At 64.3% G+C, this 57,671-nt stretch carries 30 protein-coding genes and 1 tRNA gene (1 of these 31 running past the window's edge); 17 read left to right on the top strand and 14 right to left on the bottom strand.

Translation table 11 applies throughout. From position 1 onward, the window contains the following. The 6 genes from JS533_RS03610 to JS533_RS03585 all read right to left on the bottom strand — a co-directional run. On the bottom strand, nucleotides 1-517 hold the 5' portion of the coding sequence (locus JS533_RS03610) for a 4-(cytidine 5'-diphospho)-2-C-methyl-D-erythritol kinase (RefSeq protein WP_241513163.1). Its footprint begins 476 nt before the window's first position; the window shows 517 of its 993 coding nt (coding positions 1-517); the start codon lies at nucleotides 515-517; the stop codon falls past the left edge of the window. Then, nucleotides 510-1,484: a 16S rRNA (adenine(1518)-N(6)/adenine(1519)-N(6))-dimethyltransferase RsmA gene (gene rsmA, locus JS533_RS03605; RefSeq protein WP_241513162.1), complete on the bottom strand. Its 975-nt coding sequence runs from the start codon at nucleotides 1,482-1,484 to the stop codon at nucleotides 510-512. Before rsmA ends, JS533_RS03610 begins: the two co-directional genes overlap by 8 nt. Nucleotides 1,485-1,613: 129 nt before the next feature. Then, on the bottom strand, nucleotides 1,614-3,419 hold the full coding sequence (locus JS533_RS03600; RefSeq protein WP_241513161.1) for an aggregation-promoting factor C-terminal-like domain-containing protein: 1,806 nt from the start codon (nucleotides 3,417-3,419) through the stop codon (nucleotides 1,614-1,616). A gap of 289 nt (nucleotides 3,420-3,708) precedes the next feature. After that, a tRNA-Thr gene (locus tag JS533_RS03595) sits at nucleotides 3,709-3,782 on the bottom strand. Between the two features lie 167 nt (nucleotides 3,783-3,949). After that, nucleotides 3,950-4,936 (bottom strand): DsbA family protein, encoded by a 987-nt coding sequence (locus JS533_RS03590; protein WP_241513160.1) that lies wholly within the window; start codon nucleotides 4,934-4,936, stop codon nucleotides 3,950-3,952. A gap of 214 nt (nucleotides 4,937-5,150) precedes the next feature. After that, nucleotides 5,151-7,595, bottom strand: coding sequence for a serine/threonine-protein kinase (locus JS533_RS03585; protein WP_241513159.1), 2,445 nt, complete (start codon nucleotides 7,593-7,595; stop codon nucleotides 5,151-5,153). Between the two features lie 328 nt (nucleotides 7,596-7,923). Between JS533_RS03585 and JS533_RS03580 the strand changes: the two genes are divergently transcribed. From JS533_RS03580 to JS533_RS03565, 4 genes are all read left to right on the top strand, one after another. Continuing rightward, on the top strand, nucleotides 7,924-10,827 hold the full coding sequence (locus tag JS533_RS03580) for a glycoside hydrolase family 3 protein (protein WP_241513158.1): 2,904 nt from the start codon (nucleotides 7,924-7,926) through the stop codon (nucleotides 10,825-10,827). A gap of 398 nt (nucleotides 10,828-11,225) precedes the next feature. Beyond that, nucleotides 11,226-12,347 carry an ATP-binding protein gene (locus tag JS533_RS03575; RefSeq protein ID WP_241513157.1) on the top strand — a complete coding sequence of 374 codons (1,122 nt, stop codon included), beginning with the start codon at nucleotides 11,226-11,228 and terminating at the stop codon, nucleotides 12,345-12,347. A 355-nt stretch (nucleotides 12,348-12,702) separates the two neighbouring features. Further along, nucleotides 12,703-15,354, top strand: a complete 2,652-nt coding sequence (locus JS533_RS03570; protein WP_241513156.1) for a glycoside hydrolase family 3 N-terminal domain-containing protein — start codon at nucleotides 12,703-12,705, stop codon at nucleotides 15,352-15,354. 235 nt (nucleotides 15,355-15,589) lie between these two features. After that, a complete protein-coding gene (locus JS533_RS03565; RefSeq protein ID WP_241513175.1) occupies nucleotides 15,590-16,090 on the top strand; it encodes a GtrA family protein in 501 nt (166 codons plus the stop codon). Between the two features lie 283 nt (nucleotides 16,091-16,373). On the opposite strand, the gene JS533_RS03560 is transcribed toward JS533_RS03565, so the two are convergent. Both JS533_RS03560 and JS533_RS03555 read right to left on the bottom strand, forming a co-directional pair. Further along, complete coding sequence (locus JS533_RS03560; RefSeq protein WP_241513155.1) at nucleotides 16,374-17,756, bottom strand: sensor histidine kinase; 1,383 nt, start codon at nucleotides 17,754-17,756, stop codon at nucleotides 16,374-16,376. Beyond that, a complete protein-coding gene (locus tag JS533_RS03555) occupies nucleotides 17,753-18,631 on the bottom strand; it encodes a LytR/AlgR family response regulator transcription factor (RefSeq protein WP_241513154.1) in 879 nt (292 codons plus the stop codon). Before JS533_RS03555 ends, JS533_RS03560 begins: the two co-directional genes overlap by 4 nt. 394 nt (nucleotides 18,632-19,025) lie before the next feature. Here JS533_RS03555 and JS533_RS03550 point away from each other — a divergent pair, with 394 nt between their 5' ends. The 6 genes from JS533_RS03550 (at nucleotide 19,026) to JS533_RS03525 (ending at nucleotide 39,547) form a co-directional block, all read left to right on the top strand. After that, entirely contained in the window at nucleotides 19,026-20,153 is a 1,128-nt protein-coding gene (locus JS533_RS03550) for an ABC transporter ATP-binding protein (protein ID WP_033495042.1), read from the top strand. 830 nt (nucleotides 20,154-20,983) lie between these two features. Next, nucleotides 20,984-21,730, top strand: coding sequence for a hypothetical protein (locus JS533_RS03545; RefSeq protein WP_241513153.1), 747 nt, complete (start codon nucleotides 20,984-20,986; stop codon nucleotides 21,728-21,730). 27 nt (nucleotides 21,731-21,757) lie between these two features. Continuing rightward, nucleotides 21,758-23,188 (top strand): DUF4032 domain-containing protein, encoded by a 1,431-nt coding sequence (locus tag JS533_RS03540; RefSeq protein ID WP_241513152.1) that lies wholly within the window; start codon nucleotides 21,758-21,760, stop codon nucleotides 23,186-23,188. Nucleotides 23,189-23,605: 417 nt separating this feature from the next. Beyond that, complete coding sequence (locus tag JS533_RS03535) at nucleotides 23,606-27,823, top strand: SpaA isopeptide-forming pilin-related protein (RefSeq protein ID WP_241513151.1); 4,218 nt, start codon at nucleotides 23,606-23,608, stop codon at nucleotides 27,821-27,823. Between the two features lie 406 nt (nucleotides 27,824-28,229). Then, a complete protein-coding gene (locus tag JS533_RS03530; protein ID WP_241513150.1) occupies nucleotides 28,230-35,159 on the top strand; it encodes a Cna B-type domain-containing protein in 6,930 nt (2,309 codons plus the stop codon). Next, nucleotides 35,156-39,547 (top strand): InlB B-repeat-containing protein, encoded by a 4,392-nt coding sequence (locus JS533_RS03525; protein ID WP_241513149.1) that lies wholly within the window; start codon nucleotides 35,156-35,158, stop codon nucleotides 39,545-39,547. The genes JS533_RS03530 and JS533_RS03525 overlap by 4 nt, the downstream gene beginning before the upstream one ends. A gap of 170 nt (nucleotides 39,548-39,717) precedes the next feature. On the opposite strand, the gene rlmB is transcribed toward JS533_RS03525, so the two are convergent. Then, nucleotides 39,718-40,719, bottom strand: a complete 1,002-nt coding sequence (rlmB, locus tag JS533_RS03520; protein ID WP_241513148.1) for a 23S rRNA (guanosine(2251)-2'-O)-methyltransferase RlmB — start codon at nucleotides 40,717-40,719, stop codon at nucleotides 39,718-39,720. Between the two features lie 156 nt (nucleotides 40,720-40,875). Here rlmB and JS533_RS03515 point away from each other — a divergent pair, with 156 nt between their 5' ends. Next, nucleotides 40,876-42,075: an MFS transporter gene (locus tag JS533_RS03515; protein ID WP_420838614.1), complete on the top strand. Its 1,200-nt coding sequence runs from the start codon at nucleotides 40,876-40,878 to the stop codon at nucleotides 42,073-42,075. A 64-nt stretch (nucleotides 42,076-42,139) separates the two neighbouring features. On the opposite strand, the gene JS533_RS03510 is transcribed toward JS533_RS03515, so the two are convergent. Both JS533_RS03510 and JS533_RS03505 read right to left on the bottom strand, forming a co-directional pair. Beyond that, nucleotides 42,140-42,475, bottom strand: a complete 336-nt coding sequence (locus JS533_RS03510; RefSeq protein ID WP_241513146.1) for a type II toxin-antitoxin system PemK/MazF family toxin — start codon at nucleotides 42,473-42,475, stop codon at nucleotides 42,140-42,142. Next, nucleotides 42,472-42,741 (bottom strand): AbrB/MazE/SpoVT family DNA-binding domain-containing protein, encoded by a 270-nt coding sequence (locus JS533_RS03505; RefSeq protein WP_241513145.1) that lies wholly within the window; start codon nucleotides 42,739-42,741, stop codon nucleotides 42,472-42,474. The genes JS533_RS03510 and JS533_RS03505 overlap by 4 nt, the downstream gene beginning before the upstream one ends. A 547-nt stretch (nucleotides 42,742-43,288) precedes the next feature. On the opposite strand from JS533_RS03505, the gene JS533_RS03500 reads away from it, so the two are divergent. Next, nucleotides 43,289-46,297: a cation-translocating P-type ATPase gene (locus JS533_RS03500; protein ID WP_241513144.1), complete on the top strand. Its 3,009-nt coding sequence runs from the start codon at nucleotides 43,289-43,291 to the stop codon at nucleotides 46,295-46,297. A 131-nt stretch (nucleotides 46,298-46,428) separates the two neighbouring features. Here the strand turns inward: JS533_RS03500 and JS533_RS03495 are convergent, their stop codons facing one another. Continuing rightward, on the bottom strand, nucleotides 46,429-47,175 hold the full coding sequence (locus tag JS533_RS03495; RefSeq protein ID WP_241513143.1) for an alpha/beta hydrolase: 747 nt from the start codon (nucleotides 47,173-47,175) through the stop codon (nucleotides 46,429-46,431). Nucleotides 47,176-47,545: 370 nt separating this feature from the next. Between JS533_RS03495 and dcd the strand changes: the two genes are divergently transcribed. Further along, the gene (gene dcd, locus JS533_RS03490; protein WP_241513142.1) at nucleotides 47,546-48,127 is read left to right on the top strand and encodes a dCTP deaminase; all 582 of its coding nucleotides are present in this window, start codon (nucleotides 47,546-47,548) and stop codon (nucleotides 48,125-48,127) included. Nucleotides 48,128-48,136: 9 nt separating this feature from the next. Here dcd and JS533_RS03485 read toward each other — a convergent pair whose 3' ends face one another. Then, the gene (locus JS533_RS03485) at nucleotides 48,137-50,212 is read right to left on the bottom strand and encodes a cation:proton antiporter (RefSeq protein WP_241513141.1); all 2,076 of its coding nucleotides are present in this window, start codon (nucleotides 50,210-50,212) and stop codon (nucleotides 48,137-48,139) included. Between the two features lie 252 nt (nucleotides 50,213-50,464). On the opposite strand from JS533_RS03485, the gene JS533_RS03480 reads away from it, so the two are divergent. Together JS533_RS03480 and JS533_RS03475 are read left to right on the top strand one after the other, a co-directional pair. Further along, nucleotides 50,465-50,971, top strand: a complete 507-nt coding sequence (locus tag JS533_RS03480; protein WP_241513174.1) for a nucleoside deaminase — start codon at nucleotides 50,465-50,467, stop codon at nucleotides 50,969-50,971. 149 nt (nucleotides 50,972-51,120) lie between these two features. Next, nucleotides 51,121-53,496 carry an alpha-galactosidase gene (locus JS533_RS03475; RefSeq protein WP_241513140.1) on the top strand — a complete coding sequence of 792 codons (2,376 nt, stop codon included), beginning with the start codon at nucleotides 51,121-51,123 and terminating at the stop codon, nucleotides 53,494-53,496. Between the two features lie 260 nt (nucleotides 53,497-53,756). On the opposite strand, the gene JS533_RS03470 is transcribed toward JS533_RS03475, so the two are convergent. After that, nucleotides 53,757-54,995: an ROK family protein gene (locus JS533_RS03470; RefSeq protein WP_241513173.1), complete on the bottom strand. Its 1,239-nt coding sequence runs from the start codon at nucleotides 54,993-54,995 to the stop codon at nucleotides 53,757-53,759. 298 nt (nucleotides 54,996-55,293) lie between these two features. On the opposite strand from JS533_RS03470, the gene JS533_RS03465 reads away from it, so the two are divergent. Together JS533_RS03465 and JS533_RS03460 are read left to right on the top strand one after the other, a co-directional pair. Continuing rightward, on the top strand, nucleotides 55,294-57,132 hold the full coding sequence (locus tag JS533_RS03465; protein ID WP_241513139.1) for a glycoside hydrolase family 13 protein: 1,839 nt from the start codon (nucleotides 55,294-55,296) through the stop codon (nucleotides 57,130-57,132). A gap of 294 nt (nucleotides 57,133-57,426) precedes the next feature. Then, nucleotides 57,427-57,671: helix-turn-helix domain-containing protein (locus JS533_RS03460; RefSeq protein ID WP_241513138.1), on the top strand; the 245-nt coding region annotated here is incomplete at its 3' end.

Genomic DNA, 57,671 nt, shown 5'->3' with positions numbered 1-57,671 from the left:
GGCCGATTGGCCAGTGCAATGACCACAGTTCGTTCAGCGCGAGCAGTGCGCCCGCCGCGTCGGCCGAACCGCCGCCCAGTCCGGCGGCCACGGGAATGCGCTTCTCGATGCCCAGCGACACGTCCGGCTCGCGGCCGCACGCCTCGGCGAGCGCGAACAGGGCCAGTACCGCGTGATTGCGGCGCATGTCGCTGCCGGTGCTCGCTAGGTCGCCCAGATGCTCGCCGGCGAGGTCGAGCGAAAAGCCGCTGCCCGGCTCCTTGCGCGTGACGGTGACCGTGTCGTAGACGCCCACGCCGCAGTAGATCGTGTCGAGCTCGTGGCGGCCGCCCCATTCGGCGTGCGGCGCGCCCACGTGCAGGGTCAGGTTGGTTTTGGCTGGCACGTCGACGCTTACGGTGAGCGGCGGGACGCCAGACGGAACGTCTGTCGGGATGTTCGACGGAACGTGCGATGCTGTGGCGGACGTGCGGTGGCGGTCGGCGCGTGGGCGGACCGGGGTGAGTGTGTCAGTCATGGTCGGCTCCGCTGGTCGCCGGTTCAGTCGCGGATTCGGCCGTCGGTTCGGCCGTAGCCCCGGCCGCGCATGCCGCCGCCAGCCGCGCGAAATCGGCGATCGTCAGCGTCTCGCCGCGACGGGTCGGGTCGATGCCGGCGCGTGCGAACGCCTCCGCCGGCACGCTTTTCTTCAACGCGGCGTGCAGCGTCTTGCGCCGCTGACCGAACGCCTCGTCGATCAGGCGGAACGTAGCCTCGCGGTCGGCGCCGCCGGCCAGCTCGGCCTGCTCGGCCGGCGTGTGGCGGTCGAATCGCACGAGCGCGGAGTCGACATTCGGGGCCGGCCAGAACACGTTGCGGCCGATGTTACCTACGCGACGGGCCTTGCCGTACCAGGCGAGCTTCACGCTCGGCGTGCCGTAGATCTTGTTGCCGGGTTCGGCTGCGAGCCGGTCGGCGACCTCCTTCTGCACCATCACGAGGAACGAATCGAGGTTCGCAAAGCGTTCCAGCAGCGTCAGGATGATCGGCGTGGCCACGTTGTACGGCAGGTTGGCGACCAGCGTGAACGCGGCGTCATCGTTGAAGTCGGGCACGTTGTCGGGCGTGACGGTGAGTGCATCGCGGTTGACGACGCGGAACCGGTCGACCGCGTCCGGCATGAATTCGGCGATCGTGCGCGGCAGGCGTTCGGCGACCGGCGGGTCGATTTCGATCGCGGTCATCGCCGCGCCCGTTTCCAGTATCGCCAGTGTGAGCGAGCCGAGGCCGGGGCCGACCTCCATGACGTGCGTGTCGGCCGTCACGTCGGCCTCGCGCACGATGCGGCGCACCGTGCCCGGGTCGATCACGAAATTCTGCCCGAATTTCTTGGTCGGGCTGATGCCCGCGTCGGCCGCGATCCGGCGGATGTCCGCCGCGCCCAGCAGACGGCCTTGCCGGTCCTGCTGGTCCTGCGTCGCCGTCGGCTCCTGTTCTTCGCTCATGTTCACCTCTCGTTGCTGCGGTTGCCCGGTTGCCCCGGATGCTCCGGTTTCGTGGCCGGTCCGGGGATGACGGGTTCGTGCCGTCGTGTCCTGCCTGCCATTGTCCCTCATGCGAGGGGCGCGACGCGATCAGTACCAGCCTTCCTTTTCCGAATGCTCCCAAGCCTTAGACGGCGAGCCGTAGCGCTGCGCGATGTACGCCAGTCCCCAGTCGATCTGGACGGCCGCGTCGTTCTTCCAGTCGGCGCCGAAGTCCGCCATCTTGCTGCCGGGCAGCGCCTGCGGGATGCCGTAGGCGCCCGACGACTTGTTCTCCGCCGACCAGGACCAGCCGGATTCGCGGTTCCACAGCTTGACCAGCGCGGTCCAGTCGTCGCCGGTCCAGCCGCGTTGGGCCGCGGCGCCGGATGCGTACGCCTGCGCCTGCGCGGCAGTGGGGCGCCACAGGCGCGCGTTGGAGGCGTCGCTGCTGCTGTTGCCGGTGTTGCCGTTGCCGTTGGACGAGGATCCGCTGTTGGAATTGTTGCTGTTGTTGCCGGCATTGCCGCTGGAGTTGGTGTTGGAGTTCGAGTTGTTGGAGCTGCCGGAATTGCTGCTGTTGCCGTTATTGCCGGCGTTGCCCGAGCCGTTCGCGTTGCTGTCCCCGGAGTTGCTGGAGTTGCCGTTGCTGCCGGTGTTGCCCGAGTTGCCGGATGAGCCGCTGCCGGACGACGATCCGCCGTTCGTACCGCCGGAGTTGTTCGGCTTGCCGTTGCCCGACGTGCCGCCGTTCGGTTTGCTGTTGCCTGCGTTGCTTGACGTGCCGTTGGATGACGACGATCCGTTGCTGGAAGCGTTCCCGTTGTTCTTGTCCGTGGAACCGTTCGTCGTCGTGCCGTTGCCGGATGCGCCGTTCGAGCCGTTCGCGGACGATCCGCCATTGGCTGAGTCGTTCTTGCCGCCGGCGTTGCCGTTCGTATCGGCGTTGGTATCGGCGTTCGCATCATCGGACGACTGGCTGCCGGACGTACCGGACGACTGGCCGTTCGTCTTGCCGGACGACGCGCTGCTATCCGCATCGTCGCTCTTGCTGGTTTCCGGCTGTTTCGTGCCGACCGCGATAATCGTGTCGATCGCGATCTTCGTCGTCGTTTCCGACTTGAGCTTCTCCGACTCCTTCTTGCCGTCCACGTACGTGACGCTGTACGTCTGCTGCTTCTCGCCGTCCTCGCCCTGCTGGCGCACCACGGTCGTGCCGGCCGCGAGCGACGGGTCCTCGATCGTCTGCGTGCCGTGCGGGACCGCGACGGTGCGCGTCTCCTCGCCGTGCGTGACGCGCTGCACGCGCAGGATCGTCTTGCCGCCGTCCTTTTCGACGCTCACGCGATCCTCCTTGCCGAGCGTGATGCCCTTCGAGTCGAGGATCGACGCGGCCGGCAGCTTGCCGTTCGGTGCGACGGAGCTCTTGCCGTCGGCGATGACGGTAACCGGACCGTCCGCGTTGATGACGAGACCGCCGGTCAGCTTGCTGTAGATGTTGTCGATGTTGACGGTGACCTTCGCGGCGGCGTGCTCGTTCGCCTCGAAGAAGCCGAGCAGCTGCGTCGCGCTGGTGGCCGTGGTCCAGAACGGGACCTCCTGGCCGTCGATGCTGATGGTGGTCTGGTAGGCGCTCTGCACGGTCACGACCGAGTGATTTGTGAGCTTTTCGCCGCCCGCGCTCGATTCGACGATGTCGTGCGTCTTCACGTCGATGCCCTGCGATTCGAGCAGTCGGGACGCGCTCATTGCATACGTGGTCACCGTCGTGGTTTCGCCGTTGACCGTAATCGCCACGGTTTTGCGTGCAGTGAACATGAACATACCCAGCGATACCGCCAGAACGACGATCGCGCTGGCCGCGACGCGCAGTCGACGCAACTTTACAAATCGTTGCGGGGTCCATCGTCTTGCCATCGTTACCATCTTTCCGTATGCGGGCACTACGTCACGCATTGTAACCGTTCGGTCTGAAAGCGTTGGAATCGCGCTGCGCGCGATGTCGATGAACAAAGAAAAAAGGGGGCGGGAGAGAAGGGGAAATTCCCGCCCCCTTGATAGGGGCAGAGCTGGTTGGGGGAATGCCCTGCCCTCGTCTCCAGAAGCCACAAGTTGGGGGAAGACTTCTGGGACTCGCTTACTCGGGTTAAGTTTTCCAACGCAACATTGCGTACGTATCTACTATACGACGTTTTGCCGCGCGACGAGCCTCTTGTCGGGATCGAACCGACGACCTGCCGCTTACAAGGCGGCCGCTCTGGCCATCTGAGCTAAAGAGGCGCTCCCGTTGCCTTACGGCAACTTCGGACGAATGACTAGCATACCAGCAAGTCCCGAATGTTCAATTCGGCTGGTGTCATATGTCGGCGTATGCGTGGGGTCCGCCGTCCCAAGCGGAACGGCGGGCCCCACGATTCACGTCAAACGATCGATGATTCAGCCGAACGTCACTCGCCGGTCGTCAGCGAAATCGGCTGCTTGTCCGAGCCGATCGACGGCAGCGTGTTCGCGTCGCCGACCTTGCTCGAATCCAGGCCGATCGACTGCAGGAATCCGTCCGTCACGGACAGACCGGCCGTCGACACGTCGGACAGGTTCCAGCGCGTGCCGTTAATCATCACCGTCGGCGTCGTGAACGAGCCGGCGTACGAACCGGTTGTGTTCAGCAGCTCCTTGCGCTTCGGCGTGTACGTGTTCATCGCGTCCAGCCAATCCTGGTAGTCGCGGCCGTACGCCTTGTCCGCCACGGCCTGCGAAACGCCGGCGGCCACGGCCTGCTCCTTGAGCTTGTCGTCGCTCACCGACTTGTACGAGCTGCCCTCCTCCGGCTGGAAGCCATCGGCGTACACGTTCTTGATGTACTCGAGCAGGTGGTTCGGATCGTCGTCATGGTCGGCGATGTACAGCGCGGAGTTCGCGACGCGGCTCGAATAGTCGTCGGTCGAATAGCTGTCCATGAATGAGAGGAAATGCAGGTCGAGGTTGAGCTGGCCGGCGTCCATAAGCTTGATGAGCGTCGGGTCGAGCTGGCGGTTGAGCGAACCGCAGCCCGGGCAGATGAAGTCCATGTACACCTGCACGGTCGGCACGCCTTCCACCGACTTGCCGTAGCCGTCCTTGGAAATGAGAATGCCGCCCTTCTTGTCGGCGCGCTCCGGCTTGACGGACACCGCCTGCACTGCGTTGTACGCCTCCGTGACCGACATGTTGGCCTTGGCCTGCTCCTCGGCGGACTTGCGCGTCGAATTGAACACGGCGATGCCCGCGACGATAACCAGCACGGCCACGATCGCCACGGCGATCACGCCGATGATGGTCTGCTGCTTGCGTTCCTTGGCCGCCTTCTCTTCGGCCGCGCGCGCGAGCGCCTCCTCGGCGGCGCGACGGTCGGCCCGCGATTTGCGCCTGACAGTCTTCTTCGGATCCTGAGCCATGATAAAAGTCCTTTCAACCCAACAATCTCGCTCATAATAACCGATTGCCGTGCGGCTCCGCCGAGAGCGTTCATGTCCTCACCAGGTCCGGACGGCGCGTTCGCCTCGCGTTTACCAGATGCCGTACCGTATTCAAGCTCCCCTTGCTAGGGGAGCTGGCAGCCGAAGGCTGACTGAGGGGTAGTTATACCCGTTGCGTCACTATCGCCCAATATCACCAGATGCCGCTGATGAGCGGCCACCAGTTGATGATCGGGTTCACGCCGAGCGCGATCACGGCCGCCGCCGTCATCGCCGCCCAGATCATGCGCAGCACGCGGGCGCGCGTGACGCGACTGCCGTCGTCGCCGTCGATCGTTTCGTTCGCATCCGGCTTCAGCCCGCGCAGTGTACCCGCGCCGAGCCGCACCGTCGCCGCGTTCGCGGAAAACACGGACAGCATCCAGCCGATCGCCGCACCCGCCGCCAACGTCATGCCGCTGGCCGACAGCGGCGACGCGTCCAGAATCGGGACCGACAGCCAGTTGACGCCGAACAGGTCCATCGACGTTTTCGGCAGGCCCAGCGACCACGTCGCCAGCAGCGTCATCACGGTCATCGGCACCGCGAACAGCAGCGTGCGCAACGCGGCGAACGGCAACGCCTTCACCAGATGCCACGGCAGGCTTGCCGCGCGCTTCCACACGTCGCTCGGCCGGCGCTCGCCGCCGCGGCGGGATTCGCGCAGCAGCTGCGCTTCGGTCGACAGTCCGGCCGTGATGAGCAGCCAGAGCAGCGCGGCCGCAAGCATCGCCGCGACGAGCGGCAGGGATGCGGCCAGCACGGCGACTGGAACCGTGAGCGCCCACAACGGAAGCAGGCCGCGCGACCGGTACTGTCCGCGGCGAACCGCCACTGACTCGGGGGAGGGGGCGGCGAATGTCGGTTGCTGCCATTGCGACTGCTCGTCCTGCGGCGGCAGGGATGGCGGTTGCACCTGATCCGTCGGTTGAAGTTCGGCGCTGATGCTGTCCGTGTCGTCGGCCATGTGGCTGGCCGGTTCGGCAGTCGGCATCGGCCGCATGACCTGCGTGGCCTCCGGCTCGCGCTCCGTACTCGCCGTGCGCGTCGTGCGCGCGTCGGCGTCGGGATTCGCGACGGGCGACGAGATGACCTGCGTGGCGTCGGTCGCAAGCGTTTCGGTCGGCAGGTCGCCTATGGTCTGCGTGCGCGCGGGATCGTCGCCGGCAGCGTTCGTTCGCTGCGGCAGACCGTCCGGCATGACCGTGGTGCGCGGCACGGACGGCGCGGGACGGTTCGGAATGACGATCGTCGCCACGTTCGGGATTGCCGACGATGACGGCGGGCGCGACGGTTCGGCGACTGCGCTCGGGTTCGCTGGCGTTTCGGCAGTGCCGGCGAGCCTGCGCAGGGCCGGTCGGCCGCCCGCTGCGGCCGGCTGGAACCGGTCGACGGGATGCTCCGACGTTGCGCGCTCGCCGTCGGATCGTTGCGGCGGCTGCGGGGGCTGTGAGGGTTGCGCCGATTGCAGTGGCACGGTCGCCGACGGTTCGATCGGCGGCAGGATCGCCGTGCTTTCGTTGCTCGCCGCGGCCAGTCCGGTGCCGGGGGCGTTCGGCTGCGGCTGCATGACGATCGGCGCGTTCGGCCGCGTGGTCGCACGGTTGCGTTCGGCCGCGATGATCGTCGGCTCGTCGCGCCACAACAGGCGCGGGTTGCCCGCGCCCGTCGCGTCAAAAGGGCGCACCACCTCCGTCTCACCGCTTTCCAGCGCCGCCTCCTGCCAGACGGTCGGATTCAACGCATCGACTGCAATCGCATGCAGCAGCTCGTCCGGTGTACAACGTTTGCTGCGATCGGGATTCAACGCGGAACGGAACGCGGCCATCGTGCCCGCAGGCAGGCCCGTCAGATTCGCGTTGCCGCGGGCCGCGCGCTCCAGCACCGCCATCATTGGCTTCGTGCCGAACACGGGCGAACCGGTCGCGGCGAACGCGAGCACGGAGGCGACCGACCACCAGTCCGTCTCGTCGTCCGATTCCTCGCCGTCGATGATCTCCGGCGCAATGAAACCGGGCGTGCCCATCACCAGGCCGGTGCGCGTCACATGGCTCTCGCCGCCCGTCATTGCAATGCCGAAATCCACCAACACCGGGCCGGAAGCCGACACCATTACGTTCGTCGGCTTGATGTCGCGGTGCACGATCCCGGCCGCATGCACGGCCTTCACCGCATCGATCAGCTTGCGCGCCAGTCGTTCCAGATCGTCGCCGATATAACGGCCGTTCGCCTTCACATCGTCGCGCAGATTGCGGCCCTCGATCAATTCGGTCACGATGAACGCGAGCGAATCGTCCAACTCCATGTCGACGATCCCGCACACGCCCGGGTGATCGACCTTCTTCAATGCCATCGCCTCGCGGCGCAACCGTTCGCGGGCAGTCACGCGCTCGCGAACGTCGTCATCGTTCATGTCGGCGTTCTCGTCGTCCGCCAGCGAATCGCGCAGAATTTTCATCGCGTACTCCTGGCCGCCGTCGTCGCGGGCGCGCCAGACGGAGCCCATTGCCCCCGCCCCCAGACGGGACACCAGCGTATAGCCGCCGACGATGTCGCCCGCCTGCAAATTCAACGCGTTCAAGTCACTCATGGCTCCCATCCTAGCCAAACATGCGTTCGAACGACAGGCGTGGCGCGCGCCGGCGACAAGCGGCCGGAATCGGGGCGCGCGTGCACCGGCGTTGCAGATTATGCGCGCGAAATGACAGGATGGGTGAAGAGAGACGCGCGGCCGCGGCGAATCTGCGACCCTTGAACCATCGACATGAGGACGCTCCCGGCGCACGGATCCGAAGAGGGTGACGTGCAGCGGAAGCATCCCGCCGATCCACGACGCAAGGGCAGTGCGGCGGGAACGGCGGTGGACCGATGACGAGATCGGGCCGGACATGGACGCAACGACAGTTGAATCAAGGAGGAGAGTAACCATGCTGGAAATCAACATGGATGACGTCATCGCCGTCATCCAATCCATCCAGAGCGAGCTGATCGCCATCGCGGCGTTCCTGGTGCTGGCCATCGTCGTCACCGCGGCGGTGAACAAGCACACCGTCGCCAATCAGGCCGTGCGCAAGCTGACGCACTCCACGTCATGGGTCGTCGTCGGCATCGCGGCCATCGTATCCGTCACGATGATGCTCACCGGCCCGCTCAACAGCATGATCACGATGGCCACCGCCACCAAGCACGAATTGAGCGCCGAGACCATCGACAAGACCAACCAGCTGGCCGTCGACATCGAACGCGAAGGCATCACGCTGCTGCAGAACAACGGCAACATGCTGCCGCTCGCGGCCGGCAACATCAACGTGTTCGGCTGGGCCTCGACCAACCCGATCTACGGCGGCACCGGCTCCGGCGCGCTCTCCGACGCCTACGACACCACGTCGCTGCTCGATGGCCTGCACGACGCCGGCTATAAGACCAACGACGAGCTGACCAAGTTCTACACCGACTACCGCACCGAACGCGGCGTGATCGCCGTGACCTCCGCCGACTGGACGCTGCCCGAACCGCCGGCCAGCACCTACACGGACACGCTGATCGACAACGCGAAAAGCTTCTCCGACACCGCCATGGTCGTCATCGGCCGCGTCGGCGGCGAAGGCCTCGACCTGCCGACCGACATGAACAAGGACGGCGTCACCTACAACGACAACTCCAGCGACTACAAGGACTTCCCCGAAGGCGCGCACTATCTCGAGCTGTCCCAGTCCGAAAAAGACATGATCGACCTCGTGACCTCCAACTTCGACAACGTCGTGCTCGTCTACAACGGCGCCAACGCGTTCGAATTCGGCTTCCTCAACGACTACCCGCAGATCAAGAGCGTGCTGTGGGCCCCGCACCCCGGCCAGGCCGGCTTCGAGGCGCTCGGCGAGGTGCTGACCGGTAAGGTCAACCCGTCCGGCCGCACCGCCGACACGTTCGTCGACGACCTGACCCAGTCGCCGAACTGGAACAACTTCGGCGCCTTCCAGTACGACAACGTGCAGGAGTTCGAAATCGAATCCGCGCGCGGCGTGCGCTCGCCGAAGTTCGTGAACTACGTCGAAGGCATCTACGTCGGCTACCGCTTCTACGAGACCGCGGCCGACGAGGGGCTCATCGACTACGACGACACCGTGCGATACCCGTTCGGCTACGGACTTTCGTACACCACGTTCGATCAGCAGATGGGCGACGTGACGTATGCGGACGGCAAGGTGAGCTTCGACGTGACCGTCACCAACACTGGCGACACCGCCGGCAAGGACGTCGTCGAGGTCTACTACAACCCGCCGTACACCAACGGCGGCATCGAAAAGTCCGCCGCGAACCTCGTCGCCTACGAGAAGACCGACGAACTCGCGCCGGGCGCATCGCAGACCGTGTCGATCGAATTCGACGATGACGACATGGCATCCTACGACTACCAGCACGCGAAGGCGTACGTGCTCGAACGCGGCGACTACCGCATCTCCATCAACGAGAACTCGCACGACGAGATCGACTCGGCCACCGTCAACGTGCCGACGACCATCACGTACGACAGCGACGACAACACGCACAACGGCGACCAGACCGTCGCGACCAACGTGTTCGACGATGCGGAGGGCGACGTGACCTACCTGTCCCGCGCCAACCACTTCGCCAACTACGACGAGGCCACCGCCGCGCCGACCGACTACTCGATGCCGTACGACGTGAAGGCCACGTTCTACAACAACGGCAACTACGATCCGACCAAGTTCGACAATGCCGATGACGAAATGCCGACCACCGGCGCGAAGAACGGCCTGCGGCTGATCGACCTGCGCGGCGCGGACTACGACGACGCCAAGTGGGACCAGCTGCTCGACCAGCTCACCTTCGACGAGATGGACAACGTGATCGCCAACGGCGGCTACCAGAACGCGGCCATCAAGTCCATCGGCAAGATCCGCCTCTCGGACGTGGACGGCCCGGCCGCGCTCAAGGACAACTTCACCGGCGTCAGCTCCATCGGCCTGCCGGCGAACATCGCGCTCGCCTGCTCGTGGAACAAGGACCTCGCCCGCCAGTACGGCGAGACCATCGGCGACATGGCGCATGAGATGCAGGTGTCCGGCTGGTACGCGCCCTCCATTAACAATCACCGCAGCGCGTTCGGCGGCCGCAACTTCGAATACTTCTCCGAAGACCCGGTGCTGACCGCGGGCCTCGCCACCGAACAGGTGCTCGGCGCAGCGGACCGTGGCGTGTACGCGTTCACCAAGCACTTCGCCTTGAACGAGCAGGAGACCGAGCGCAACGGCCAGCTGTGCACGTGGTCCAACGAGCAGGCGATCCGCGAGATCTACCTGCGCCCGTTCGAGGAGGTCGTCAAGTCCGGTGCGGGCAAGCCGCAGGCCATCATGGGCGCGTTCAACTACATCGGCAACACGTACGCCAGCGCCCACGTCGGCCTCAACAAGACCGTCCTGCGCGACGAATGGGGCTTCAAGGGCATGGTGGAGACCGACTACTTCTCCGGCACGAACTACGGCTACCAGACCGCCGACCAGGCGATCCGCGGCTACACCGACATCATGCTCGCCTCCACCGAAACCACCAACCATGTGACCGACCATTCCGCCACCTCGGTGATCGCCATGCGTCGCGCCGCGCACAACATCCTGTACACGGCCGTCAACAGCTGGCGGTACTCGGACGGCGAGCCGGCCGACCCGACGCCCGCCTGGCGGATCGCGATGATCGTGGCCGACGTGGTGCTTGGCGTGGCCCTGGCCGGACTCGAGGCGCTCGCCATCGTGCGCTTCGTCAAGCGCCGCAAGGCCGCAGCCACGGCCCCCGCCGCGGTCACCGACTGAGCCAGGGCTGAGCCGGGGCTGATGCTCCGCCCATGCCCATAGGGGCATAGGGGGCATAGATTCCCGCCTCCTCTCCCTCCCGAAGGCCGTAAGTCCGCCGCATCCACCCGATGCCGGCGGGCTTACGGCCTTTTCTGTTCTTGGTTCGGCCGTAGCTGAGTCCCGTATGTGTCACATGGACTCAGTTGCGGCCGGTTGCGGCCATCGGCATTCCATGCCAACGGTTTCCGAGCATGGACAGCATTGCTACTTCCTGATTGTCATAGGTTCTACTTCCATATTTGCATGACTCCTACTTCCTGATTATCATAAGTTCTACTTCCAGATTTGCATATCCGCTCTTATGTACGATGGGGGATGGAATGATTCCGCGGCTGCTTACTGACCGAGCCCAGAAAATGGCCACGTGGTTCCCGGTGGTCTCGGTTATGGGACCGCGGCAAAGCGGCAAATCCACACTGTTGCGGCATGCGTTCCCGGACTACGCGTATCTCAATCTGGAGACCCGCAATCTCCGCACCGCCGCCCAGACCGATCCCGTGGGCTTCGTCAACGAGCGTCCGGCTCGTCTGTTCATCGACGAAGCGCAATATGCCCCCGATCTGTTCCCCGAAATCCAGGCGGCGGCGGATGAGCGTCATGAGATGGGGCAGTACCTGATCTCCGGTTCCCAGAACTTCCTGCTGCTCAAGCGCGTGGATGAATCGCTGGCCGGCCGTGTCGGCATTCTGCAGCTGCTGCCGTTGAGTTATGGCGAAGCCATCAAGGCCAAGCCGGAACTCACTCCTGACGGGTTCATGTTCAAAGGCGGATATCCGCACCTGTACGAGGTGGATGTTCCCGAATCGACGTATTTCCGCAGCTACGTCACCACGTATATTCAGCGCGACGTAGCCGAGGTGCTCGATGTGCGCAATGTGCAGTCGTTCCGAGTGTTCCTGCGTCTGTGTGCGCAAAGCGCCGGGCAGCTCGTCAATATCAGCAAGCTCGCCGCGGAGGCCAATATCAGCAGCAAAACGGCGAAGGAATGGCTGTCCATCCTGACTTCCAGCTACATCATTTTCACGCTTGCCCCGTATGCCTCCAATGTGCGCAAGCGTCTGACCAAAACGCCGAAACTGTACTTCCACGATACGGGGCTGCTGACGTACCTGTTGGGTATTACGAGTGCCGAACAGCTGGCGTCGCACGATAAGCGCGGCGAGGTATTCGAGAATCTCATCATCGAGGAAACGCTGAAAAGGCATCTGAACCGGGACGAGGAGCCGGAACTGTGCTTCTACCGGGATACCAACGGCGTGGAGGTCGACCTTGTGGATTTGACCGACATCGAACGGCCGCAGCTCATCGAAATCAAATCCGGCCAAACCGCCCGGGACGACTTCTGTAAGCATCTGGTGTCCGTCGGCGAGGAGCTGGGGGTGCCGCCGGAGCGTCGCAGCGTGGTCTACCGGGGAAGCGTCGATTTTTCCAACAAGGTCGCGTCGTTCGTCTCGGCGAAGACATATCTGCTGCAGTGAGCCGTTACTCGTAACGCGCGGGACATCGAGTCGCACCGGAGACGGTACGGTTACGTCTCTTTCATCCCCGGTTGCGCGTCCGTAACTGAGCCCGTTCTCCGCCATCGGGACTCAGTGGCGACCATCGGCATCGGCTGCATGGACCGACCGATCGTGCGCGCGAAACGACAGGTTGTGTAATCCGGGCGACGTGGGCCGGAGAAACCTGATTCAATCAAACTAGCGATGAACCGCGCGTTCGCGGATCGTCGCGCCGGTCCCCGCCGGACGCCGCGCAGACGCGGTTTCCGCGGCACGGCGCGACGTGACACGGCAGGTTCGCGGACGGTCATGCATCAGTACAAGGGAGAGCGATATGGAACTCGAAGAGCTTTCGGTGGCTGAGAAGGCGGCGATGCTGTCCGGTGGCTCCGAATGGGACTCGCGCGGCAACGAGCGCGCCGGCATCCCCAGCTTCGTGATGAGCGACGGCCCCCACGGCGTGCGCCGCCAGCTCGGCGCGGGCGACCACCTCGGCCTGGGCGCGTCCAAGCCAGCCACCTGCTTCCCCACGGCCGGCACGGTCGCCAACTCGTGGAATCCGGAGCTCGCCGAGCGGATGGGCGAGGCGCTCGGCCGCGAAGCGCACGACCTCGACGTCAACGTGCTGCTCGGACCGGGCCTCAACATCAAACGCAACCCGCTGTGCGGACGCAACTTCGAGTACTATTCCGAGGACCCGATCGTCGCTGGGCGCATGGCCGCCGGCCTCATCCGCGGCATCCAGTCCAACGGCGTGGCCGCCTGCCCCAAGCACTTCGCCGTCAACAGCCAGGAGCTGCGCCGGCAGGCGTCCAACTCCGTCATCGACGAGCGCACCATGCGCGAGATCTACCTCACCGGATTCGAAATCGCCGTGCGCGAAGCCGCGCCGCTCACCATCATGACCTCGTACAACGAGATCAACGGCGTGTACGCGCACGAAAACAAGCACCTGCTGCAGGACATCCTGCGCGACGAATGGGGCTTCGACGGCATGGTCGTCTCCGACTGGGGCGGCTCCAACTCGGCCGTCGCGGCCGTCAAGGCCGGCGGCTCGCTCGAAATGCCCTCGCCCGGATTCACGTCCGTGCGCGAGCTGACCGGCGCGGTCGCCGCCGGCACGCTCGCCGAAGCGGACCTCAACAAGCGTGCGGCAGAAGTCGCCAAGGTCGCCGCCGCTACGCGACTGACCGGCGTCGGACGCGACGACCTGCTCGCCGACGACATCGCCGCCGCGCATCACGCGGTCGCGCGCCGCGTCGCCGAAGAATCGGCCGTGCTGCTCAAGAACGCGGCGGTCGGCGCCGGTGTTGACGCGCCCGATGCGTCCGACGCGTCCGGCACGTCCGGCACGTCCGAAACCAAGCCGTCCGCCACGTCCGCGCTCCCGTTCACGCCGGGCACGCGCGTCGCCGTCATCGGCGACATGGCGAAAACCCCGCGATTCCAAGGCTCCGGCTCGTCCAAGGTCAACGCCACGCGCGACGAGAACATCCTCGACGAACTCGCGCACGCCGCCGACCGCACCGGCGTCACCGTCGCCGGCTACGCGCAAGGCTACGACCGGCAGGGCAAGGCCGACCGTGCGCTCGTCGAAGACGCGGTCGCGCTCGCCGGACGCGACGACGTCGACGCGATCCTCGCCGTCGTCGGACTCGACGAACGCAGCGAATCCGAAGGACTCGACCGGTCCACGATGGCCCTTCCGGCCGCGCAGAACGAACTCGTCGCCGCGCTCGCCGCAGCCACGCGGACGACCGCCGCCGGCAAGCCGCTGGTGGTCGTGCTCGTCGCCGGCTCGCCCGTCGAACTGCCGTGGTTCGACGACGTGTCCGCGATCCTGTACGTCGGCCTGTCCGGCCAGGCCGGCGCATCCGCGACCGTGCGGGCGCTCACCGGCGAAATCAACCCGTCCGGGCACTTGGCCGAAACCTGGCCCATGCGCTACGACGACTGCCCGTCCGCCGGCTGGTATCCGGCCATCGGACGCGACGCGATCTACCGCGAAGGCCCGTTCGTCGGCTACCGCTACTACGAGACCGCGCAGGTTCCCGTGCGCTTCCCGTTCGGCTACGGCCTGTCATACGCGACGTTCACGTACTCCGATCTGACCGCCGACGAAACGGGCGTCGAGTTCACCGTGACGAACGACTCCGACGTGGCCGGTGCGACCGTCGCGCAGCTGTACGTGAGCGGGCGGTCGCGGGCGGTCGCGGGCGGTCCTGCTGCTTCGACCGTTGCCGGTGCGACTGGAGAGGCAGAGGCCGGTGCGGCTGTTGCGGACGTGACCGCGACGACCGACACGAACGCGACGAACGCCGGCGTGCTGCGTCCCGTGCGCGAACTCAAAGGATTCGTCAAAATCGAGCTCGCCGCGCATGAGACGCGAACCGTGCGCATCGACTTCGACCGGTACACGTTCCGCCACTTCGACGCGGAAGCCGGCCGGTGGGCGACCGAATCGGGCATCTGGACGCTGGCCGTGGGCGACAACGTCGAACACCTGCCTCTGGCCACGCCGTTCGCGGTCGCCGGCGACATCGACGCCGCACCCGCCGACCCGGCGCTCGGCCACTACCTGACCGGCGACGTCAAACACGTCACCGACGCGGAAATGGCCGCGCTGTTCGGCCACGAGGTCGTCGCGCCCGGTAGGCCGACCGTGTTCGACGTGAACGATCCGATCTCGTCGTGGGTCGATTCGCGCGGATTCGTCGCGCGCACCGTCGCGAACACGCTTATCAGACGCGAGGCGAACGTGCGCGAGAAGACCGGCGCGCCCGACCTCAACACGCTGTTCATCCTCAACATGCCGCCGCGCGCGATGAGCAAGATGACGCAGGGCATGGTCGACTCGGCCATGGTCGACGCGATTGTCACCATCGGCAACGGGCACACGTTCCGCGGACTCGGCGGGCTCATCGCCGGATTCCTCCGCAACCAATCCGCCAACAAGCGCACCGCAAAGGAGCTCAACCATGACTGACACCGCCAAGGGCGCCGCCACGATGAACACCGTGAACGACGTTGCATCCGACAAGCCGATGGCAGCGTCGGCGGCCATGCCGAACGTCTCGCGGACCGGCATGCCGACGGCGGCGTCGACCGCCGTATCGGCGGTCGCGTCACGCGTTGCGCCGTACGTCGAGCCAACAGCCGAGACGTCCTCGCAGACCTCGCCGAGCTCGTCGAACGCGCCGACCGCCGCCGAACTCGCCGCGATGGGGCCGATCCGCCGTTGGATCGCCACACACCCGACCATCTGGGAGTTCATCCTGTTCAACGTGCTGTCGAACATCTCCACCATCGCCCGATTCGTGGTCACGTGGATCGGCACGGCCGTGTTCGTGGGGGCGCTCGGCATCGTCACGCCGTTCCATTTCCTCATCTTCAACTATCCCGAGTCGGGCAACGGTCTGGGCGGCTTCCTCACGTTCCTGTGCGCCGAGGTGATCGCGCAGGTGGTCAACTTCTTCGTGCAGATGAAGTGGGTGTTCAAGTCCGACTCCAGCTTCAAGGACGCCGCGTGGAAGTACGCGATCCTGGCGGTTGTGATCGTGGTCGTCAACCTCGTGCTGCCGGGCTACGTGACCGCGCTGTGCCAGGGCTGGGGCATGGGTGCCGGCGTCGCGGGCACCGTGGCCTCGATCGTGAACACGCTGCTCGCCGTGGTGGTGAGCTATCCGCTGCTCAAATTCTGGATCATGCCGAAGAACAGGTGAGTTTTCGCAATCTGCCTCGCAGTTTGCAGAAGCCGATGCAGTTTGACGATCGAGAGGCTGATTTTCCGCCTTGCAAGGGTCAGTTTGACGATTGAGAGGCGACTATTCCCGGATAGCCGGTGGCAAAAGGGCTTCAAATCCACAGGAATCGGCCCGATATCAGAGGTTGTTCAGGTGGAGGTCGCCTCTCAATCGTCAAACTGACCCCTGCGTCAGGCGAAATCAGCCTCTCAATCGTCAAACTGGCTGGCGAGACCGGCATCGCCACGGCGGTGTGGAACGCTCACCGCGGCAGCAGCACGGTGAGCGTGAACCAGTGGTCCTCGGTGCGGATCGTCACCTCGCCGCCGTACTGCGCGGCGATGTGACGGATCGACTTGACGCCGAACCCGTGCCGTGACGCGTCCCGCTTGGTGGTGCGCAGGTTGCCCGCCGCGTCCTTGCGCAGCGTCGAATCGTAGTAGTTCTCCACGCGGATCACCGTGAACCGCCCCTGCCCGTACAGTGCAAGCCGGATCAGCCGCTGCTGCGGATCGGCGAGCCGCGACGTCGCTTCAATCGCATTGTCGAGCGCGTTGCCGAACAGCGAGGCGATGTCCATCGACGACATGCCGGCCAGCAGCGAGCCGTCGGCCACGGCGGTGAGCGTGATGCCGCGCTCCTCGCAGGCGCGCGTCTTCGTGGTCAGGATCACGTCGAGCACCGGGTTGCCGGAATGCTGCTGCGCGCTGTATTCGGCCACCGACCGTTCCAGCTGCTCGAATCCGGCCGTCGCATGCTGCGGATCCACCTCGGCCCGCAACGCCGCGATCTGATGCTTGAGATCGTGCGCAAGCCGGCCGATCGACTCCAGGTTCTCCTTGGATGCCAGGTATTCCTGATGCTGGCTTTCCAGCTGCGCGTTGATCGACGTGAGCTCCATGCTCGCCTCCATGCGCCGTGCCTGCTCCTGTTGCGCGTACAGGATCGCGAAACCGCAGAAATCCACGAGCGTGCGGATGTAGAACACCTCCTGCCCGACCGAGCCTGAGAACGGCGTGTTCGTGGAGACGAAGCTCAGGTTGCTCATTGCGAACGTCACCACGGTGATCGCCACCGTGCCGATCGCCAGCTGCGCCGTGGTGGTCGTGGGGGCGTCGTGGCTGAAGTTGCCGCGTTCGACGAGCCACGCCGCGGCGAAGCAGATCGCGTAGGAGACGACGAGGATCAGGATCGACTGCCACGACAGCCATGAGAGTGCGCCGCCCGTGCCGTCCGTGCCGCCTGCACCGCCCAGGGAGGATGGTCCGTCGTGCCTCGCGCCGCCGACGCTCAGGAACGTGGCCAGCTGCCAGTGCAGCGACGCGACGAGTTCGGCAAGCACGAACGCGCGGGCCGTGACGTAGAGTCCCTCGCGTTTGCCGGTGCCCGATCCGAGCCAGATGATCATGTACATGCCGGCGAACGCGAGCAGCATGCCGGCCACCCACAGCCAGATCGGCATCGTGCCGGCCGCATATTGGATGCCGATCATCGCGGCCAGTCCGACCGCGCATGTTGCGATCGTTCGCGGCAGCGGCACACGGCGGTAGATGACCAGTAGGTACATCACGCACGCCGCCCACTCGCAGATCGCCGTGTACAGCCGGGGGATGTCCGGCAGCGCGTTGGTGATCGCGCCGTTCATCGGCCGCCGTCCTTCGCGGTGGCTGGAACGGTTGTCGGGGCCGCCGCCAGGTTGGTCGTTGGACTTCCCGTCGGGCCTCCCGTCGGGCCTCCCGTCGAACCGATGGTCACGCCGTTCGCCGAACCGGCTGCCGGCCCGCCCGCGTCAAGGCCGCGCGTCGCGCCGCCCATGCTCATGTAGTCGGCCAGCGCCGCGAGAAACGCCTTCTTGCGTGGCCGGCTGACGCGCAGCCGCTCGCCGTCCGACATGATGCAGTCCTGGTCCTCCACGCCGGTCACATGCCGCAGATTGACCAGATAGCAGGAGTTCGAGCGGAAGAAATCATGCTCCGCGAGCCGCGTCTCGTAGTCCTTGAGCGTGCCCGTGACGGACAGTTTGCCGCCGAGCGTGTGGATGACGATCGTGTGTCGGATCGATTCGACGTAGACGACGTCGGCGAGTTCGAGCCGCTGCTGATGGCCGCCGGCGTCGATGAGGATCGCCTGGTCGCCGCGGCGGCGGACCATGTCGATCGACCGTTTCATCTCCTGCTTGAATGCGAACCATGGCACCGGTTTGAGCAGGTAGGACAGCGCCTGCACCTCGTAGCCGCTGATCGCGTACTGCGGCGCCGCGGTGATGAAGATGATGACGACCGAGTCGTCGCGTTCGCGGATGCGTCGGGCCGCGGCCATGCCGTCGAGTTCCTTCATTTCGATGTCGAGCAGCAGGATGTCGTAGACGGGCGCGTATGATTCGACGATTTTCGCGCCGTCGTCGAACACGGATACGACGAACCGTTCGCCGGTTTCCGATTGGTATTGCTTGAGATAGTCCAGCACGCGCTGGCATGCCGCCGGATCGTCCTCGACCACGCCGATGCGGATTTCCCTCATGGACCCGGACCTCCCTGTTGTGTCTGTGGTTCGATTCTACCCGGCCGTTGCGCGGATATGCGGATCTGCGGATTGGCGTGGAAACGCGTGGAGCGCGACACGCCGGGACGGGTGGGGTGTGATTGTTCGAGCGGTTGATTAAGTCCGTGTATTGGTGCGGGGTTTCGTCGATGAGATGGGTGAAACGGCTGAACACGCCGTTGACGCGGGGCGGACGGCGTGTATAGTGGAACGTGGCTCAGCGAAGAGATCTTCAACGAACCGAAGATAACTAAACGCCGAGGTTTGAGACTTAGCCAATGTGGGAAGTCGTGGACTGAAGCACAGCAACAACCAAAAATCCCTTTACAACGGATCGTGAGACACGTACCTGTCTCTGAAAGGATGAAACATTATGGCAGAAGTCGTTTTTGACCATGTCACTCGTATCTACCCGGGCAACGACAAGCCGTCGGTGGATGATCTGAATCTGGATATCAAGGACGGCGAGTTCCTGGTGCTGGTTGGTCCGTCTGGCTGCGGTAAGTCGACGACCCTGCGCATGCTCGCTGGCCTGGAAGAGGTCAACAAGGGCCGCATCCTCATCGGTGGCAAGGACGTCACCACGATGCAGCCGAAGGACCGCGACATCGCCATGGTGTTCCAGAACTACGCTCTGTACCCGCACATGACCGTCGCCGACAACATGGGCTTCGCCCTGAAGATCGCCGGCACCCCGAAGGACGAGATCCGCAAGCGCGTCGAGAAGGCCGCTGAGATCCTCGACCTGACCGAGTACCTCGACCGCAAGCCGAAGGCTCTGTCCGGTGGTCAGCGTCAGCGTGTCGCCATGGGCCGTGCAATCGTCCGTGAGCCGAAGGTCTTCCTCATGGATGAGCCGCTGTCCAACCTCGACGCCAAGCTCCGTGTCCAGACCCGTACCCAGATCGCCGCTCTGCAGCGTCAGCTGGGTGTCACCACCCTGTACGTGACCCACGATCAGACCGAGGCTCTGACGATGGGCGATCGCATCGCCGTCATCAAGCTCGGCATCCTGCAGCAGGTCGGCGCCCCGACCGAGCTGTACGATCGTCCGGCCAACGTCTTCGTCGCCGGCTTCATCGGCTCCCCGTCGATGAACCTGAACACCCACCCGGTGGTCAACGGCAAGGCGAAGATCGGTGAGGACACCGTCGATCTGCCGAAGGAAGCGGTCGCCAAGCTGACCGCCGAGGACGGCAACAAGATCGTCGTCGGCTTCCGTCCGGAGGACGCCTCCCTGGCTACCCCGGATGATCCGAACGCGTTCTCGCTGAAGGTCGTCAACGTCGAGGATCTGGGTTCCGACGGCTACATCTACGGCAACATCATCACCGATGGTTCCGCCGCGGAGGCCTCCCAGGTCATGTCCGACCAGAACAAGCTCACCACGATTCGTGTGAACCCGCGTGCGCTCCCGAAGGTCGGCGACACCGTCAAGATCAAGATCGATCCGTCCAAGATGCACCTGTTCGCTCCGTCGACCGAGCTGCGTCTGAACTAGTCGATCGGCCGATCCTGGCCCGATAGATACTTGGCATGGGAGAAAACCATGTCAACCATTAAACGAGGCATTCTCTTCCTCTCTTAGGCCTCGTTGGAAAGGCCCCGCGTGGTAGCGGGGCCTTTCTTTTTGCCGCAAATCGTGTTCTGTGGATTGGGCTTATAGGAACTAAACGTGGTGTTTTGGATTCCTCTGGCATAGTGCGGATGCCATCTCGGTTTTTTGTGCGCCCGACCTGGTGCGGTCTGACTGCGCATATGGCCTCATGTGGGTCATGCGAGTCTCACGAGGTCACGCGATGGAAAAATGCGGGGTTTTGCCGTCGTGTGACCGGCCGATCAGGCACGCGATGGATTGAAACGGGTCAATGCCATCGCGTGACCTCACAAACCCCGATTTTGAGGTCACGCGATGGAAAAACAGGCGATTTTGCCATCCTGTGATCAATGACGGAGTCACGCGATGGCAAAACGGGCAGAAATGCCATCGCGTGACCTCGCAACCGCTTCCCAAACCCGGATTCCGCGGTCACGGGGTGGATTGAAACGGGTCAATTCCATCGCGTGAACACATATCGGGTCACGCGATGGCAAAACGGGCGGAAATTCCATCGCGTGACCTGATATGGCATGGTGTTGACCGAATATCCCCCGACCACGGATTCCTCTGGCATCAGGCTTTTTATCATGCGCGCCTTCACTGAGTTGTATGAGCCGAAACGCGAATGGGTGGACAAGGAGGCGGGGGCGGAGCTGCCTGTAAGGTGGGAGTTGGATCATCTGCGCATCGAGGGGGGGGGGCGACCGTTGCCGTATCATCCTGTTTTCGTCATGGCCGATGAGGTGCGCAACAATGCGTTCGCAGTCGAAGCCGGCCCGGTCGGTCTGCTTGTATTGGTGATGCTGTTCACGCTGTTCGGTGTGCTGATGCTGCTGCTTGGTCTCAAAAAACGTCGGGTGGAACGCGACCCGGATGCCTGCTCCGCGTTTGGTCCGGGCATTGTCGGCTGGTTCTGCAACAGGTTCGCTTCGATCACCGGCGGCGTCATCGTGATCGTGCTCGGACTGATCATGATGGCCGGCCAGGCGCAGCGGACCGCGGTGGACATGGCGGGCGGTCCGGAAACGCTGTACATCACGAACGTGTACTACAAGGAGTACCGATCGCAGAGCAACAGAGGTTCGCACAGCTCGACGTCGTTCTATTTTGATTACGCCGTCGACGGCACGCGCAGTCGGTCGGAGCATACGTGGATCAGCATGAGCGGCGGCAGTGCGAATGGAATGATCCGCAGACTGGAAACGTACGTGACCAGCAACGGCAGGGGAGCCACGTACCGGTTGGACTGGTGGCCCGGCAGCGGCGTGCTGCGCGGTTTCGAGAAGGTCGGGGATGCCGAGGACAATTTCCGGGCGTACCGTGCGACGATGGACTGCGACAGTCCGTACTATTCCGCGTTCGCCGTGTGCAAAGCTGATTCCGCGACCGATTCGGACGAGTGGGTTCACGGTTTCGTCAACGCGTTGGGGCGCGGCGAGGTGAGTGCCGCCGGCGTGCCTGATGTTCGTCGCCCGTGACCGCCTGTGCCAGTACGATGGAGGGTTATGGAAGTTAACGATTTGACCCAACTGGACCCCCGCGCCCTTAAGGCCACGTCCGTCAAAGCCGAGGACGCGTCCGCAGAGACTCCCGAGCCGCAGGCCCTGAAGATCACCGCCGCCAGCTCGAACCCGAAGATGTTCACCCTCCCGTGGGAGAAGCCGCTCGCCACATGGCCTCAGGAGCTGCTCGCCAACCTGCCGCGAGGCATCTCCCGCCACGTCGTGCGTTTCGTGCACGTGGGCGACGAGGTGTACGCGATGAAGGAGATCACCCGTCAGGTGGCCGAGCGCGAGTATGAGCTGCTGCGTCGCCTGCAGAAGCTCGACCTGCCTACCGTTCAGCCGATCGCCGTGGTGACCGGCCGTCACAACCGTGAAGGCGAGCCGCTCGAGGCGATCCTCGTCACCAAGCATCTCAAGTTCTCGCTGCCGTACCGCGCGCTGTTCGCCCGCAACCTGCGCCCCGACACCGCCGAGCGTCTGATCGACGCGCTGGCCGTGCTCATGGTCCGTCTGCATCTGGCCGGCTTCTACTGGGGCGACGTCTCGCTGTCGAACGTCCTGTTCCTGCGCGACGCCGACGCGTTCTCCGCGTTCCTGGTCGACGCCGAAACCGGCGATCTGCACGTGAATCTGACCGAGGGCCAGCGCGAGTACGATATCGACCTCGCCCGCACGAACATCATCGGCGAACTCATGGATCTTGCGTCCGGCCGCTTGCTGCCGAGCGACGTCGACGAGATTGAGGTCGGCAACCGTCTCGCCGACCGCTACCATTCGCTGTGGAGCGCACTGACGGACACGGACAAGTTCGGTCCGGACGAGATGTGGAAGATCGAGAAGCGCGTCAACAAGCTCAATGAGCTCGGTTTCGACGTGGACGAGCTGGAGATGAAGACCGCGGACGACGGCAAGCGTGTGCTCGTGCGGCCGCGCGTGGTCGACGCGGGCTACGCGTCGCGCAAGCTGCTGCGTCTGACCGGTTTGGACGTGCAGGAGAACCAGGCTCGCCGACTGCTCAACGATCTGGATGCGTACCGTGCGTCAACGTGGCGCGAGGGTGAGGAGCTGGAGATCGTCGCGACGGACTGGATGCGTGAAGTGTACGAGCCGACCGTGCGCATGATCCCGCGCGAGTACCGTTCGCAGATCGAGCCGGCGCAGTTCTTCCACGAAGTGCTCGATCACCGTTGGTTCCTGGCGGAGAAGGCTGGTCACGACGTGCCGATGGCCGAGGCCGTGAAGAGCTACATCGAGAACGTGCTGCCGCAGTACAAGCTCGACAAGAAGGATCTCGACGCGCTCAACGCGGAGGCCGATTCCGGCGTGGTCGACGACGAGTACACGTACAACGAGAACGCTGCGTCGCACTACGATGATGACGACGACTACAACCCGGACGACGACCCGGACGCGGCGGTGTGGAGCCACTGAGCGCGACGATCGTTGATGCGCGGCGTTGATAAGGCATGACGGCGGTGCCGTTCCGTTTGGAATGGCACCGCCGTTTTGTTTTGGAGTGGGATGATTCCGGCGTTGTATATGACAAAGTATGAAGTCGATGCTCGCGGCTGATGTTGCATACGTTTGCGTTCTGCTTGCTTTCTGCATGGGATCGTTCACTTGCTGCAAGAAGAATGAAAGTGCGATATGCCGGCTGCGGAAATCTGGAATCTGAACGTTCCTGTTGTTTCCGTAGGTGTCGAGAGGTATACTGCTCACTAGAAAAGACGGAAAGCGTCGGTCAAAGAAGAAGATGCTCGGTTGGGAGGACGCATGGCTCGGCAAGAACGTCACGGATATGACCGCTCACTTGTGCAAACGTTTGCGTCTATAGTGGTGACAACGGCGGTGCTGCTGTCGTGTTGGTTGGTCGGCGGATCGACGGCGCGCGCGGACGACGGCGCCACCTCCACCGTGACCAGCGTGGACGCGTACTGGCTGGTGTGGAGCAACAGTGCCGGAAGCTATGTTCCTACCCTGATGCTCCAGTCATTCGACGGAAACGCGGGTACCGTGCGGCCTCTGGCGCAGTTCGACCTGAGCGCTTCAGGCCAGTCCATGGCCGAAGGCGGCAACATGATCCCCGCCAACAGCCTCGAATGGCGCATCCCGCAATACGTGTTCAAGGACCGCGACGGCAATCCGACCGGTATCGACAAAACGCAGATCGCCGTACCCGAATGCTCGGAAGGATACAACAGCGGCAACGGCCTGTGCTACACCGTGGATGAGAGTACCCATGAATTCGTGCTCACCAACGCGATCACCGTTTCTGCGGCCGCCACCTTCTCCGTGCAGGTCAACTATGGTGTCGACCCCAGCGAAGTTCCCGATGCGGACACCACGCCGGGCAAGGACTACTACGGGTACATCGAAGGCGAAATCATCTCCACAGGCAAACTCCCCGGCAACGCCAAGCCAGTGGAGAGCATCAAAACCACCGCTAAAATCAACACGAGCCTGATCATCACCGACGTGGAGAAGGACTACAGCGGCACGACGGACACGATCCCGGAAGGATTTGAAGACGCAGCCGGCGACGGCGAACGATACGTACTGTGGAAGATCACCGTAAAGGCGGAAGGCAAACAGCCGGGAACGGTGACCATCAACGATGGCGGGCCGACCGACGATCTGTATGGCTGGACGGTCGGGTTCCTTGACTCAAGCAAGAAACCGATCACCGACGAAAACGGCGACCAGATCTGCGGTGCGTGGGAAACCGAATGCACGGTACCCATCAGCGGCGGCGGCACCTACACCTACTACGTGATCACCGGATACAGCCAGAGCGACCTAGACGCCGCGATGGCCGCCGACGACGGCTACACCCTCGCCAACAGCGTCTCCGCAACCGTCACCGGCAAGGACGACGACCGATCCAGCACCAAGGACGCCGAAGACAGCAAAACCATCGGCAACACCAAGTCGTTCTCCTATAGCGGGGATCTGTACCGCATGTTCAAAGGATGCGCCCCCAACGTCTATGCGGCCGGCGCAGATGCCCTAGCAGTAGGGAATTCTTGTGAGACGCTCGGTGCGTTGACGGCGCTGGAGAATGACAGCGATGTACACCTGTACCCCTTCGTGAACCACTACTTCGCCCAAACGTACGCTCTGACCACGGAGGATGGCACCGCGTCGGATGATCAGGGCGATTACGGGCAGCAGTATGTGCGCCACGAGTTCATCGACGACATGTTCGCGTTCGGCGAGGAAACCGCCGGCGAGATGGAACAGAACGGAACGTACCCGGACGGGTATCAGGAGAACTATCCGGAACCCACCAAGGGATATGCCGAACTGACGCCAGAGGATTTCAGTATCGAGCGCGTGGGCATCCCCAAAACCACCGACTGGTCCAACTACCGATACCAGCAGGGAAGCAGCGATTACCGGCCGTTGACGACCAGCCCGGGATTCGATGTCTCCGACTGGGCGCTCACCGATACTGGTGATTGGGGATTGGTATCCCGCACGCCGAGCAGCGACCAGGGGAAGACGACGTTGACCATCGAAGGACTGCTTTACGGCAAGAATGGCGATGGGCCATGGGTCAACCAAGGATGGAAGACATTGGGCGTGTTCACGCTGCAAGACCTGTACCAGAACGCAAAATCCATCGATACTGGTTATACTTCTGGTTCCAATAGCAGCATCGTGGCCGTCAGGGCGGTCTACCAGTCGGCGTCCTCCGCGGCGGTGGAACTGAACCTTGCCGTGTCCGTGGTGCTGCGTCCGACGGATCACGTCAAGGGTCTGCTGCACAAGCTCAACGACAGTAAGACGGCCTCGACCGCGGAACTGCGCGACGACTATGTGACGCTGACCGACTTCAACACCATGACCGTGTACACGCAGAAGCAGCTGGAAGCCACGAAATCGAAATGGCCGACGGCCTTCAACCTCGCGCAGGCGGAACGCGGAGAACAGGTGAACGGCGGCGCGAGCATCGGCGCCTGCATGTTTCTTGGCAGCGCTGGCACCAACGGCTGGCACGGCAAATTCAACACGCTTCCGTTCTCGCATGATTTCCAGTATCTTGACAGCCCAGCCTCATCTCCCTTCCAGGGCGTGCCCCTATGCCACACCAGCGCCACGCAAAAACTCACCCCGTTCTCCCTGACCTCCGTCAAAGAGAAAACCATCGACGGCACGGCGACCAACGACACGGTCAACAGCCGCGTGAAAATCCCGTACGAGGTCACCATGGGCGAATCCGGCATCTTCACCTCCAACTATGTCATTAATGGCTGGGCGAACCCCCAGCAGTCCGGTACGTTCTACGATCTGCTGCCCGCCGGCGTCGTTCCGGACACCGCAAGTGTCAACGTCACCGCGACCGACGACACCACCGCGATGACGGTAACCGACATCCAGACGCACGCAAATTACAAAGGCAGTGGCCGAACGCTGCTGACGGTCACGGCGAAAGCGCCGAACGGTTACAAGAACGTGCAATACAGCACGTCCAACACCGACGCCACCGGCAAATCCACGATGACGCTGCATTTCGACGCATACATCTCATGGCAGGACGCCGGCGATTACGGCTACAACAACAATGCCAAGCCATTGCATAACGTGGTGGCCTACGAATCCGGCAACAAAACCATCACCAAAGGCGACGACAACGATGACCTGACCGGTTTGGACGACAAGACGTTGTGCACCACCGCATCGGGCTGCTCATGGGGAGATGACGAAAAGTCTGCGCTCGCCAACCTCACTGCCAATAACACAGATAACCGTTTTCTCTACGCCGACGCGAGCAACCGTATCAGTTTCATCACATCATCTTCGTCCGGCCTGACCAAGCACATCCGCGGCGGCACGCAGATCGACTGGACGAACGGCATGAAGAACGAGGTCAAGCTGCGTGCGGGCGGAGAATACACATACCGTCTGCGCTACACCGCCGACTCCTCCACGTCGGCCAGCGGCATCGTGCTCTACGATTCGCTGGAGAACTACCTGAGCACCGACACGTCAGCTTCGGATCAGGCAGTGACGACGAGCACACCGCGCTGGCGGGGTACGCTCAGCAGCGTGGACGTGCGGCAGGCCACGGACGACGGATTCGCGCCGGTGGTGTATTGCTCTACGCGTGATGATCTCAAGGTGTATGGTCCGACTGATAGTGACAACGAGTATTACCGCAAATTGACGAACATCAAAGTCTGGTCCGACTGCACGCCGTCCACACATGCCGACTATGACTATTCCAAGGTTAAAGCCGTGGCGATCGACCTGACCAAGACCTCCGGCGGCACCGATGCGACGCTCGCCCCTGGCAAGTCCGTGCAGGTGGTGCTCGTGATGAACGCACCCACCGGTGCCGATGCGGTCGCCGAATACGTGGCCGACGACGCGCACGCCTACAACGGCACGCACGTAAAGACCACCACAGCCAGGCAGGGTGAGGGCGGTGCGGCGGTCTCGGCCGTCAGCGACATCGACTTCGGCTACACGCGCGTCGGATTGGTCGCCGATACGACGACGTTCACGTTCACCAAGGTGGATGGTTCCGCTGCGGAGACCAAGCCGCTCGCCGGTGCCACTTTCACCGTGTACCGCTGGGTCGGTTCCGGCGAGGCGCCGACAAGCGGGCTGATCGATACGAATGCCCTGGGCTCCGATTGGCGACAGGTCGGTGATGCGCGAACCAGTGACGGTGACGGCAAGGTGTCGCTCGGCGGCCTGATGGTCGGCGTCTATCGCCTGGTGGAAACCAAGGCGCCGGACGGTTTCGACCAGCCGGATTGCCAGTGGCGGATTGCGGTAGAGGCTGGTCCTGTGAACAAGGAGCTGGTGATCCACGAGCCGACCGTGGTTCGGGCGACAGATGCCGATGCGTCCGGCAAGCCGGTCGCCGGCGTGGACCGGCGCAATCCCGCGTTTGCAGAGTCGAATGGTGGTCTGGTGCTGGCCAATTATCCCGGTTCCGTATTGCCGGAGACCGGCGGCGTGGGACCGTGGATGATGATCGGCGTGGGTGCGGCGATGGTGACGCTGAGCGCGTCGTATTACGCCGGCGGCGCCGTTGCGCGTCGGCGTCGCCGTTGATCGATTGACGGATGGTCGCGCCCGTCCCGTGCGGGCGGGCGCGACACGCCGATGTGGGGAGTGCGATCGGCTGGGCGGCCGGTGCGGGGGAGCGCGGTCGGGGAATGCAAGCGGAATGACAATGGACGGGATGAATCCCGGCGGAATTCAATGGTTTCAATGGAGATATCGATACCATGGCCGGTCGAAGGTTTGGGGAGTGTGGGCGTCAACTTTCTGATTACGTATTCAACCCCCCATTTTCTCTATGGCTAATAACCGATCGGTCATCATGTATCAGGTTTTGATTTTTGTCAAGAGGCGTCTATCCTATATTTCTAGCGGTTTTGAGAGCTATATCAATGAAGAAGGCGTGGCTGGAGGGATGATGGGTGCATCACACGGACATGGGGTTATTGACAACGTGATGCAATCGTTTGCAGTCATGGTGACGGTTGCGGCGATGGTCTTCGCCACACTGGTGGGCGGAATTACCGTACACACCGCACAGGCCGCATCCACATACGAGATCGGCAGCGCGCAAGCCCCGGTCGACAAGGACGCCACCTCCATCACCATCAACGGCAAGCCGTACACCACCGGCATGAAGGTCAGCTACGGCGACGAGGTCAGGATGAAGCTGTACTGGACCTTCCCGGACGGCAAAGGCGGCATCAAGGAAGGCGACCAGTTCACCTACGACCTGCCCAAAGGCCTGAACTTCAAATCCGGCGAAACCTACACCATCTACGGCGAGGACGGCGGAGAGCGTGGCACGTTCACCGTCAACGGCAACCGTATGGTGGCGACCTTCAGCCGCGCCGACACCGGCTCCAACATCAAGGCGTACGTCACCGTCAACGGCACGATCACCGAGGAATCAACCGGCGGTAACAACGGTGGCAACGCATCCTTCGAATTCCCCGGCATCGGCACGCTCGAGGTCGACGTCAACGAACAGCACAGCCTGTGGGCGCAGAAGAACGGCGCCATCTCCACCGACGACCCCAGCATATTCGACTTCGTCGTCGAAGTGCACGCGACCGGCTCCAACAAGAACGTCAAACTCGAAGACACGATGGGCGACCTACTCACGCTCCAGCCCGGCACGCTCAAGCTGTACACGGACGCCAACTGCACGCAGGAATACACCGGTACATGGCAGAGCACGGAGAACGCCGACCACAAGGGATTCACCGCCAACATCGATCAGATGACCGACGGCCAGGTGCTCTACGCACGCTACAGCGTGAAGATCGACCGTCAGGCCGTTGCCGACGCTGTCAAGAACGGCAAGACCGACCTCGTCAAGAACAAGGTCAAGTACTACAGCGACGATTCCACGAACAAGAAGACCACCGAGCAAAGCATCTGGTTGAACAACAGCTGGTCCGTGAAAAAGAACGGCAAGGCCAACACCGTCACCAAGAAGGACGAGAACGGCAAGGACGTGCAGGCCACCGTGATCGACTGGACGATCACCGTCACTGCCGGCCAGGACGGCGACGTGATGCCCGATGCCACGAAGATCAAGGATGCGCTCGGCAAGAACCTCAAGGAACCGACCGACGACGTGAAGGTCGTGTATTACGACGCGAACTGGCAGTCGCATGAAACCACCCTCAAGTGGGCGGATCTGGTCAGCGGCAAGGCGACGCTGCCGGACAACAACGGCAAGCCATACCAGCGATACGAGATCAAGTATTCCACCGAGGTCGAGAAACTGCCCGAGTCCGGCAGCGGCGACAAGATCACCTACAAGAACGACGTGACCGTCACGCCCGGCGACGGCAGCGGCGACCTGCCCGGCAGCGGCACCGTGACGATCGGCAAGGACGCCGTGGACCTGAGCAAGAAGTACACCGGCGAAGCGAACGAGGCCAAGACGCTGCAGTGGCTCACCACGTTCAAGGCCAAGGACGACCTGCCCGCCGGCAAGGTGCTCACCGATACGGTCGACGACGACGGCAAGGACCACACGAACGACAAGAACTACGTCAAGCCCGACTGGCAGGTGCTCGACCCGGACGCGAGCAAGATCAAGATCTACACCGACAGCAAGCTGACCACGGAATATGACGGCAGCGTCACCAAGACGGTCGCCGCCGACCGCAAGTCGTTCACGATCACGTTCAACGACAAGATCGACAAGGACACCAAGCTGTACATCTCGTACACGTCCACCGTGCTCGACGGCGCACCGACCGGCACCACGTTCTACAACACGGTCGAGTTCGTGAACAAGGAGGCTACGGACAGCCACAAACCGGTGGTCGACAACATGGACAAGTACGGCCAGTCGAACAAAGACGACGGCAACGGTACGTCGCTGAGCCGCAACGCCATGCGCTGGCAGCTCAAGGTGCACGACATCCCTGCGGACGCGCAGTCCGTGGTCATCACCGATACGCTCTCTCATGGGGAGAAAGCTCCCGACAACAACTGGCAGATATATGGCGACCACAAGTACGTCCCCGGATCGATGGTGGCCAAGGATTCCAACGGCAACACGTACAGCGGCGTGACCGTCACCGACAACGGCGACCACACGCTCACGTTCGTCATCGCCAAGGGCAGCCCGGCGTTCAAGAAGGCGCAGAGCGGCTCGCTGCTTATCGAATACGAAACCACGTTCGCGAACTTCAGCGATGCGCTGGCGAACAACCGGCAGTACAAGAACAGTGCCGTCATCAGCATCGACGGCGAAGCCCAACTGCCGGATAACTCGGACATCTGGGCTCAGCCCGGCAACCTAGTGGCCAAAAAGGGCGTCTACGACAAGAACACTGCGCCGTACATCAACTACACCGTGAACGTGAATCCGGGCGGTTCGACGCTCAACAACGGCAAGTCGCTCACGCTCACCGACCAGCTCGGCGCGGCGCTCGCCCTGCGCATGGACAGCGTGACCATCACCGACAAGAACACCAAGGCCGAAGTGGCCGGCGCGACGTACGCGTACGATCCGAACACGCGGACGATCACGTTCACCGTGCCCGACTCGCGCGCGCTCACGATCACGTACAAGGCCGCCGTACAGCTCAAGCCGGGGCAGGATTTCAACAATCTTGGCAACAATACGATCGTGCTGAAGGGATACGCGAACAACAGCGGCACGTCCAGCACCACGCAGACCGGCAAGGTCATCGAGGCGCAGGGCGGCATCACGTCCAGCCTGTACTCGCTGCAGATCTACAAGTATGCTGACGGCGACGCGACCAAGCCGCTCAACGGCGCGACGTTCAAGGTCGACAAGCTCACCGTGGACATGGACGGCAACGTTGACGCATGGACGCCGAGCAAGGCCGAATCCGTCAGCGGCGCCCTGCAGTCCGGCACCACCGGCTACACGTCGACCGTCACCGGCCTGAACGCGGACACGATCTACCGTGTGACCGAAACGCAAGGGCCCGACGGCTACCAGTACGACAAGAACAACCCCGCCACGCTGTACGTCGTGTTCCCCGGCAACAGCCACGACGCGGCGTTCTATCAGAGCAAAACCGTGAACGGTAAGGCATTGACCATCGCCACCGCGGGCGACAACGTGACCTTGCAGAACTACTTGTGGTCGGTGAGCAACGAAAGCGCCAAGAAGGGCTCGTTCAAGCTCGACAAGCAGGACGAGCAGGGCCGGTGGCTGAACGGTGCCACGTTTACGCTGACCAAGAACGGCGATGCTACGTTCGAGCAGAAGCAGACAACCGCCAACAATACGGCGATCGAGTTCACGGACCTCACCCCCGGCTCCTACACGCTCACTGAAACCGCGGCGCCGGAAGGCTACCAGCCGGTCGATCCGATCGCCGTCACCGTGACGAACTCCGGCGCGGTCATCATCAACGGTAAGACCGTCTCGTCGGAGGACGGCAAGCATCTGACCGTCACCGACCGCTCGAACGTTACGTCGATCCGCGCCCGCAAGAAGTGGGACGACGGCAACAACCAGGATGGCAAGCGACAGCCGGCCCGATTCCAACTGCGGAAGTCCGTGGACGGCGGTACGACATGGACCAATGTCGGCCAGGAGAAGGTGATCAACGAGAGCACGCCGGACGCGCAGGCCGTGGTTGAATGGACTGATCTGCCGGTGCGCGAAAGCGGCAAGACCGTTACGTACCAGGTTATCGAGGTGAATGCGGATAAGAACGGGTACACGACCACATCCGCAGACACTACCGCAACCGAAACGGACGGCGTGACAACCACCACGTTCACCAACACGTACACGCCGGAAACCGTCTCCGTGCCCGTCACCAAAGTGTGGAACGACGCGAACGACCAGGACAATCTGCGCCCGACCGAAGTCATCGTGCAGCTGTATGCGAACGGCGTTGCCGTGCCTGGCAAGACGCTGACGATCACGCCGGACGCTGATGGCAACTGGAAGGGTGAGTTCACCGACCTGCCGAAGTACGAGAACGGTGCGCTCATCACGTACACCGTGCAGGAAGTCAATCCGCCATCCGGCTACACGGTGTCGACCAGCGGCAGCGTAACCGGCACGGGTGACATCACCATCACCAACACGCACTATCCGACCGACACGAAGATCCGCGTCTCCAAACGCGACCTCGGCGGCGCGGAAATCGCCGGCGCGAAGATGGAAATCGACGGTACGGAAGACGAGAGCGGCGACAAGGTCACCAAGCAGTGGACCAGCAAGGCTGGTGAGTCGTACGTAGTCGAACTCAAGCCTGGTTCGTATACGCTCACCGAACTGCAGGCGCCGAACGGCTACTACGTGGCCGATCCGATTAGCTTCAAAGTTGTGCGTAACAGTGACAACTCACTGTCTGTCACGATTAACGACAAGACCGTGGACGGCAACCTGATCGTCATGACCGATATCTACAAGCCGGTCAATGTCACCATCTCCAAGGTCAGTCTGACCGACGGCGTAGGTGAGATCGCTGGCGCGACGCTGACCGTCACTGGTACCACGCTGGCTGGCGAGACCATCAACCCGATTCAATGGGTGTCCACTGGCAAGCCACGCAACATCACGCTTGTGCCAGGCACCTACAACCTGCACGAGTCGCAGGCGCCGTCCGGCTACCAGCCGGCACGCGACATCGCGTTCACCGTGAACCTCGACGGCACGGTGACGGTTAACAGCGACACCGCCAAGAACAACATCATCACCATGACCGACGAGCTCAACACCACCAACGTGACCGTCTCCAAAACCGCGGTGACCGGCGTGGCCGAACTCGCCGGCGCCGAGTTCAAGCTGACCGGCACCACGTTCGAGGGAGATGAGGCGCCGTTCGACAACAAGGGCTTCAACGTGCCGGCCGACGTGACGATCTCGACCGACGGCAAGGCGCTCACGTGGGCGTCCTCCGCGGATGGCCCGAAGACGTTCCAGTTGCCCAACGGCACGTATGAGCTCACCGAAACCAAAGCTCCGGAAGGCTACGACGTGGCCTCCAAGCCGGTCACGTTCACCGTGGAAAACGGCAAGGTCGTGGTCGGCGACGTAGTCAGCGGCGGCAACCTGGTGCGCGTGGAGGATGCGACCAAGTCGTACACGGCCGTGTCCGTGACCAAGCGCTGGGAAGACGGTGGCGATACTGAGCTGCGTAAGGGCGTGACTGTGACGGCCGTGCTGTACAAGAACGGCGAAAAGATGACCGGTGACCAGTATCGCGTGGAGTTGAACGCTACCAACAATTGGTCACATGACTGGACTGGTTTGGACGCTAAGGACAGCAAGGGCGACGAGATCACGTACACCGTGAACGAGGAGCTGACCGGTGACAACAAGGACGAGTATCACGCCTCGATTGTCAAGTCGTCTACTGCAAACGGCTACGATGTCGTGATTTACAACATTCACCAGCCTGACTCGCGCAACATCGACCTGACTAAGACGTGGAACGACGCCGACAATCAGGATGGCAAGCGGCCTGAAGCGATTCAGGTGACCGTGACCGGCACCAGCAAGCATCCGAAGGACGATGGCACGCTGGAGGACTACTCCGAGACGATGATCGTCACCACGCTCAAGCCGAACGACAAGGGCGAGTGGAAGTGGACGCTCGAGAACCTGCCGAAGAAGAACGCGTACGGCTACGAATACACGTATTCCGTCAAGGAGACGCCGGTGGCCGACTACAACGACTTCGATGACTCGGGCGTGTGCACGTTCAGCAGCCCGACCGGCACGCAGTGCAACGTCACGTTCACGGAGACGCCGGCCGACGCTGACCACCCGAACGAGCAGTTCGCGATCACCAACAAGCACACGCCGGAAACGGTGTCGCTGACCGTCAACAAAGTCTGGGACGACGCGCAGAACTTCAACGGCCAGCGGCCGAAGAACGTGACCGTCTGGCTGCTCACCAGCCTGTGGGATGCGGGCAACGGCTGGCCGGAGCCGCAGTCGTATAAGTGCAAGGGCTCCAAGGCGGAGAACGTGAGCTGCGTGGTGCTGAGCGAGTCGAGCAAGGCGACCACGTCCGATTCGGACAGTACCGGCTCCGATACGACTGCGGCTGATACCGCTCAGTCCGATACCGCTCAGTCCGACACCGTCGAATCGGCATCGGATACCGACGCGCAGGCTGACTCGACCGACGACACGTGGACCTACACGTTCAAAGATCTGCCGAAGTACCGCAACGGCAAGCTGCTGCGCTACAGCGTCACCGAGGAGGCCGTGGATGACTACACGGCGTCACTCACCGACGACACGACGTACCCGAACGCCGACGGCCAGACCGGCAGCGGCGACGCCGCCGCGGACCAGACCGGCACGACCCGAACCACCACCGACGTCAACGCATACCGGTTCACGCTGTCCAACCGTAACGTGCCGAACAAGACTGACCTGACCGTGCGCAAGGCGTGGGACGACAACGACGACGCCTATAGGAAACGTCCGACGTCGATCTGGGTGCAGCTGTACGAGAAGACGCTCGCCTCCACGACGACCGCGTTCACCGAGGCGGCCGGAACGAATCCGGACACGGGCACGACCGGACAGTCGCTGCAGAATCTGAGCGGTCTGACCGCGGTCGGCCGGCCGGTCGAATTGAACGCCGGCAACAACTGGGCGTATACGTTCAAGGAACTCAGCAAGGACAAGACGTACGAGGTGCGTGAGATGAGCTGCACCGACGCGGACGGCAGCCAGCCGTGCACGGCCGTCGAATCGCTGCCCGGCTATCAGACGCCGATCATCACCGGCGACCAGACCACGGGATACACGATCACCAACACGATCGTGCCGATCCTGCCCGACACCGGCGGCGAAGGCGTCACCCGCTATCTCATGCTCGGCTTCGCCATGATCGCGCTCAGCGGCGCGTTCTTCGCCCGTCGTTTCGCCAAGAAGGGAGGCACCCGATGATTCGGATCGCCCAAAAAATGGTCGCCGTGCTGCTGGGAGCGGCAATGGCGGTGAGCGGGGCTGCCGTCACTGCGGCGACGGCGGTCGCGGACAAGACGGATGCGACCACGACCACCGCCACGCAGACCGCTGCGGACGGCGCGAAAGCGCTCAACGACAGCGACGTGACCGTCGTCGCGTTCCAGCAGTCATGGAAGACGATCGCCGACGAATGCACGCGCGTTTACGGGCCTGAAGGCGTCGGCTACGTGCAGATTTCCCCGCCGGAGGAATCCGTGCAGGGCACCCAATGGTGGACGGTCTACCAGCCGATCAGCTACTCGCTCGACTCACGCTTCGGCACCGAAGCCGAGCTGAAGGACATGATCGCCACCTGCCATGCGGCCGGCGTGCGGATCATCGCCGACGTCGTGCTCAACCACACGTCCGGTCACGACGTATCGTGGGTCGACAACCAGTACGGCGTCGCCGGCACCGCCTACAACGGCACCTACGGCCGTTACCCGGGCATCGGCATCTACCAGTATGAGGAAAGCGGCAACGACCACCAGTACGGACTCGCGTCCGGCGACTTCCACTCGTGCCGTACCAACATCGCCGACTACACGAACGCGATCGAAGTGCAGGAATGCCGCCTGTCGACCATGTGGGACATCAACACCGGCTCCAGCCGCGTGCAGAACATCCAGGCCGAATACCTCGCCAAACTGTGGAACCTCGGCGTAAGCGGCTTCCGCATCGACTCCGCGAAGCACATCAGCACCGATGACCTGAAGGCCATCAAAGCCAAGCTTTCGGAGAAAATCGGCGTCGCCGCGGCGGACATCCCGTTCCAGCAGGAGGTCATCTACCATCAGGGCGAAGCCGCGGAACTCGCGCCGAAGAACTACACGGTCAACGGCGACGTCACCGAATTCTCGTACTCGTACCAGCTGCGCCAGTACTTCAACGGCAACATCGGCAACCTGAAGAACATCTCCAACGGACTGCTGCCGAGCGACAAGGCCACCGTGTTCGTCTCCAACTGGGACACCGCGCGCGGCTCCGAAACGCTGACCGTCGACTCCGGTTCCAAGTACGAGCTGGCGAACGCTTTCATGCTTGCATACGATTACGGCAAGCCGAAGATCATGTCCGACTACTACTTCACGGCGGCCAACTCCGACGACGGTCCGGACGGCACCACCGACAAGAGCACGCCGTACGTCGACTTCAACACCGTGTGCACGGCAAGCAGCACCTCCGACACCGCGTCCGCGGTCGCCGCATCCGTGTCCTCGTCGTCGGCCGACCGCGTGCAGGGACAATGGCTGTGCCAGCAGCGCTGGGCGTCCGTGCGCGGCATGATCGGCTTCCACAACGCGGTCGCCGGCACCACGGTCGGCCGTTGGCAGGACAACGGCACCAACAACATCGGCTTCGCGCGCCAGACCGCCGACGGCCAGGACGTCGGCTTCATCGCGATCAACAACACGCTGCAGGAGCACGACGAAACCTACGAGACCAACCTCAAGGACGGCGTGTACTGCGACGTGTACTCCTCCGGCAAGACCTGCAACAAGGTGACCGTCAAGGCCGGCAAGTTCACCGTGACGATGGGCAAGCGCTCCGCCGTCGCGATCTATGCCGACAAGACGCCCGACACGTGGGGCGACGGCTACGAGGTCGTCGACTCCGGCTACGACGACCAGGTCAACACCGACCGCATCGGCGACGGCTCGACCACGATCTACTACAAGCCGAAGGCCGACTGGGGCGACAACGTGTACATCCAGTACGCGTCCGGCACCAACCTGCTCAACGGCGCGCTGCACAGGATGACGGCGGTCGCGTCGGCGTCCGGCTCCGACGGCTCGTGCGCGGCGGCCGACGGCTGGTACCAGATCACCATCGACGACGTCACGTCGCAGCGGCTCAGATACCGGTTCACCAACGATCCGAACGGCGGCGACGACTCCGAATGGGACTACCGCAACGGATACTCGACCGACGGCGGCAACAAGCCGTACGAGAACGCGGTCGGTACCGCCATCACCGCGGTCGAAAACCACGACGAGACGATCGGCGTGCCGTTCGTATGCGAAGCGTCGTCCGCAACGTCGTTCACCGTGCACTTCAAAGCCGCCGCATCGAACGCCGAACAGCAGAACGCGACCGGCGTGGTCGTATGGGGCACGGACGTGTTCGGCAAGAAGCTCGACCCCGCGTATCACCGGTTCGACGCGACCGGCGACTCGTACGGCAAGCGCATGACCACGACCGTCGCCGGCGACTTCACGACGCTGAACTACCGCATCGTGTCGTCTTCGGACGGTTCCGCGGACGCGGCTGCCGTCGACGGCACCGGCGACTACACCGCATCCGTGATCGACTCGCAGAACGGTTCGGTGGTCGCCAAGGTGCGCGGCTCGATCGAGGCATGGGCGGACGGCTCCGAGAACCAGTCGTACGACTCGTCCGAGGAATCGCGCAACCCGGCCGAAGTGCCCACGCCGAACGACGTGAAGAATCCGAAGAAGCTCAAGGTGATCGTGCACTACATGCGCGCCGACGGCAACTACCAGGAATACGACCTCGACTCCGACACGTGGAACGGTTGGGACCTGTGGATGTGGTCGGGCGAACAGTCCGGCTTCCCGGTGGCGTTCACCAAGCACGACGACTACGGCATGATCGCGGAATACACGTTCGACCAGCCGACCAAGGGCAACCGTTCGCCCGAGTTCATCCTGCGCAAGGGCGGCGACTCGTGGAGCGACAAGGATCCGAACGGCAACGATCGTCTGATCCCCGAGTCCGCGATCCAGGTCAAGGCCGGGCAGACGGACGAAGGCACCGCCGAAATCTGGCTGGTGTCCGGCGACGAAACGATCTACACGCATCGTCCGGCCGTGGTCGGCGTGACGTTCGAAACGCGGTTCGACTGGAACGTCAGCGCGCAGACCGTAGTGGTCGGCGGCGTGGTGCAGCCAATCGCCGAGAACCAGGTGCCGAAGCGCGAAGGCTACGTCCTCACCGGATGGACGACCGACGAGGAAGGCAAGAATGACTTCGAGATCGGCAAGACGCCGGTGACCGGTCGACTCAAGCTGTGGGCCAAGTACACCGAAGGCAAGGTGGTGCGGTTCAATACAGGCTTCGACTGGGACATCAGCTCGCAGACCGTGCTGCCCGGCGGCACGGTGGCGCCGATCGCCTCCAACCAGGATCCGACCGGACATCGCGAAGGCTACGAGCTGCTCGGCTGGAGCACCGATCCGAACGCCACGGAGCCGGACTTCACGTTCGGCGACAACGGCACCCATGTGGCCGACGACACCGCCGAGCTCACGCTGTACGCGGTGTGGAAGCAGATCACGCACACGGTGACGTTCGTGACCGGCGACGGCGCTTCGACGGTGGATCCGCAGACCGTGGCGTACGGCGCGACGGCGGCCGCGCCGGCCGCGCCCACCCGTGCCGGCTACGACTTCGTGAGTTGGGTGACGGACGTCGCGGACGACGGCACGCCGGGCAACACTCCGTACGTGTTCGACACCCCGGTGAAGAGCGACCTGACCTTGTACGCGAAGTGGACGCCCTCCGGCACGACCATGCACCTAGTGACGCTGCACCGCAACGACGGGTCGGCTGATGGCGGCGACGTCACCGTGTACGTGGAGGGCGGCAAGCCGATGAGCCAGCCGGAGATGACGCGCGACGGGTATCGTCTGGCGGGCTGGAGCACGAAGGCGGACGGACTGAACGACCTGTTCGACTTCGCCTCGACGAACGTGGACGACGACCTTGAGCTGTACGCGCAGTGGGTGAAGGTGTGGACGGTCTCGTTCGACCTCAACTACGAGGGTGCGACTGGTTCAGTGACCCCGCAGACCGTGGACGACGGCGGATACGCCACCACGCCTACGCCGGAACCGGCCCGCGAAGGCTATGAGTTCGAGGGCTGGTACACGGACGAGGATCTGACGACGCCGTTCGTGTTCGGGCTGAGCGGCTCGACCGGTGGAACCGATGGCTCCGATGCGGCGACTGATGCCGAACCGACCAAGGTGACGGGTGATGTCACGCTGTACGCCAAGTGGATCAAGGGCCAGAAGTGGACGATCTACTTCCAGTACAACGATGGGCAGGAGAATCACGTGTTCGCCACGCAGACCGTGTCTGACGGCGACTATCTGACCAAGCCGAAGACCAAGCCGACGCGTTATGGCTTCACCTTCCAAGGGTGGACGACCGTGCGCAACGACGCCCTCGCGGGTGGCTCGTACGATGCCAACACGTTCACCGGCGGCAGCGCCTTCGGCTTCGACGCCAGCGGCAAGAGCCTCATCCCGATCGACCGCAACGGCACCCTCTACGCCCTCTGGTCCAAGGACTCCGAGAGCTGACCTCATATCGGGAAACGGTCGTAACCGAGTCCGCGTCACACCGCGTGAACTCAGTTACGACCGTTTCCGGATATGCGAATGACAGGTATACGAACGGCCGCGCCCCCGGTATCGGCAACAAGTCCGATACCGGGGACGCGGCCGTTTCGCCATCCCGGAGGCAGGACCGGTTATGCCTCCTGCGCGGCGGCGGCCGCCTCGCGTCGCGCGCGGGCCACCGCATACAGGCTGATGCCCGCCGCGACCGACGCGTTGAGCGATTCGACCATGTTCGAGATCGGAATGCCGGCGATCGCGTCGCAGGCCTCGCGCACGAGACGGCTCAGGCCGCTGCCTTCGGAGCCCAGCACCACCACGAGCGGATCGGTCTCGAAGCCGGTCTCGCCGACCATCTTGTCGCCGCCGCCGTCGAGGCCGACCACGTAGTAGCCGCGTTCCTTGAGGCCGTCGATCGCCTTGTTGAGGTTCACCACGCGCGCCACCGGCATGTGCGCGGCCGCGCCGGCCGACACCTTCCATGCGGCGGCGGTCACCGAAGCGGACCGGCGTTCCGGCAGGATCACGCCGTTCGCGCCGAACGCGGCGGCCGAACGGATCACCGCGCCCAGGTTCTGCGGATCGGTCACGCCGTCCAGCGCGATGAACAGCGGGCGCGCGTTGATGCGCGCGGAAGCCGAATTCGCGGCCTCCATCGCGCGCGCCTTCTTCTCCGCGCGGTCGGCCAGCTCGGCCAGCGACGAATACTCGAACGGCTGCACCTTGAGCACCACGCCCTGATGGTTCGACGAACGCGCGATGCGGTCCATCTCCAGACGGTCCGCCTCCAGCAGGTGCAGGCCGTTCGCGCCGGCCAGCTTCACGATCTCGCGAGTGCGGTCGTCGTGCTCGATGCGTGCGGCGACGTACAGCTGCGAGCTCGGCACGCCCACGCGCAGCGCTTCGAGCACCGCGTTGCGGCCGATGACCAGATCGTCCGAATCGGACGCGAACTTGCTTGCGCGACGACGGGCCGCAAGACGCGGATCCGCCATTTGACGCCGCTCGGCGGCCTTCTTCGCGCGGTATGCCTTGTGATAGACGCGGTCCTCGGCCTTGGGAGTCGCTCCCTTGCCGCGAAGCGCGTTGCGATGCTTTCCACCCGACCCCTTGGTCGGTCCTTTCTTAATAACCATAGGGGCCATTCTCCCAGCACCCCGCGCCAAAACCGGGCGTGGCGGGGTGCGGGCGCGGCTGCGAGTAAGGTATGCGGCGTGAAGAAGCAAGCAAGAGAGATTTTCGGTTTGCCCCTGGTGTTCTGGGGATTGTGGCTGGCCCTGCTGATTCTGTGGATGGGCCGTTTCGTCATTTCGTTCATGTCGATGTACCTCGTCAAGGATCTGCACGTCGACGCGGGAGTCGCCGGCACGATCGTGTCGATGTACGGTTTCGGCGGCATCTTCGGCTGTCTGTTCGGCGGATCGTTGTCCGACCGGTTCGGCCGCCAGTCGATGATCATCGGCGGCGAGATCGGCTCGGCCGTCATGCTCGTCATCCTCTCGTTCATCGGCGATCCATTCGTCATGGGCGCGGCGCTGCTCGTCTACGGCGCGATCTCGTCGATCCCGACGCCGGCCATCGCCGCGTACATCGCCGACGTCGTGCCGGTGCGCGCGCAGAAACGCGCGTACACGCTGCAGACGTGGGCCGTGAACTTCGGCTTCGCGATCGGCCCGATCATCGCCAACCAGCTCGTCAAGATCTCGTACACGCTGATGTTCTACGCGGAGGCCGTCATCCTCATCGTCGCCACGGCCATGCTTGTCGCGTTCTTCTACGAGGCGCGCAAGCTCGGCGCCGAACCGGCCGCTGCGACGAACGCTGCCGCGACCGACAATCCCGCGGACGCGACGGCCGATCCCGAACGTTCGGTGTCGATGATGGCGAACTATCGTCGCGCGCTCGCCGACTGGCCGTTCATGTCGATGGTCGTGTTCATGTTCGCGTACACGATCGCGTACTTCCAGCTCACCAGCGGCCTGCCGATCGCGCTTACGCAGCTCGGCATGGGCACGGACCAGTATTCCGTGCTGCTGACGATCAACGGCGGCATCCTGTGCCTGTTGCAGATCCCGGCGCTGGCCGTGTTCAACCGCATGAGCAACACGCGCGTGCTCGTGCTCGGCATGCTGATGACGGCCGTCGGCTACGCGTTCCAGATCGGCGCGACCTCGTGGCACGGCTTCGCGATCGCGGCTGTGCTGTGGACGCTCGGCGAGCTCGGCACGTTCCCGATCGCCGCGACCACGGTCGCCAGCCTTGCGCCGGCCGACGCGCGCGGCACGTACCAGGGCCTGTACAACCTCGTCTGGTCGCTGTCGAACGGCGCGGCGCCGCTGGTCGGCGGCTGGATCATCGGCGGTTTCGGCAGCCGCACGCTGTGGATCTGCTGCACGGTCATGTTCCTGTTCGTCGCCGCCGGCCTCGCCGCCACCAAGGGTTCCCGCGAACGCGCCGTCGCCCGCAACCTACGCGAATCCCTCGCCTCCTGAACCTGTCGGGGCGCGGCGTCGGTCAATCGGGCGGTGGTGGGATGGGGAGCCGGAACGAATGCCGTCAGATCAGGCAGGCCATGGCCAGCTCCACGACGGCGTCCATCTCCTCCTGCTGCAGGTAGCCCACGAGTTCGGCGTTGCGCGCCTCCAGGTCGAGTGATTTCAGTTGTTCGACTTCGACGAATCCCTCGATGTCCAACGGCGAAACGGGATGGACCGCCATATGCAGCGGATAGTGGTTGTCCGTCGACGTGATCGGGCATACCCAGGTCAGGTTGCACAGCCGGTTGAAGTTTTCGTTGCCGACCACGAGCAGGTATCGTCGTTTGCGCTGTTCATGGCCGGCCGCCGGATCAAGGTCCGCGGCGACCACGTCTCCTCGTCGATATCCGTTCACAGGCGCTCCTTCCCGACCGGTGACGTGAAGCCGTCCTCGTGCGGCGTATAGCGGCCGTCGTATCCGGCGAACAGATCATGCAGGTCCGGTACGTTGTACCGGCCGATCCGCGTGATGCGTTGCCGTTCGGGCGTGATGACGATGCGGTTGCCGTCGACGTTGATGTCGACATGGCTGCCTTCGTGCAGTTCCAGCTGTTCTCGTATCTCCTTCGGGATACGTACGCCCAGCGCATTGCCCCATTTGTTGACCGTTGCCTTGACCATAGTGCCTCCCTGACTGGATATACAAAGTATATCTCCCAGGGTGGTTGGTTGCGGCGTTGCCGCCATACCGTTCATGTTGTCCCTTTCGACTTGAGCATCGACTGTGATCGTCCGTCTGCCCATCGTCGGGGAAGCGCAGTGTGTTTGCAAGCGCGACCGGGCCATGTGGTCGAATGGTCCGGGGAATCGCCCGTGAAACGTCTCTTTGCTCCGGCGGAACGGAAATAAAGTGGGTTGAATCGTGTCTTATAAGTCGGATGAGTCTCGAGTTATCCACATACGGCGTGTCTATCCACAATCGCGTCATGCACTGCTCGGCGCTCGGCCATGCGCCTCGTTGACACACCGGCGGAAGGGTTGGAATTTAGGCAACGCGCCGGGTTGTGTTACGCGGACGGTTGAGCGGGGTATGGAATAATGGCATGCGTACGCATCGGCCGCATACGCGCCGGTGCCCATAACCGCGCAGTCTTGCCGTGAACCGGGGGAGAAAACCCGGCCGTTCGCGAGGGCTGACTACTCCGCGGCTATACCAAGGAGAATCACCATGGTTGATCGCCAGAAAGATCAATCCAAGGCGTCCGCGCTGACTGAGGACGCCATCCAGTCAGAGGAAGTGCGCGCCCAGCAGGCGCTGCTCAACGATACCGACCCGTCGCTGACCGATGCGAGCGAGGTCGCCAAGGCGCTGAACGTCGACACCGCAACCGGCCTGAGCTCGGCCGAAGCCAAGCGCCGCCTCGAGAAGTTCGGCCCGAACCAGCTGGCCAGCGCGCCGCCGGTGCCGAAGTGGAAGAAGTTCCTCGCCCAGTTCGAGGACCCGCTGGTCTACCTGCTGCTCGTCGCCACCGCGATCTCGGTGGTCGCATGGTTCATCGAACGCGCCAACACGCCCGGCGGGGGAGAGCCGGTGCCGTTCGACGCGCTCGTCATCGTGCTCATCCTGATCGTCAACGCGGTCCTCGGCTACATCCAGGAGGCCCGCGCCGAACAGGCCGTCGCCGCGCTCGCGCAGATGACTGCACCGCAGACCGCCGTCCTGCGCGACGGCAAGGTCGTGCACATCAACACCACCGACGTCGTCCCCGGCGACATCGTCGTGCTCGGCGAAGGCGACACGGTCTCCGCAGACGGCCGACTGTTCGCCGCCGCTTCCCTGCGCATCGCGGAAGCGAGCCTGACCGGCGAATCCGTGCCGGTCGGCAAGAAGCCGGAGACGCTCGCCGAAGCCAAGGCGCTCGGCGACCGCTCGAACATGATCTTCAACGGCACGTCCGTCACGCAGGGCACCGGCCGCGCGATCGTCACCGGCACCGGCATGAACACGCAGGTCGGCAAGATCGCCGACATGCTCGCCGCCACCGACGACGAAGCCACCCCGCTGCAGAAGGAGATGGCGCACGTCTCCAAGATCCTCGGCCTCGCGGTGTGCGTCATCGCCGTGGTCGTGCTCGCCGCGCTCGCGATCACGCAGGGCTTCCACTCCGTGCACGACATCATCGACTCGCTGCTGCTGGCCGTTTCGCTGGCCGTCGCCGCCGTGCCGGAAGGCCTGGCCGCGATCCTGACCGTCGTGCTCGCGCTCGGCGTGCAGCGCATGGCCAAGCACAACGCGATCGTCAAGAAGCTTTCGTCCGTCGAGACGCTCGGCTCCGCGTCCGTGATCTGCTCCGACAAGACCGGTACGCTCACTCGCAACGAAATGACCGTCGAACGCGTGGTCACGCCGTCCGGCGAAGTGCAGATCACCGGCACCGGCTACGCGCCGGAAGGCCGCATGGTCATGGTCGGTGCCGCCGACGGCGACCTGGCCGTGCCGGATGCGATCGCCGCCGAAGTCATGGCGACGCTCGGCGCGGGTACGCTCGCGAACGACGGCGACCTGCGCGAAAGCGAAACCAAGGCCGGCCAGTGGGAGGCGATCGGAGACCCGACCGAAGTCTCGCTCATCGTCGCCGCACGCAAGGTGCATGCCGACCGCAAGTACGCGAACTTCGAACGTGTAGCCGAAGTGCCGTTCACGTCCGAACGCAAGCGCATGGCGATCGTCGCCAAGGACAACGCCGACGCCGGCAACCTGACCGTCTTCGCCAAGGGTGCGCCCGACGTGCTGCTCTCGTACTGCACGCGCATCGCCGTGGGCGGGGCCGTCCGTCCGCTCACCGAAGGCGACCGTCAGACGATCCTCGCGACCGTCGAGAAGCTGTCCGGCGAGGCGTACCGCACGCTGGGCGAGGCGTACCGTCCGCTCGGCACGTCGTCGCTGGCCGCCGTTCCCGGCATCAAGGCGAACGCGGCCGGACAGGTCACCGACATCGCCGAACAGTCCGACGTGATCGAATCCGATCTGATCTGGGCCGGCATGGTCGGCATCATCGACCCGCCGCGCACCGAGGTCCGCGACTCCGTGGCCGAAGCGCACCGCGCCGGCATCCGCACCGTCATGATCACCGGCGACCACCCGCTGACCGCGGCGCGCATCGCCTCCGATCTGGGCATCATCGCCAAGGGAGGCAAGGCGCTCACCGGCGACCAGCTCGACGAACTCGCCGCACAGGGCGAGGCCGCGTTCGACAAGGCGACCTCCGAAGTGTCCGTGTATGCGCGCGTCGCGCCGGAGCACAAGCTCAAGATCGTCGAATCGCTGCAGCGCCAGGGCAACATCGCCGCCATGACCGGCGACGGCGTGAACGATGCGCCGGCCGTCAAGTCCGCCGACATCGGCGTGGCGATGGGCATCACCGGCACCGAAGTCACCAAGGAATCCGCGAAGATGATCCTCGCGGACGACAACTTCTCCACCATCGTCGCCGCCGTGCGCGAAGGCCGCGTGATCTTCGACAACATCCGCAAGTTCCTGCGCTACCTCCTGAGCTCCAACGTGGGCGAGGTGTTCACCGTGTTCGGCGGCGTCATGCTCGCCGGCGTGCTCGGCATCACCCAGCCCGGCTCGCAGGGCGTGACCGTGCCGCTGCTCGCCACGCAGCTGCTGTGGATCAACCTGCTCACCGACGCCGCGCCGGCGCTCGCGATGGGCGTCGACCCGCAGACCGACGACGTGATGGCCCGCAAGCCGCGCAAGCTCACCGACCGCGTGATCGACAAGGACATGTGGATCGACATCGCGTTCATCGGCATCATCATGGCCGCCGTGACGCTCATCGGCATGGACATGCACCTCGCCGGCGGCCTGTTCACCGACCGCTCCGTCGACGCGCTCGGCCACGACGCGCAGATGACCGAGGCCCGCACGATGGGCTTCACGATCCTCGTGTTCGCGCAGCTGTTCAACGCGCTCGCCTCGCGTTCGGCGCGCCAGTCCGCGTTCGTGGGCCTGTTCAGCAACAAGTGGCTGTGGGGCGCGATCGGCATCTCCATCCTGCTGCAGGTCGTGGTGATCTACGTGCCGTTCCTCAACGACGCGTTCGGCACCACGCCGCTCGGCCTGGTGGCCTGGTTCGAGTGCATCGGCCTGGCGGCGATCGTGCTGGTGGCCTCCGAAATCTACAAGGCCATCATGCGCGCGGTCGACAAAAGCCGCGGCGTGACCGTCTGAGACGGCCCAGCCGATTCCGGCTTTCCCGGCCGGTTCTCCTGATCCATAACGAAAAGGCTCCCCTCGGGGAGCCTTTTCTTGTATCTACCTGTCCGTCGTCGGATTCCCGGTCGGATTCCCGTCGGCGGACGTCACAGTACGCCGGACGAAATATCGTGCAGCAGCAGCCACTGGCGCAGGTCGGCGAACTCGTCCATGCTCACCTCGTGACCGAGCCCGTGGTAGCTTTTCGTCGTCAGCCACGTATGCTCCTCCAGCCACGCGGCCGTAGCGAACAGCTCGTACTTGGGCACGATCCTGTCGTTCTTGCCATACACGTAGAACACGGGGATCTCGTAGTCGGCGAGCCGGTCGTCGGCCGGGGCCGTGCCGGGCACGTTGCCGGGCGCGAGCGTGCCGGACAGGTTGATCGCCGCGCGGTAGCGTTCGGGATGAATGCGCAGCAGGTGCGTGGCCAGCAGGCCGCCCTGCGAGAAGCCGATCGGCACGACGTCGCGTTCGAGCGGCACGTGCTCGTCGACCCAGCGGTCGATCGCGCGGGCCGCCGCGTACGCCTCGCGGTCGAGATCGTCGCCGGACGGCGCCTTGACCGAAAACCACGAGTACGCGCCGGCGATGGCCGGCAGTCCGTCGCCGCGTTCGCGACGCTCCTGCAGCACGATCGGCGCGCGCAGGGACGCGTAGTCGTTGTACGGCGCGATATAGCGCATGATGTCGGCCAGATCCTCCTCGTTGGACCCCCAGCCGTGCAGGCACAGGAACATCGGGTGGGTCGGCGCGGCCTCGCCCCCGCCGCGCGAGTACTGCACATGCGTGATGACCGGCTCCGGCGGCTGTGCGGGCACGCCGTTCGTTGCGTCTTCTGCGTCTTCGCTCATGCGGCCCAATATACGCGATTCGGCGCGCGCCCGGCGGGGATGGTCCACAAGCGTTCGGCCGGCGGCACAACAAGAACAACGAGAAGAACAAAAAGAAACCCCGGCGGGGTGTCCGCCGGGGAGAGAAAGGAGAGAGAAGAAGAAAGGGTTCAATTGTCGGGAACTGCTGCCGTTCCTGTTCAGCTCTTGCTGACAGTTATTATGAAAACACCGGTTGCTGGGCGCAATGATGCGATTGTCTGGGAACAAGCTGAAAGTTATGGTCCGAAATCGTGTGGATCGGGCCGGCCGCCCGGTTCGCGCCGCGAGAGGCCCGCCGCTAGACTGTGGTGCAGATCTTTTTTCGTGAATGCCGAGCCAAGGAGTTGCCATGCTGCTGTCCGATCGCGATATTCTTGCCGCCAAGGCCGACGGCCATATCTCGCTTGATCCGTGGACTCCCGAAATGGTGCAGCCCGCGTCGATCGACGTGCGTCTGGACCGTTACTTCCGCCTGTTCAACAATCATGCGTACACGTACGTCGACCCGGCCGAGAACCAGGGCGCGCTGACCGAGCAGTTCGAGGTCGCGCCCGACGAGCCGTGGATCCTGCACCCGGGCGAGTTCGCGCTCGGCTCGACGTGGGAGTATGTCAAGCTCGACGCGACGATCGCCGCGCGTCTCGAAGGCAAGAGCTCGCTGGGCCGCCTCGGTATCCTCACCCATTCGACCGCCGGCTTCATCGACCCGGGCTTCGAGGGCCACATCACGCTCGAGCTGTCCAACGTCTCCACGCTGCCGGTCAAGCTGTGGCCGGGCATGAAGATCGGCCAGATGTGCTTCTTCCAGCTCAGCTCGCCGGCCGAGCACCCGTACGGCTCCCAGGGCACCGGATCGCACTATCAGGGCCAGCGCGGCCCCACCCCGAGCCGCTCCTACGTCAACTTCTACAAGGCCGACGTCAGCGACTGACCGCAATCCTCACAGGCTCGAATCGGCGTCCACGCTCATCACGTACACGTTGCGGCGCAGCGTCTTCGCCTGCGCGCGCGTGATCTCGCCGGCCTCGACCATGTCCTGGATCACGCCGAGCTCGATGCCGTAGCTTTCGCGCTTCACGTCCTCCGCCATGCCGATCGTCTTCGCGCTGCCGGTCATGTTCGGCCGCGCGCGCAACGCCGACTCGGCACGACGGTAGTCGAGCAGCAGCGCCGAGCAATGCTCCGTGTTGTACGTGTCGCGCGTCATCTCCTCGTACAGCCGGTCGATCACGTGCTCAAACGCGGCGAGCTGCACCATGCGGGTGTGCGCGAAGATCTCGTCGTCGCTGATCAGCGGCGTGGTGCGGCGGATGCGGCTCGACGTGCGCCGGATCAGCGTGAGCGTGCGGCGCTGCAGCGCGCGCATGCGGCCGCGGATCTGCCACATCGCCCGGCCGGAGTTGCGGTCGGTGGAGATGTGGCGCAGCGAGTTCATGATCTGGTCGAGCAGGCGCTCGCACGCCTCGATCTCCAGATCGCGGTTCGCCTGCGTGCCCTCCTTGCTGCGCTTGGTGTCGAGCAGACGCTGCTTGACGTAGTCCTTCTCCCAGCCGAGCGCGTCGATCTGCAGCTGCGCGTAGCGTTGCGGGTCGATTTCGCCGGTGCGCTGCTTGAGTCGCGTGATGCGCTTCGTGTACGAGTCGATCACCATGAGCACGGCGCGGCGGTTCTCGTTCGTCACGCGGCCGGTGAGCTCCTCGACCGTGCGGCGCAGCACTTCGATCGTGACCTCGGTCATCTCCAGCGACGTGTCGCCGCTGCGGTTCGGCGCGATCGCGGGCAGCAGGAAGTTCGCCAGCAGCAGCGTGACGATGATCACGCCGGACGCGATGAAGATCAGCTCGTCGCGCATCGGGAACCAGCGTCCGCCGGAGATCGCGTACGGGATCGTGAACATCAGCGACAGCGTGATCGTGCCCTTCGCGCCGCCGAACGTCATCACCGCGGCCGAACGCCAGCGTTCCGGCGTCATGTGGCGGCGGTGTCCGGTCTGCGTGTCGTGCGCGAGTCGCAGCATCGCCGACACCCAGATGAACCGCATCGCGATCACGACCAGCGAGACGAGCATGATCACGCCGATGAGCAGGATGTTGCTCACGCCCGGATCCTCCCAGCTGTTGCCCATCGCGCCGGGCAGCAGCATGCCGAGCAGGATGAACACCGCGCCGTTGAGCGTGAACGAGAGCACGCCCCACACGCTGTTCGACACGATGTTCGTGCGCGCCACGTTCGGGCCCACGCCGGTGCGGTCGAAGCGGATGAACAGGCCGGACGCGACGACCGACAGGATGCCGGAGACGTGCGCGATGTCCTCGGCGGCCAGGTACAGCAGGAACGGCAGGAACAGCTCCATCAGGATGCGCGTGGTGGTCGTCTCCCAGCCGAGCGAGCGGATCGTTTCGAACAGCCAGTTCGCGACCAGGCCGATCGCTAGTCCGAACAGCGCGCCGCCGATGAACGAGACGACGAATTCGCCGGCCGCCTCGCCGACCTCGAACTGGCCGGTGACGGCCGCGGCGATTGCGAACTGGAAGCCGACGATGCCGGACGCGTCGTTGAACAGCGACTCGCCTTTGAGCACGCTCATCTGGCGTTGCGTCAGCGCAGCCTCCTTGCCGAGCGACGATACGGCGACCGCGTCGGTCGGTCCGAGCGCCGCGCCGAGCGCGAGACCGGCGGCCAGCGGGATCGCCGGCCATATCGCGTGCAGGATCACGCCGACGGCGACCATGGTCGCGATCGCGAGCCCGATGGCCAGCGACAGCGACAGTTTGAGCGTTTTCAGCAGGCCCGACTTGTCGATCTCATGCGCTTCGAGATACAGCAGCGGCGCGATGAACAGGACCATGAACAGTTCCGGATCGAGTTCGACGTTGGGAAAGAACGGCAGCTGCGAGGCGACGGCGCCGAGCGCGATCTGCACGAGCGGCGTGGACACTTTCGGGATGAAGCGGCTGATGAACGAGGACAGCACGACCGCCGCGATGATGCATAGGATGAGCTGAAATACCGCCACAGTGTGTCCTCCCTCTCCGCGGCCGCCTTTGCCGCCATCAGCCTATCAGTCAAACCTTCTACCCGCGTTACGTTTCTCGATGGGCGGCAGTAAAGCTGGCGGAGCCTCGGCCCCCTCACTGAGGGCTGTCACGCGAAGCGTGACTGGGGTAGCTCCGCGGCCGTAGGCCGTCAACGGCACCGCATCGTGCGCAGCGCGATTCCGAAACCGAGTGGATAACGGTCGCGTACACTGGCAGCCATGACGAACGCTTTGACGAACGATGCGGCGATGATGCGCGCGCTGGCGTTGGCGGCGGATGCGGCGGCCGATGGGGAGGTGCCGGTCGGTGCGCTGGTGCTGGACGCGGATGGCCGCGTGATCGGCGAGGGTCGCAACGCGCGCGGCGGAAACCGGCCGGCATCGTCCGCGACCGGTACTGCCGATGCGGGCGATGGAGGCACCGCTCCGGCCGATCCGCTCGCGCACGCCGAAGTGCTCGCGATGCGCGACGCCGCCGCCCGGCTCGGCACATGGAACCTCGCCGACTGCACGTTGGTCGTCACGCTCGAACCGTGCCCGATGTGCGCGGGTGCCTGCCTGCAGACGCACGTCGGACGCATCGTGTTCGGCGCGTGGGACGCCAAGCTCGGCGCGTGCGGCTCGATTTGGGACATTCCGCGCGATCCGCACATCGGCCACGCGCCGGAAGTGTACGGCGGCGTGCGCGAGGCCGAGTGCGCGGCCCTGCTTGCCGATTTCTTCGCCGCGCGGCGGTAGGGCATCCGAATTTCTTTCCAGCTGCAACAAACACTCCGCATCCTGACAAGGAAAACGCGCCCGCGTACCATCGATACCGGTACGCCAACCAACGCAGTTCCGTCCGTACAAGCACGCGCAAGCCTGCAAAAGCACGCAAGGGAGTAGCAATGCCGCTGATCGAACAATTCCAAGGCACCGCCGCCGACGGCACCGATCTGACCGCCGTCTACGCCGAACAAGCCGAGGCGAACGTCGCGTTCGCACTGGTCTTCGCCGGCGACGACCTGCCCCGCTTCGTCCACTGGGGCCGACCGATCGCCGACCCGGCCACCGTCATCAACCTGTACGACGCCCTCCGCCCGCAGCGCGTCTCCGGCGGCCTCGACGACACGTCGTGGCCGTCCATCCTGCCCACGCAGGCCGAATCATGGCTCGGCGCGCCCCGCTTCGAAGTCCGCCGCGACGGCGTCGAACTGCACTGCCGGTTCGCGGTCGAGGCCGTCACGGCCGGCGCGACCGACCGCGTCGACGGCAACGCGTTCACGCAGCCGTCGGCCGACGCGGCCGAATCGGCGACCGTCATCGCTCCCGTGCCGTCCGCCGCATCCGTGACAACGCACGTCACCGTCGGCGACCAGCTCGCCGTCGCACGCGACAACGACCCCCAGCCGACCCCGACCGTCGTCGTCGAAGCGGTCGACCGCGAACAGGGCGTCGGCATCGTCTGGACATGCGAACTCGACGAATCCGGTCTCATCCGCCAAAAGCTCGAAGTCGCGAACCTCGGCGGTGGCAATCTCGAAATCGGCCGCATCGAACTCGGCTTTCCGCTGCCCGCCGACGCCACTGAAATCCTCACCACCACCGGCCATCACCTGCGCGAACGTCATCCGCAGCGCCAGCCGCTCACCATCGGCCGTTTCGAAAAGTTCTCCATGACCGGCCGACCCGACTTCGACGCCAGTCTGCTGCTGTCCGCCGGCGAACCCGGCTTCGGCTTCACCCGCGGCGACGTGTATTCCGTGCACGTCGGCTGGAGCGGCAACAGCGTCCTGTCCGCCGAACGCACGCCGTACACGCAGGGCGTCATCGGCGGCGGTGAGATCCTGCTCGGCGGCGAAGTCACGCTGTCGGGCGAGGCCGCCACGTACACGACCCCGTGGGTCTACGGATCGTACGGCAACGGGCTCAACGAAGTCGCCGCGCGATTCCACGCGTACCTGCGCAACGTGCACCGCGCCGCCCGTCGCGAGCTCGGCATCGCCGACAAGCCGCGACCGGTCATCCTCAACACATGGGAGGCCGTGTACTTCGACCAGAACTACGACACGCTCACCGCGCTCGCCGACAAGGCCGCGGCGATCGGCGTCGAACGGTTCGTCGTCGACGACGGCTGGTTCGGCTCCCGCCGCGACGACACGAGCGGACTCGGCGACTGGCAGATCGCGCAGGACGTGTGGCCGGACGGGCCGCAGTCGCTCAAGGCGCTCGCCGACTACGTGCACGGCAAGGGCATGGAATTCGGCCTGTGGTTCGAACCGGAGATGGTCAACCCCGATTCCGACATGTACCGTACGCACCCCGACTGGGTGCTACGCCCGACGCCCGGCCGCCTGCCGATGCAGGGCCGCACGCAGCAGGTCGTCGACCTGACCAACCCCGACGCATACGACTACGTGTACGGCTGCATGGACCGGCTCGTCGGAGAACTCGGCATCGACTACATCAAGTGGGACCACAACAAGCTCGTCACCGAAGCCGTCTCGCCGCGCACCGGCCGGCCGGCCGTGCACGCGCAGACGCTCGCCGTCTATCGGATCTTCCGCGATCTCAAGGCCGCGCATCCGGGACTCGAGATCGAAAGCTGCTCGTCCGGCGGCGGCCGCGTCGACCTCGGCATCCTCGAACTCGCCGACCGCATCTGGGTGTCCGACTGCGTCGACCCGCTCGAACGCGTCGAAATCCAACGGTACACGTCGCTGCTCGTGCCGCCGTTCATGATGGGCGAGCACGTCGGCGCCAGCCCTGCGCACTCTACGCACCGGCCCACCAGCCAGGAGCTGCGCATGGCGATGGCGTTCTTCGGGCACATGGGCGTCGAATGGAACCTGCTCAAAGAGCCGGACGAGGACGTGGCCAAGCTCGGCGAATGGATCGCCGAATTCAAGAAGCATCGCGAATGGTTCGCGGTCGACACGTGCGTGCATTCCGACGCGGCCGATCCGGCCGTGCGCGTGGACGGCATGGTCAAGCCCGACCGTTCCGCCGCGTTCTACCGGTTCACGCAGGTCACCACGTCTGCCACGTATCCGGCGGCGCCGATCCGCCTGCCCGGCCTCGACCCGGACGCCACGTACCGCATCCAGCCGCTGTGGCTCGACCTTGACCTCGACGCGCTCGGCATCGCCAACGGCCAGTCTCCGCTCGGCTGGTGGACCTCCGACGGCGTGCTGCTCACCGGCCAGGCGCTCGCCACCTACGGCCTGCGCCCGCCGAGCCTGCATCCGGCACAGTCCGTCCTGTTCACCGCCGTGCGGCAGTGACCGACACCGCCTGCCCGGTCATTGGCCAATAATCGGGCCAATAACCGGGACTGGCTCGCCAATCCTCGCCAATAGCTCACGCACTGGCCAATAATCAACGAGCATCGGCCTGCCGGCGTTGTTTTGTGACGGGTAACAAAATGGTTCTCGCCGCAAACCCACGCCGGAAGGCCGATGCTCGTTGGTTCTTGGCGAGGAACGCGTTATCCAACGGATTCCGTGCGCCGCCGCCTACGGATCGGTCGCCGCGCTGGCCGCAATCACCCGATATAGCGGGAAATGGCGCGGGAGGCGGCGGCCTTGGCCCACAGCTGCCAGTCGTGATCGACCACGGTGAACCGCACCGGCGCGGCCTGGCTGTGCCGGTAGCGGTTGATGCCGTCGCGCACCGCATCGATGCTCATCTTCGCCAGAAACGCGGACTCGCCGGCCACCATCACGCGCGACGGCATCGCGATGTTCGCCACCATCGAAATCAGCGATCCCAGCCTGAAGCACGTCTGATCGACCAGCTGCTCGGCCTGGGGCCGTCCCGCCCGCGCGTCCGCCACGAACTCGTCGAACGTGCACGCGCGGCCGATCATCTGCGAATACTGGTTCGCCAGCGACGCATCCGTCAGGCACTGCGCGCACCCGACGTGCCCGGACGCACATCGCGGACCGTCCGGATCGATCAGCACATGCCCAAGCAGGCCGTAGCTCTTGTCCGGGTAGTCGACCGGCTCTCCGTGCACGGCCAGCGAATAGCCGATGCCCACACCGATCGTCACCACGGCGAACGCCTCCAAACCGACACCCGGCCCGAACCAGCTCGCGTCCAGCAGCAGCGAGTCGACGTCGTTGTACACCGTGCACGGCAGCCCGGCCGCGCACGAGACCATCGCCGCCAGCGGCACGTCCTGATCCCAGCGCAGGAACGGCGCGAACGTCACCATCGCGTCGTCGCGCACGTGACCGCCGATCGCCACGCCGATCGCCGTCGGCTCGGGCAGCGCGCGGGTGGCGACGTCGGCGCGGCAGTCGCCGACCAGTCGTGCGATCACGTCGGTCACATTCCGCGGCGAACGATCGGCGAACGCGAGTTCGTGCCGGCCGGACACGACCTCCCCGTGCGCGTTGACCGCGGCCGCGATCGCCGACGTGCCGTGCACCTTGACGCCGACGAACGTGCGCGCGTTTGCGCACAACGCGAGCGCCGTCTGCGGCCGGCCCCGGCGCTCGCCGCTGTCCTTCGGCGCGAACCCTTGCGGCAGCGGGCCGCGCGGCACCGAGTCGCCCGGCAGTTCCTCGATCACGCCCGCGTAGATAAGGTCGCTGGTGATGCGCGACAGCGCGCCCTGCGACAGGCCGAGCAGCTGGGCGAGCGTGGTGCGGGCGATCGGGCCGTACTGCGCGATCGCGCGCGCGACGCGGTGCATGTAGTCGGAGCCGTCGAACCATTGCGGGAACGCGGATGCCGTGGGTTCCGCTGCGTTCGTTGCTTCCGGTGCGGTCGTCATCATCTGCGCTCCTTGCTGTGATCGTGCCATGTGCGGCCATTATTTTCATTCCTACGGCATAAAAATACTCTTTTCTTTCCGCCTCGCCCGGGGAACCGGCGAATGGGAATGAAAACCGCGCAATCGTATGCTGTGAGGTACGCGAAACCCAATGCGGCGGGGTCCGGACGCTCGCGCACGCGGCACGAGCGTGCCGGTCGTCGGGCCGGTGGGTCGGCCGGTCGGCAGGACAGCCGGACCGGCTGGTCCGGGCGCAGCGATCCATCCCGCCGCAACCATCAGCAAAGGAGCCGAACCCATGGCCTCGTTCAACCGCACCACACTGCCGGACAACGTCCGCACCAACGGCGCCACCCCGAACCCGTGGTGGGCCAACGCCGTCGTCTACCAGATCTACCCGCGTTCGTTCCAGGACACCAACGGCGACGGATTCGGCGATCTCAAGGGCATCACGAGCCGCCTCGACTATCTCGCCGACCTCGGCGTCGACGTGCTGTGGCTGTCGCCGGTCTATAAAAGCCCGCAGGACGACAACGGCTACGACATCTCCGACTATCAGGACATCGACCCGCTGTTCGGCACGCTCGACGACATGGACGAGCTGCTCGCCGAGGCGCACAAGCGCGGCATCAAGATCGTGATGGACCTGGTCGTCAACCACACCTCCGACGAGCACGCGTGGTTCGAAGCGTCCAAGGACAAGAACGACCCGCATGCCGACTGGTACTGGTGGCGTCCGGCCCGCCCCGGCTTCGAGCCTGGCACGCCCGGCGCCGAGCCGAACCAGTGGGGCTCGTACTTCGGCGGCTCCGCGTGGGAATACGTGCCCGAGCGCGGCGAATACTATTTCCACCAGTTCTCGAAGAAACAGCCCGATCTCAACTGGGAGAACCCGGCCGTGCGTCGCGCGGTGTACGACATGATGAACTGGTGGCTCGATCGCGGCGTCGACGGCTTCCGCATGGACGTGATCACGCTCATCTCCAAGCGCATCGACCCCGCCGGCCGTCTGCCCGGCGAACCCGGCTCCGAGATCGCGGATGGTCCGGTCGGCGAGGAGGGCTACTCGAACCCGAACCCGTTCTGCGCCGATGGCCCGCGTCAGGACGAGTTCCTCGCAGAAATGCGCCGTGAGGTCTTCGACGGCCGCGACGGCTTCCTCACCGTCGGCGAGGCTCCCGGCATCAACGCGCAGCGCAACGAGCACATCACCGATCCCGCCAACGGTGAACTCGACATGCTGTTCCTGTTCGAGCACGTCGACTGCGACTGCGACGGCATCAAGTGGAAGCCGCGCGCGCTCGATCTGCCCGCGCTCAAGCGCATCATGGCCGGCTACCAGACCGCCGTGGCCAAGGCCGGATGGGCCAGCCTGTTCTCCGGCAACCACGACCAGCCGCGCGTCGTCTCGCGCTGGGGCGACGACTCCAGCGAGGAGAACCGCGTGCGCTCCGCCAAGGCGCTCGGCCTCATGCTGCACATGCACCGCGGCACCCCGTATGTGTATCAGGGCGAAGAGCTCGGCATGACCAACGCGCACTTCACCCGTCTCGATCAGTACCGCGATCTGGAAACGCTCAACGCATACCGCCAGCGCGTCGAAGAGGCCAAGGTGCAGTCGGCCGAATCGATCATGGCCGGATTCGCCGCGCGCAGCCGCGACAACGCCCGCACCCCGATGCAGTGGGACGCCTCGACGTACGCCGGATTCACCGCGCCCGACGCGGCGAGCGAACCGTGGATCTCCGTCAACCCGAACTGTGCGGCGATCAACGCGGCCGCCGAATTCGACGATCCGGACTCCGTGTACGGCTTCTACAAGCGGCTCATCGCGCTGCGCCACGCCAATCCGGTCGTTGCCGCGGGCTCGTGGGAGCTCATCGACTCGGACGACGAGCACGTGTACGCATTCGTGCGCACACTCGGCGACGAGCGCCTGCTCACGGTCGTCAACCTCTCCGGGCGCACGGTGGACCTGCCGGCCGAATCCGCGGCACTGCTGGGCGCGGTGGCCGGGGATGCCGGCGAAGTAGCCGCCGACGCGATCGTGATTTCGACCTATGACGCCGATCATGCGGCCGCGTCGATCACGTCCGGTGCGCTCGCCCCGTGGGAAGGCGTCGTGGTGCGTCTGTAATTGGGTGTCGCTCGGGCCTCCGCTCGGGCCTCTTGACCGTGGAACTGCCGAATATATCCGCGCAGTTCCACGATCGAGAGGCTAAATCCGCGGCCTGCCGCGGTCAGTTCGACGATCGAGAGGCTATTGTTGGCGTTGACGGACCCTGAGATCCCTGATCCATACCCCCGAAGAGCCACTTTTTGACTGTCGGTATCGGTGAAGGTAGTATTTCGTCGGGTTTAATTTGCCTTTTGTGTGTGGTTGTGTTCTTCTTGGATTGTGTGTGGTGTTTGTCCAAGGGAGGGCCGCGGGATGTCGCGTAGGGTCAGGGTCGTGTTGGGTGATGGTGATCGTCGTTTTCTGGAGTCGATGGTCTCCAGTGGAGAGCACAAGGCGCGTGCGATCGCACGCGCACGCGTGCTGCTGATGCTGGACGAGCCGGACGGCGTCAGCCCGTTGTCCCGCGCCGAGATCGCCGACCGGTGCGGCGTCAGCGTCGAGACGGTGCGCCGGGTTGCCGGCCAGTGGAGGGACACGCATGACGTGAGGGCCGTGAC

Source organism: Bifidobacterium amazonense (assembly GCF_018555435.2).
Taxonomy (GTDB): Bacteria; Actinomycetota; Actinomycetes; order Actinomycetales; family Bifidobacteriaceae; genus Bifidobacterium; species Bifidobacterium amazonense.
This window is presented reverse-complemented; position numbering and strand designations above follow the sequence as displayed.

Coding starts and splice junctions, on each gene's coding strand:
- rsmA (WP_241513162.1), bottom strand. CDS start 1,484: ATGAGCGAAGAACAGGAGCCGACGGCGACGCAGGACCAGCAGGACCGG.
- JS533_RS03600 (WP_241513161.1), bottom strand. CDS start 3,419: ATGGCAAGACGATGGACCCCGCAACGATTTGTAAAGTTGCGTCGACTG.
- JS533_RS03590 (WP_241513160.1), bottom strand. CDS start 4,936: ATGGCTCAGGATCCGAAGAAGACTGTCAGGCGCAAATCGCGGGCCGAC.
- JS533_RS03585 (WP_241513159.1), bottom strand. CDS start 7,595: ATGGGAGCCATGAGTGACTTGAACGCGTTGAATTTGCAGGCGGGCGAC.
- JS533_RS03580 (WP_241513158.1), top strand. CDS start 7,924: ATGCTGGAAATCAACATGGATGACGTCATCGCCGTCATCCAATCCATC.
- JS533_RS03575 (WP_241513157.1), top strand. CDS start 11,226: ATGGCCACGTGGTTCCCGGTGGTCTCGGTTATGGGACCGCGGCAAAGC.
- JS533_RS03570 (WP_241513156.1), top strand. CDS start 12,703: ATGGAACTCGAAGAGCTTTCGGTGGCTGAGAAGGCGGCGATGCTGTCC.
- JS533_RS03565 (WP_241513175.1), top strand. CDS start 15,590: ATGGGGCCGATCCGCCGTTGGATCGCCACACACCCGACCATCTGGGAG.
- JS533_RS03560 (WP_241513155.1), bottom strand. CDS start 17,756: ATGAACGGCGCGATCACCAACGCGCTGCCGGACATCCCCCGGCTGTAC.
- JS533_RS03555 (WP_241513154.1), bottom strand. CDS start 18,631: ATGAGGGAAATCCGCATCGGCGTGGTCGAGGACGATCCGGCGGCATGC.
- JS533_RS03550 (WP_033495042.1), top strand. CDS start 19,026: ATGGCAGAAGTCGTTTTTGACCATGTCACTCGTATCTACCCGGGCAAC.
- JS533_RS03545 (WP_241513153.1), top strand. CDS start 20,984: ATGGCCGATGAGGTGCGCAACAATGCGTTCGCAGTCGAAGCCGGCCCG.
- JS533_RS03540 (WP_241513152.1), top strand. CDS start 21,758: ATGGAAGTTAACGATTTGACCCAACTGGACCCCCGCGCCCTTAAGGCC.
- JS533_RS03530 (WP_241513150.1), top strand. CDS start 28,230: ATGCAATCGTTTGCAGTCATGGTGACGGTTGCGGCGATGGTCTTCGCC.
- JS533_RS03525 (WP_241513149.1), top strand. CDS start 35,156: ATGATTCGGATCGCCCAAAAAATGGTCGCCGTGCTGCTGGGAGCGGCA.
- rlmB (WP_241513148.1), bottom strand. CDS start 40,719: ATGGTTATTAAGAAAGGACCGACCAAGGGGTCGGGTGGAAAGCATCGC.
- JS533_RS03515 (WP_420838614.1), top strand. CDS start 40,876: ATGGGCCGTTTCGTCATTTCGTTCATGTCGATGTACCTCGTCAAGGAT.
- JS533_RS03505 (WP_241513145.1), bottom strand. CDS start 42,741: ATGGTCAAGGCAACGGTCAACAAATGGGGCAATGCGCTGGGCGTACGT.
- JS533_RS03500 (WP_241513144.1), top strand. CDS start 43,289: ATGGTTGATCGCCAGAAAGATCAATCCAAGGCGTCCGCGCTGACTGAG.
- JS533_RS03495 (WP_241513143.1), bottom strand. CDS start 47,175: ATGAGCGAAGACGCAGAAGACGCAACGAACGGCGTGCCCGCACAGCCG.
- dcd (WP_241513142.1), top strand. CDS start 47,546: ATGCTGCTGTCCGATCGCGATATTCTTGCCGCCAAGGCCGACGGCCAT.
- JS533_RS03475 (WP_241513140.1), top strand. CDS start 51,121: ATGCCGCTGATCGAACAATTCCAAGGCACCGCCGCCGACGGCACCGAT.
- JS533_RS03470 (WP_241513173.1), bottom strand. CDS start 54,995: ATGACGACCGCACCGGAAGCAACGAACGCAGCGGAACCCACGGCATCC.
- JS533_RS03465 (WP_241513139.1), top strand. CDS start 55,294: ATGGCCTCGTTCAACCGCACCACACTGCCGGACAACGTCCGCACCAAC.